Consider the following 57,671-nt stretch of genomic DNA (forward strand, 5'->3'; position numbering starts at 1 on the left):
TCACCGTCCAATGGCTCGAATTCCCGGCCGGCCCGCAACTGCTCGAAGGGCTGAACGCCGGCGCGATCGACGTCGGCACGGTCGGCGAAACGCCGCCGATCTTCGCGCAGGCCGGCGGCGTCGATTTCGTCTATATCGGCAACGAGCCGCCCGCGCCGCAGGGCGAGGCGATCATCGTGCTGCCCGATTCGCCGATCCGCACCGTCGCGCAACTGCGCGGCAAGAAGGTTGCGTTCAACAAGGGCTCGAACGTCCACTTCCTGCTCGTGAAGGCGCTCGAACGCGCGGGCCTGACGTATGCGGACATCCAGCCGATCTACCTGACGCCCGCCGACGCGCGCGCCGCGTTCGTGCAACGCAGTATCGATGCGTGGGTGATCTGGGATCCGTATTTCGCCGCCGCCGAGCGGCAGCTCGGCGCGCGTGTGGTCGCGAACGGCGACGGGCTGGTGCGCAACACGCAGTACTACCTCGCCGCGCGCAAGTATGCGGCTGCCCACCCGCAGGTGCTGCGCACGCTGCTCGACGAAGTCGACGCGGTCGACCGCTGGGCGCGCGATCACGTTCCCGAGGTCGCCACGCAACTGTCGCCGCTCGTCGGCCTCGACGCGCCGACGCTCGAAATCGCACTCAAGCGTGCCGGCTACGGCGTGCAGCCCATCACCGATGCGACGGTCACGTATCAGCAGAACATCGCCGACACGTTCAGCACGCTGAAGCTGATTCCGGGCAAGCTGTCGGTCGCCAGCGCGCGCTGACGCGTTACCGCGCGGGCGCGGCGCCGATGCGCCGCCATTCGTCGTAATCGGTGACGAGGCCCGCGTCGTCGATCGCGATATCGGCCGCATACGTGCCGCTCTCGTAGCGATAGCGATGCAGCGCCGTGCGTGTATAGCGCTGTTCGCCGCGCACGAAGTCGAAATCCGGAAAACGCAGCCACGCGGTGCGGATCACGGCCGATTCGCCGACGGCGAGCGCGAGCCGCCGAATCGGCAGCGTGTTGGTCGACGGGCTGAAACCGAGGTCGATATCGGTCGCGCCCGCGAGCGCCGGCGCATCGACACCGTCGATCGTCCATTGGCCTGCATCGCAGGCGATGTCCCACTGCTGCGTGGTGCCGACCCAGCGTGTCACGCGTGCCGAGCGCGTGAGCCAGTCGGCGCCGCATCCAATCGCGTAGTCGACGCGAAACGGCGTGCCGTCGATCGCACCCGACACCGAGCCCGACAGGTCGATGCCCGAGTGCGATTCGACGAGCCGGCACCATTCGCACGCCTGCCACGTCTGCACGATCTGCCATGCGACACAGTGCGTGCGCACGGCCTCGTCCTGTTGCGTCATGTCGTCTCCTGTCGGTCGCGCGGAAGCCGATTGTCGCTCATCGTGCCGATGAACACACGCGGCTTCGCCGACCGCTGTTCCAGAAGAACGCCGACGAGACTCAGCCGGCTGGCGCGCCGGCCACCTCCGCGCAGCTTTCGGGTTTCCACAGGAACGTACGCGCCACGCGGTCCTGATCGAACAGCACCTTGTACTGGCACTGAACCGGCCCGCTCTTCGACGTCAGATGGAACAGGTAGTCCCACTCGCGCACGCCCATCAACCCTTCCGAGAAGTGCGGCGTGCCGAGCAGCGCATAGAGCTGCGTCTTGTTCATTCCGGCACGCACGCTGCGCAGGTTGTCGAGGTTCGGCCATGCACCGTCGTTCACGCCGGCGTGGCTCACGTCCGGAAACACGGGCCGGTCGGTCGTACCTTCCGGCGTGACGATGCTGAGATTGCCGCAGCCCGCGACGACGACGGCGAGACAGACGGCCGCCGCCGCGCGTGCGGCCTGGATCGATACGCGAATGCGCTGGTTTTGCATGGATCGCTGGATTCCGGTGTGATGGATGTTCATGAGGCGTGCGCTCACCACTGGTAGCCGACGCCAACCGACGCACCGAGGTCACCGCGCGACGTGCTGCTCGCGGAGCCCTTCAGCACCCAGTTGCCGTTGTCGGACACGGTCGACAGGCCAAGCGCGACACCGCTCTCGCCGCGCCACGCGCCGCCGCCGAGCGCGACCATGCTCTTGCCCGGCAGGTACGCCTGCGGCAAGCCGGCCATCGCCATCGCCGCGGCAACGCCCGCGGTCAGCCGGTGATCCAGGCTCTGCAAGTCGCTGCGCACACCCGCGATCTGGCTCCCGAGGCCGTGTTCCATCGCGCGCAACTGGTTGACGTTGACCGCATCGGTGCCGGCCGTGCCCGGTGCCACGTTGACAACCTGGCGTTCGCGGCCCGCCGCGCCCATCGATACCGCGTTGTCGCGGCTGCCGTCGGACCCCGCACCCAGCGCGACCGAATTGCTGCCCGACGCCTTCGCACCATTACCGACCGCCGTCGAATTGCTGCCCGTCGCGCTCGCCTGGTTGCCGAGCGCCGTGCTGTTCGCACCCGACGCGACGGCACCCGCGCCGCCGGCAACAGCATTGCTGCCGCTCGCGGCAGGCGCGACCGGCGTCCGGTCCTGGCTGACCTGGAACATGCCGCCCGAGCCGTTCTTCACGCTGGTCACGTCGCCTTCGACATTCGTCATCCGGTCGCCGAGCTTGCGGACGTCATCGCCGACGTTCACGACATCGCCGGCCACCTTCTGCACCTGCTGGTCGGTGTAGTCCTTCGCTTCCTTGACCGCACCGTCGAGCTGGCGCACGTTCACGGCGTCCGTCGCTTCGCGGCCGTCGGCCACGTTGCTGATCGTGCGCTCGGCGCCCGGCGCACCGACCGACACCGTGCCGGCCGTACTGTTCTGCGCACCGGAGTATTTGCCGGTGTACTGCTCCGCGCCGCGATCGGCGACCGAGCCCGCGCCCAGTGCGACATCGCCGTCCTTGTTCGCGACCGCTCCGTTGCCGACCGCGACCGAGTTGACGCCGTTGGCGTTCGCGGCCGGCCCCATCGCCGCGCTGCCCAAGCCGTTCGCCTGCGAGTCGGGCAGCGGCGCCGTGCCGCCGTTCGCGTGGAAATACTTGATGCCGCCACCGTTCGCGATGTTGTCGACCTGGTCGCCGAGCCGCGTCACGTTCCGGTTCGTCTCGTACAGTTGCGAACCGTTGACCGCGTCCATGCTGGTCGCCGACAGTTCGCCGGCCGCGACGTTCGTGATCGTCGTCGGCGCGCCGCCCGGGTTCATCGTCACGTGCGTGTAGTCGATCGTGCCGTCCGGATTCCGGTCGTACTTCACCGCGCCGGCGCTCAGGTCGACGACGCCCGCCTGCAACGACTTCAACTGGCTGACGTTCACGGCATCGGTGTCGCCGGAGCCGGCCGCAACGTTCGTGATCCGGCGCTCCGCGCCGCTGCTGCCGATGCTCACTTCGCCGGCCGGGCTCGTGCCGGCCAGCTCGCCCGTGCCCGGGTTGTACGCCGCATTGCCGAGGGTCGTGCCGTCCGCGATCGCATCGGCACCCAGCGCGACACTGCCGGCATGGCTCGCCGTCGCCTGACGGCCCAGCGCCAGTGCGTCGTCGGCGCTGGCAGTTGCCGCGTAACCGACGGCCGTGCTGCCAGGTGCCTGTGCAAACGCGTCAGTCTGCGCGAGGCCCGCTTCGTTCGTGCGCGCGTAACGGATGCCCGTTCCGTTCTGGTCCGTGTACGACTGACTCGTATCGCCGGCGACGTGGTTCAGCGTGTCGCCCAGCTTCGTCACGTTTCCGTTCGTTTCGTTGAGCTGCGAGCCGTTGACGGCGTCGGTGCTGTTCGCCGACACGTCGCCCTGCGCGACATTCGTGATCTTCGTGCCACCGGTCTTGCCGCCGTCCGTCGAAGCCGGGCCGTCGAGCGTGATCCGCGTCTTCGGATCGCCCGGGTTGCCGTCGTACTTCACCGCGCGGTCGCTTACATTGCCGACGCTCGTTTCCACCGACTTCAGCTGGCTCACGTTCACGGCGTCCGTATCGGCCGAACCGGCCGCGACGTTCGTGATCCGGCGCTCCGCGCCGCCGCGGCCGATGCTCACTTCGCCAACCGGGTTCGTCCCCGCGAGAGGGCCGGTGCCCGGGTTGTATGCCGCGTTTCCGAGCGTGCTGCCGTTCGCGATCGAATGTGCGCCCAGTGCGACACTGCCGGCATGCGAGGCCGTCGCCTGGCGGCCCAGCGCCAGTGCGTCGTCGGCGCTGGCGGTTGCCGCGTAACCGACGGCCGTACTGCCGGGCGCCTGTGCGAACGCATCCGTCTGCGCGAGGCCCGCTTCGTTCGTGCGCGCGTAACGGATGCCCGTTCCGTTCTGGTCGGTGTACGACTGGCTCGTATCGCCGGCGATGTGGGTCAGCGTGTCGCCCAGCTTCGTCACGTTCTGATTCGTGTCGTAGAGCTGCGAACCGTTCACCGCATCCGTGCTCGTCGCCGACACGTCGCCAGCCGCCACGTTCGTGACCTTCGTCGGCGTGCCGCCCGGGTTCATCGTCACGCTGTTGTAGTTGATCGAACCATCGGGGTTCGTGTCGTACTTCACCGCCTGGTCGCTCGCCTGCCGAATCTTCTGATTCGTGTCGTTCAGTTGCGCGCCATTCACCGCATCGGTGCTGGTCGATGACACGTCGCCAGGTGCAACGTTCGTGATCTTCTGGCCGGCCATGTTCAGCCCCGCCCCCGACAACACCGGGCCGCCGTTGTCGATTCCCACGCTCGTGAACGTCGGCGTGTCGCTCGTCGCGATCGAAATCGTCGAACCGTTTTGCGTCAGCGCGATGTTCTTGCCTCCGTCGACCGTCATCGTCGCGCCCGGCTTGATCGCCGCCACCGACGTGCCGCTCGCGTTGCCGCTCGTCGTCACGTTCCAGCCTTCGTTCAGTGCGTTGATCGCGTCGCTGATCGTCGTCTGCTGGCCGCCCGCGATGTTGTACGTCGGGCCCGCCACCTTGCCCGTCGCCGGGTCGTACGACGCGCCTCCACCGATTGCCGATGCCGTGCTGCCGCCGAGGTTGTTGACGGTCTGGTTCGTCTGGTTCAGTTGCGCGCCATTCACCGCATCGGTGCTGGTCGATGACACGTCGCCGGGTGCGACGTTCGTGATCTTCTGCCCGGCCATGTTCAGCCCCGCCCCCGACAACACCGGGCCGCCGTTGTCGATCCCCACGCTCGTGAACGTCGGCGTGTCGCTCGTCGCGATCGAAATCGTCGAACCGTTTTGCGTCAGCGCGATGTTCTTGCCGCCGTCGACCGTCATCGTCGCGCCCGGCTTGATCGCGGCTACCGACGTGCCGCTCGCGTTGCCGCTCGTCGTCACGTTCCAGCCTTCGTTCAGCGCGTTGATCGCATCGCTGATCGTCGTCTGCTGGCCACCCGCGATGTTGTACGTCGGCCCCGTCACCTTGCCCGTCGCCGGATCGTACGATGCACCGCCACCGATTGCCGATGCCGTGCTGCCGCCCAGGTTGTTGACGGTCTGGTTCGTCTGGTTCAACTGCGCGCCGTTGACGGCATCCGTGCTCGTCGCCGACACGTCGCCCGCCGCCACGTTCGTGACCTTCGTCGGCGTGCCGCCCGGGTTCATCGTCACGCTGTTGTAGTTGATCGAACCGTCGGGGTTCGTGTCGTACTTCACCGCCTGGTCGCTCGCCTGCCGAATCTTCTGATTCGTGTCGTTCAGTTGCGCGCCGTTCACCGCATCGGTGCTGGTCGACGACACGTCACCGGCCGCGACGTTCGTGATCTTCTGACCGGCCATGTTCAGCCCTGATCCCGACAACACCGGGCCACCGTTGTCGATCCCGACGCTCGTGAACGTCGGCGTGTCACTCGTCGCGATCGAAATCGTCGAACCGTTCTGCGTCAGCGCGATGTTCTTGCCGCCGTCGACCGTCATCGTCGCGCCCGGCTTGATCGCCGCCAACGACGTGCCGCTCGCGTTGCCGCTCGTCGTCACGTTCCAGCCTTCGTTCAGCGCGTTGATCGCGTCGCTGATCGTCGTCTGCTGGCTGCCCGCGATGTTGTACGTCGGACCCGTCACCTTGCCCGTCGCCGGGTCGTACGACGCGCCGCCACCGATTGCCGATGCCGTGCTGCCGCCCAGGCTGTTGACGGTCTGGTTCGTCTGGTTCAGCTGCGCACCGTTCACTGCATCGGTGCTGGTCGACGACACATCGCCCGCCGCCACGTTGCCGAGCTTCGACGTCGCGCCGCCCGGGTTCAGCGTCACGCTGCCGTAGTTGACCGACCCGTCCGGGTTCGTGTCGTATTTGACCGCACGGTCCGACACCGCGGTCAACTGGTTCACGTTGACCGCATCGGTCGCGGCCGTACCACCGGCGACGTTCTTGATCTGGCGTTCGCTACCCGCGCTGCCGATCGACACGGCGCCGGTCGACGCAATCGCATCGCCGCTGAACTTTGCGGGACCTGCCGCATTCGCCGCGCCGACGCTGTTCGAGCCGAGCGCTACGCTGTCATCGACGCTCGTCACGGCCCCCGCACCGAGCGACACCGAGCTCGTCCCGCTCGCTCGCGTTTGGGTGGCCGGGTTGTAGTTCGCGCCATTCGACACGCCGTCGTTGCCGGCCGCACGCGAATCCGATGCGCCGATCGCGATCGACCGGTAGCCGTCCGCCAGCGCCGAGTGCCCCATCGCGATACCGCTCTCGCCCTTCGCATACGCGACATTGCCGAGCGCCATCGAATAATCGCCGGTTGCCGCCGATTGTCGGCCGATCGCGATACTCGTGTTGCCGCCCGACAGCGCAACCGGCCCGATCGCCACGCCCGAGTTGCCCTGTACCGCTGCCGCGCCGACTCCCAGCGCCACGCCACCCTGCGCGGCACTCGCGCGATCGCCGAGCGCCACGCCGGCCGACTGCGCGGACGCATTGTTGCCGACCGCCGTCGAACAGCCGTTGGTCAGCATGTACGTGGCGCCGCCCGACGACGTGTTGCCCGGATTTTTCCGGTCGACGAAACTCTGGCCGCAACTCGGGTCGACCGACGCCGTCTTGCCCGACGATGCGTTGTTGGCCCCGCCCGATACGACGGTCTGCGCAAACGCACCCGGCGTCATCGCCGCGAAACCGGTCGCGGCCACGCCCAGCGCGAGCAACCCGCGCGATACCTGCCGACGCGCGCTGCGCGCCGGCTTGCCGCACGCGGCGGCGTTCTCGTGAACCGCGATCCACGCGCGGACCGATTCATTCCAGATCGTTTTGTATATCTTGTTCATAGCGGTTTTATAGGTTCCGACGCAACCGATCAGTAGTGCAGATCAACCTGTTGTTGCTGACGCGAAAAGCAGGAAGCCGGGAGAAACCGAAGCAGACTGACGGACCGGGCGTTCGACGCGATGTCACTGGAACAGGTGACAACGCCGGACGATCCGGTCAGGAGAAGTGAGATCGATGGGGACGCAACGGGCCATGCCGTGCATCAACCAGGAGCTGTCGAAACGGACAGATCGCGGCGAAGGTTACGGCGCGTCAGGGTTTGGCGGTAGGTTGTCGACCCGATATCCAATATCGGCTCGATGCACATCCCTCGCGGAATGGCGCTTTAGTACCATCTTTCGATTGAAAAACGGATCGACATGCGAAATATTTTCCGGCTGGTTGTGAATACGTTGTATTTACCGGAAGATTCTTCGCATGCGGCGCGCATTACACGCCATCCGGGAATGAATCATGGAATTTCGGTGTGGATTATAAGCCGATTCTAATCAGACAAGAGGCGCGATTTCATGGATTTGTTGGCGACGATGCGGATCTACGTCAGGGTCGTAGAGCGCGGGACGATGTCCGGCGCGGCCCGGGATCTCGACATGGGCCAGCCGGCCGTCAGCGAGCGCATCGACAAGCTCGAGAAATTTCTCGGCACCCGGCTGTTGATGCGCAGTGCGCGCACGCTCAACTGCACGGAAGAAGGCCGTATCTTCTACGCGCGCAGCAAGGAGTTGCTCGAAGCGGCGGAAGACACGATTGCCGCGGTATCGAAAACGGAAAACACGCTCGTCGGCACGATCCGGCTCGCGGCGCCGCAATGCTTCGGCGAGGTCGTGATGCCGCACGCGCTGATGCAGATCCGCACGGCCTACCCGCGACTGCACATCGACCTGGTGCTGAACGACAACATCGTCGATCCGGTCACGGAAGGCGTCGACATTTCGATGCGTCTCGGCCAGCTCGGCGACGGCGGGTTCGTCGCGCATCCGATCGGCGAAGTCGGCCGCGTGCTCGTGGCCGCGCCGTCGTATCTCGACCGGTTTGGCCCGATCGAAACGAAGGCCGACCTCGCGAGCCATCCGTTCATCCGCGTGAAAGGCATCTTCGCGAACGAGCAGCTGCCGCTGCTGGATGAAGACAAGAGCGTCGAATACGCGCGGATCCAGACGGTGATGACGACGAGCCACTGGCGCCCGATGTACGACACGATCGTGGCCGGCGGCGGCATCGGCGTGGTCCAGTTGCCGGCCTGCATCACCGCATTCCAGCAGGGGAAGCTCGTCGAGATCCTGCCGCGCCATACGATCCCCGACTACGCGCTCAATGCGCTCGTGCAGGCGCAACGGCCGCTGCCGCCACGCGTGCGCGCGGTCGTCGACCTGCTGAAGAAGGAGGTCCCGCTGCTGCTGACGAAGCGTCGCCGGTAGCCGTCACCGGCCACCGGCGGAGGCCGTCACGCCTGCAGCGACTTGCCCGGCTCCTTCACGTGCGCGTCGACTTCCATCTGGTAGAAGCGTGCGCTGACGAAGCCGAACAGCGTCCAGCCCAGGAACACGCACAGGCCGCCGAGCATCAGCGCCTGCTCGCCCGAGCTGAACAGCGCATAGAAGCTGTACGCGGTGGCGACCATCGCGATCACGTTCGTCAGCAGCGCCTTGGCCGGCGGCACCTTCGCGACCTTCTGGATCGTGATCAGCGCGGCCATCGACATCACGTAGGGCACGAGGTTCGTGACGACCGCCAGATCGACGATCTTCTGGAACTGGCTGCTCAATTCCGGGCTGATCGTCATCAGCGCCAGCGCGACCTGCGCGACGAGCAGGATCACCATGCCGACGATCGGCGTGCCGGTGCGCGTCGCTTTCGCGAACACCGGCAGGAAGTAGCCGACATCCGCCGAGCTCTTGAAGACCTGCGCGACCGTGAACTGCCAGCCGAGCAGCGAGCCAATGCACGCGATCACCATCAGCGCGGTGACGATCGTGCCGACGGTCGGCGTGAACATCGTCGCGAATGCGATGCCGAACGGCGCGTTCGACTTCGCGAGGATCGCGTTGGGCACGATGCCCGCGATCACGTTGGTCGACACGATGTAGAAGATCGCCGACGCGATCGTGCCGCCAAGCACGGCGATCGGCACGTTGCGCTCGGGGTTCTCGACGGCATCCGAGTTCGCGCATGCCGACTCGAGGCCGAGGAACGCCCACAGCGTCACCGCGATCGAGCTGCCGACGGCCGGCCCGAACGGCATGTTGTTCGGGTTCCATGCCGCACCCCAGGTCGCGCCGCTGAACCAGAACCAGCCGATCAGCGACACGACGACGACCGGGACGATCACGCCCCATACGGTCACCGCGCCGATCCGGCCGGTGATGCGCGAGCCGCCGAAGTTCGCGACCGTCGTGAGCACGAGCAGGAAGATCGTCCACATCCCCGTCTGCAGCGGCGACAGCGTCGCGTCGAACAGCACGGTGCCGTAGCCGACCGCCGTGACGCCAATTGCGACGTTGGCGATCACGAGCGACAGCCCGTACGTATAGTTCGCCATGTAGTTGCCGGCCTTGCCGAACGCGTATTCCGCGTAGCCGCCCATCCCGCCCGGCTTGCGGCTCAGCATCCCGCAGCGCGCGAACGCGTAGGCCAGCGCGAGCGAGCCGCCGGCCGTGACGATCCACGACAGCAGCGAGATCGTGCCGACCTGCGCGAGCTTCGACGGCAGCAGGATGATGCCTGAGCCCATCATGTTGACCGCCGTGAGGATGGTCAGCTGCCAGACATTCATCCGGTTCTTCGACGCGGCCGCCGGGGCCGCGTCGGTCATGCGCGCTGCGTTTTCCATGATGTCGATCCTTCGATGTGAGGCCGCGCGCGGCCGGTCGCTCGTTCGTCCGTTCAGGCGCTCACGCCGTCAGGCAGTACACGCGATAGGTGCCGTCCTCGACTTCCACGCCGTGCGTGTCGTGCGCAAAGCCCGGGAAACGCCGGTCGTACGCTTCGAGCGCCTTCAGGTAGCCGAGCACCGGGCCGCCGGCCGGCCCCGCGTTCTCGCCCGGCATCAACAGCGGAATACCCGGCGGATACGGCACGACGCCGGTGGCGACCGTGCGCCCGGCCAGTTCTTCGAGCGTGACCTGCTCGACGCGGCCCTGCACGAGATGCTCGTACGCGCGCACCGGGCTCATCTCCGGCGTCGGCAGGATCGAGAACGCCTCCGACATCAGCCGCGTCGTGCCGAGTTGCTCCATCGCCGCGAACATCGTGTCGGCCAGGTCCTTCAGCCCCATGCCCGCATACCGTGAACCATGCTCCTTCGCGAGCGACGGAATCGCCATGTCGAGCGGCAGGTTCGCATCGTAGTCGCGCTTGAAGTCGCACAGCGCGCTGACGAGCGAGCCCCACTTGCCCTTCGTGATGCCGATCGAGAACAGGAACAGGATCGTGAAGTCGGTCGTCTTCTCGACGACGATCCCGCGCGCATCGAGATACGCGGTCACGACGCTCGCCGGGATGCCGACCGGCATCAGGCCGCCGGCCGGTGCGACGCCCGGCGTGACGATCGACACCTTGATCGGATCGAGCATGCAGTAGCCGTCCTCGATGTTGCCGAAGCCGTGCCATTGCGCGCCGGGACGCAGCACCCAGCATGCGGGGTCGCTCGCGAGCAGCTCGGGCGGCGCATCGTGGAACGGCAGCGTGCGGCCCGTGCGCGCCTCGAGCACGGTGTCGGGTTGCCAGCATTCGAAGAACCAGTCGCCCTTCGCGCCGAATTCGCTGTTCATCCGCGCGATCATCTGGCGAAACGCGACGGCCTCCTCGATCGACTCGTGCGTCAGCGCGGCGCCACCGGGGCCGTCCATCATCGCCGCGGCAACGTCGTTCGACGCGATGATCGCGTAGTTCGGCGACGTCGATGCGTGCATCATGAACGTTTCGTTAAACTGACCATGCGGAATCGGGCTGCGGCCGTCGCGCACGTGGATGTAGGACGCCTGCGACAGCGCGGTCAGCAGCTTGTGCGTCGACTGCGTCGCGAACACCGTGGGGCGATCCGTGTGATGGTCGCGCGGGTCGCCGTGCATCGCATGGCGGTCGCGGTAGATCGGGTTGAAACGCGCGTAGCCGTACCAGGCTTCGTCGAAGTGCAGCCGGTCGACGCTCGCGCCGAGCAGTTCTTCCACGCGCGTGACGTTGTAGCAGAGGCCGTCGTACGTCGAGTTCGTGATGATCGCGTGCTTCGGCTGGCGATCGGCCAGCCCGGCCGCGAGCGGGTTCGACGAGATCGCTTCGCGAATCGCCGTCTGCGTGAGGCGCTCGGAGGCGATCGGTCCGATGATCCCGTAGCGGTTGCGTGTCGGCACGAGGTAGGTCGGGATCGCGCCCGACATCGTCATCGCGTGCTCGGCCGACTTGTGGCAGTTGCGGTCGCACAGCGCGATCTGGTCGCGGCTCACGCTCGCCATCAGGATGATGCGGTTCGACGTCGACGAGCCGTTCGTCACGTGATAGGTGCGATGCGCGCCGAACACGCGCGCCGCGTAGCGCTCGCTTTCGCCGATCGGGCCCGAGTGGTCGAGCAGCGAGCCGAGTTCGCCGACCGAGATCGACAGGTCCGAGCGGAACAGCGATTCGCCGAAGTATTCGAAGAACGCGCGGCCGACCGGCGATTTCAGGAAGCCCGTGCCGCCCGTATGTCCGGGCGTATGCCACGAGTATTCATAGACGCGGGAGAACTTCGCGAGCGCGCCGAACATCGGCGGCAGCACGGTCGAGCGATAGCGTTCGATCGCCGCGTGGATGCGCCCGCCGATGAAGTCGGCCGTATCTTCGAGCAGCCACACGAAATCGTCGACCTGCCCCATCACCGCGGACGGCACCGACGACGCGACGCTGCGGTCGGCCAGCAGGAAGATCGGCACATTGGCGTTGCGCTGCCGGACCGCGTCGACCACGGCCTCGGACGGCCCGTGGCCGTCCACGCCGAGATCCCAGTCGAGCAGCACGCACTGGATCGACGGATCGGAACGGATCAGCATGATCGCATCGTCGGCGGATGTCGCCGTGAGCACGTCGATGTCGCGTTGCACGAGCTCCGCGCTCAGCGTACGGACCGCACGCCCGGTCGCCGTTTCCTGCGTGATCTCGTCATCGACCAGCAGTGCACGCATGCCGAGACGACGAATGCCACCGGCTGAAGTATTCATGATGTTGCCCTCGCGGTTCCGATGCTTCGATTGTTGTGTTGTTCATCCCACGAGCACGCGGACAGCAGGCTACGGTCCGCAGCGTGAGACGCTCGCAATTCCGGTTTGATTCGCCATCCAATTCGGAGCCGACTATGCCATAGATGCCTTTCGATGAAAAGCTGACGATTCGGTGAAACTATCGGCGCCTTTCAAAACGGATTTCATAATTTGATCATTTTTATGTGCACTGCAGCATGCCAATTCCAGATTATTTGATCATGCTCATCTCGTAATGACATAGTCGATTGCGGTCGATTGAATTCGCATGCTTTTGTTGCTACGATCGGCTGCGCCGGGCACTGTCCGAACGCGGCTGTGCCTCGCCAGGCAAGGCCAAGTCGAGCAGCGCGCATTCGGCATTCAGTATTCGCGGGAGCGTTTCAATCGGCTATGGCGCATGTCGGATCAGGACGGCGCGCCGGTGCGAATAGCGCTCCCGCTTCCGCACATTTACGGGAGAGTTCGCGTGAGCCTGTTGAAAATCGCAGTCGAGCCGGCGCTGATTGGCGCCTTCCTCACCACGCACGAACAGGTCGACGTATTCCAGACCGATTTCACGAATATCGCGGCAATCGTCGTCGGAATCGAATCGGCACAAAAGGTGCTGAAAACCGTTGAAAGAACCGGTTTCGCGATTCCGTTCTTCGTCGCGGTGGAACCCGACCAGGAAGTGCCGCCGTCGATCCTGCCGAGCGCGAACGGCGTGATTCAGCTCCGCCACGGCGGCCGCCACTACTACGGCCGGCAGATTTCCGCCGCCGCCGACATCTACAGCGAGAACCTGCTGCCGCCGTTCTTCAAGGTCATGCGCGAATACGTGCAGCGCGGCTACGTCGAGTTCGACTGCCCGGGCCACCAGGGCGGCCAGTTCTTCTCGAATCACCCGCTCGGCCGGATGTTCTTCGACTTCTTCGGCGAAACCATCTTTCGCGCCGACCTCTGCAATGCGGACGTCCGGCTCGGCGACCTGCTGATCCACGAAGGCCCCGCGCTGGAAGCGCAGCGCAACGCCGCGCGGATCTACAACGCGGACAAGACCTACTTCGTGCTGAACGGCACATCGACGTCGAACAAGGTCGTCACGAGCGCGCTGCTCGCACCCGACGATCTCGTGCTGTTCGACCGCAACAACCACAAGTCGGTGCACCTCGGCGCGCTGGTGCTGTCGGGCGCACGGCCGGTCTACCTCGAAACCGCGCGCAACGCGTGGGGCCTCATCGGCGGCGTCGACAGCGCGGCGCTCGACGAAGCACGCATTCGCGACGCGATCCGCGACGTCGCACCCGAGCGCGCCGACCTGCCGCGCCCGTTCCGGCTCGCGGTGATCCAGCTCGGCACCTACGACGGCACGATCTACAACGCACGCGAGATCGTCGACCGGATCGGGCATCTGTGCGACTACATCCTGTTCGATTCGGCATGGGTCGGCTACGAGCAGTTCATCCCGATGATGCAGGACTGCTCGCCGCTGATGCTGACGCTCGGCCCCGACGATCCCGGCATCTTCGTCACGCAGTCGGTGCACAAGCAGCAAGCCGGCTTCTCGCAAACATCGCAGATCCACAAGAAGGACAGCCACATCGAAGGCCAGAAGCGCTTCTGCGATCACCGGCGCTTCAACAACGCGTACATGATCCATGCGTCGACGAGCCCGTTCTACCCGATGTTCGCGGCGCTCGACGTCAACGCGCAGATGCACGCGGGCCCGGCCGGCAAGCGGCTGTGGCGCGACTGCGTCGCGCATGGCGTCGATGCGCGCAAGCTGCTGATGAAGACCTGCCGCCAGATTCGCCCGTTCGTTCCGCAACAGATCGACGGCCGCCCGTGGGCCGACTACCCGACCGAGCAGATCGTCGACGACCTGCGCTTCTTCCGCTTCCACCCGGCCGACACCTGGCACGGCTTCGAAGGCTATGCGGACGACCAGTATTTCGTCGACCCGTGCAAGCTGCTGCTGACGACGCCCGGCATCGATCGCGACACGCACGAGTACGCGCCGTTCGGCGCGCCGGCGCCGATCCTCGCGCGCTACCTGCGCGAGCACGGCGTCGTGCCCGAGAAAGCCGACCTGTACACGATCCTGTTCCTGCTCACGCCGTCGGAAAGTTTCGGCAAGCTGCAGCATCTGGTCGCGCACCTTGCGCAGTTCGAGCGCCATCTCGACCAGGACACGCCCCTGCGCGAAGCGATTCCGTCGCTGTGCGAAGCGTATCCGGAGCTGTACGGCACCATGCGCCTGCGGCAGCTGTGCCAGCGCATGCACGACTTCTACCGCAGCCACGACATGAAGCACCTGCAAAAGCAGATGTTCCGGCGCGCGCAATTCCCGAAGCAGGTGATGCAGCCGCAGGCCGCGAATGCCGAGCTGATCCGCAACAACGTCGAGCTCGTCACGCTCGAGCGCATCGAAGGCCGGATCGCGACCGAAGGCGCGCTCCCCTATCCGCCCGGGATCTTCTGCGTGGTGCCCGGCGAAGCGTGGGGCGGCCCGGCGCTCGACTATTTCCGTGCACTGGAGGCCGGGATCAACGCGCTGCCGGGCTTCGAGCCGGAGATCCAGGGCGTGTACCTGGAAACGAAACCGGACGGCACGAAGCAGGCGTCGGCGTATGTGGTGGCGGCCGGCGTCGACGCATCGCGCGCCTGAACTTGCCGGGCGGCCATGCGCCGCCCTTCTTCGCGACTGCCGCCCTTCTTCGAGACTGCCGCACGGCGCGGGCGCGGGCGCCAGGCATCGACACTTGCGCCCCGCCTGACCGTGCGGTACCGTCCTGCTTTCCGGGATAACCGAAGCCTCGCCTCGAAACCCATCCGTCGATTCGATCCGATGCGGCCCCGCCCCTGCCCGGCGCTGTCGTGTCGGCCGTACAGGAGGGGTTTGCGATGGACGTTCGCGTGTACCTGCTGGCCGCCGCCGTGTTCCTGGCCGGCGTCGCCGAAAACATCTGCGTCGGCATCCTGCCGGCGATCTCCGCCGGCCTTCACGTGTCGCTTGCGGCCGCCGGCCAGCTCACCACCATCTTCTCCGCCGTATTCGCACTGGCCGCGCTCGTTGCGGCCGCCTGCGTTGCGCGCGTCGAGCGGCGCACCGCGCTGCTCGCGGCACTCGGCGCGTTCGCGGCCGCGAACCTGATTGCCGCCGCGAGCCCTGGTTATGCGAGCCTGTTCGCCGCGCGCGTGCTGATGGCCGCGAGCTGCGCGACGCTGATCCTCGTCGCGACACGGTTCGCGGCCGAACTCGCCCCCGCGTCGCAACGCGGCCGCGCGATCGGTATCGTGTTCATGGGGATCAGCGCGTCGCTCGTGCTCGGCGTGCCGATCGGGATGCGGATCGCCGAATGGGCCGGCTGGCGTGCGGTGTTCGTGTCGATCGCCGTGCCTGCCCTGCCGCTCGGGATCTGGCTCGCCCGCCGGCTGCCGCGCATGGCGCCGGCGTCAGCCGGCATGCCGGCCGGGCCTTCGTATCGCGCCGTGCTGTCCCGGCCACGGATGCTGGCCGCGCAACTCGTGTCGATCGCGATGATCGGCGGGCATTTCACGCTGTTCGCCTATCTCACGCCGTATCTGCAGGCCGTGCTGTCGCCCGGCGCGGCGGCGCTCGAAGGGCTGTACGTCGCGTTCGGGATCGCCGGCGTGACCGGGGCATGGCTCGGCGGACTGTTCTCGGACCGGCTCGGCGCGTCACGCGCGCTGTGCGCATGCCCGGCCGTGTTTCTCGTCGCGATGGCCGTGCTGCCGGCGGCCGGCGCATCGCCGCTCGCGTTCGTGCCCGCGATGATGCTGTGGGGCGGCATCAGCTGGTCGATCTCGCCGATCGTGCAGAACTACCTGATCCACGCCGCGCCGTCGCTGGCCGATGCAAGCGTCGGCATCAACGTGTCGGCCATGCATGCGGGTGTCGCGCTGGGGTCGGCGCTCGGCGGCGTGCTCGTCGGGCGCGACGCACTGCTCGTCACGCCGTGGGCCGGATGCATACTCGTGACCGTCGCGCTGGCCTGCGCATGCGTCGCGGCATGGCCTGCTCGACGGGCCGTGCCGATCGCTTGAATCATGGCAGGCGGCGCAAGGCGCGCGAGCGCCGCATCACCACGCCTGCCGGTAAATCTCCAGCGCATCGGCCTCCGTCACCTCGCGCGGATTGTTCACGAGCAGGCGCGTCTGCAACATTGCATCCGATGCCATCCGCGGCAGGTCGCTTTCGCCAATGCCCACTTCGCGCAGGGTGCGCGGAATGCCCGTCGCGACGATCAGCCGGTCGATTTCGGCGATCAGCGCGTGCGTGCGCGCTTCGTCGCTGCCCGTCGCCGACGGCGCGACGATCGCCGCGAGTTCCGCATACAGCGGCGCGGCGGCCGGCGCGTTGAAGCGCAGCACGTGCGGCAGCACCAGTGCATTCGAGAGCCCGTGCGGCACGTGGAAAATGCCGCCGACCGGATAGGCCAGCGCATGCACGGCCGCGACCGGCGCATTCGCGAACGCCTGCCCCGCGAACATCGCACCGACCAGCATCGCCTCGCGCGCATGCCGGTTCCGGCCGTCGTCACACGCTGCCAGCAGGTTGCGAGACAGCAGCGTGAGCGCGTGTGTCGCCAGCATGTCGGACACCGGATTCTTCAGCCGCGCGGACGTATACGCCTCGATCGCATGCACCATCGCGTCGATGCCCGTCGCGGCCGTCGCCGCACGCGGCAGGCCGAGCGTGAGTTCCGCGTCGAGGATCGCGACGTCCGCGAACAGGTTCGGCGACACGACGCCCATCTTGCGCGCCTCGCCGACCGTCACGATCGACACGGCCGTCACCTCGGAACCCGTGCCGGCCGTGGTCGGCATCTGCACGAGCGGCAGCCGCGCGCTCGTGACCTTGTCGACACCGTACATGTCGGCCAGCGCCTGCTGTCGCGGCGCGAGCACCGCGATCAGCTTCGCGACGTCCATCGACGACCCGCCGCCCAGGCCGAGCACGATCTCGGCATCGGCCGCGACGGCGCGCTCGGTTGCTTCGAGCACCACGTGCTCGGGCGGATCGGCGATCACGTCGTCGATCACGGTCACCTGCCAGCCGTGCGCGGCGAGGCTCTCCAGCGCGGGCGCAAGCACGCCGCTGCGATGCAGGAACGCATCGGTGACGACGCACAAGCGCACGAGCGCCGGAAAGCGTTCGCGCAACAAGACGCCGAGCCGGCGCGCGGCGCCGAATTCGACGATCTGCGTCGGAACGGTACGGAATTGAAACGGGTTCATCGGGTGCCTCCCGGTGGCGTCGCCGTGCCGGTGTCCGGCTGCACCATGTAGCGCGACACGTCGCGGCGATCGAGCAACGGAATGATCGCGCCGATCCCGATCCGCTGGAAATGCGGCGTTTCCCGATGCGCGTCGAGGCCGTCCGCGTCGCGGTAGCGCTCGAGGATCACGATGTGGTCGGGGTTCTCCGGCGAGCGGAAATACGCATAGTCGAGATTCTTCGGCTCGGCGCGCGTCGCCGGCGCGAGTTCCGCGAGCAGCTCGATCACGCGGTCGCCGTTGCCGGGCGCTGCGAAGTAATGCGCGATGACCTGCAGGTAAGGTTCGTTCATGATGCGCTCCATGTTCGACGCAAACCCGTCACGCCGACGGGTCGAAATTCCACCATGCGCTGTCGCTCGTCGACACCGCGACCGCCCCGTTCCGCCTCGCACTGCGGACGTCGTCCGCGTTGCCGACGAAGCCCGACGCGACGATCGGCGGCAGCGCCTGCCGGTCCGCTTCGCTCAGGTGCGCAAGCATCGGCGCCGGCATCAGCTGCACGAGGTTCGGATCGCTCTGCTCGATCGCCTTCACGCTGCGCGGCCACGTCGAGCGATCGGTCACGAACACCTTCTGCATCGTGATCAGCCCCGCGCGGTTCGCCCGCTGGATCGTCGCGACGCGCGTCGACACGACGCTTGCGACGCCGATATCGGCCAGATACTCGACGCCGCCCTTGTCCTGGGACAGCCCGTCGCAACTGTCGATGTTGACGATCACGAACTTGCCGGCCCGGGCGAGCGCCGCGACCACCGCCTGCAACCGGCGCAGGTCGACGTTCGCGACGATGCCGACCTCGGCCTCGCTGTCGATGAAGCTGTCGGCCTGCTCGACGCCATACAGCGTGGCGATGACGGGATGACGGGCGAGACGCGCGCCCAGCGACTTGTCCATGACGTTTACCGGTCGACGTGCGGGCCGGTCTCGTCGCCGAGACCGAGCTTGCCGGGGTTGAGGATGTGCTTCGGATCGAGCGCGCGCTTCACCGTCTGCAGCACGGGAAATGCCGTGCCCAGCGAATCGCGCATGTACGGCGAACGCAGCAGCCCGACGCCGTGGTGATGACTCAACGCCGCATTGTATTGGATCAGCACCGCGTTTGCCGCGTCCCATGCGGCACGGTACCACGCGGCCCGCTCGGCCACCGCGACGTCGCCACGCAGCGAGAAATACAGGCACGCGCCGTCGGCATACGCATGCGACTGGTGCGCGGATCCGGCCAGCGTGCCCGGCACGGCCTGCAGCGCGGCCACCACGTCGCGATAGATCGCCGCGAGATCGCGCCAGCGGCCGCACATCTCCAGCGTGTCGGCGACGAAGCCCGGGCTGCGCTTGAAGCCTTCCGCGCTCTTGCCGGTCAGGTACCGAGTGTCGAGCCACTTCTCGAAGATCGCGTCGCCGTCGAGCTTGCGCCCGCCTTCCTCGCCGACGCGTGCACTGATCGCCATCACCGCGTCGACCATCTCGCGCGCGCCTTCGTCGGCAATCAGCAGCACGTTCGTATCGGGCAGACCGAACTGCACGCCGCTCTCGAGTTCGTCGTAGAGCCGCAGCGCCGCCGGGTTCGCGCCGCGCTGCAGGATTTCGCGGCACGCGTCGAGGCCGGCCGCGAACGTGCCGAAACCGTACGCGATCGCGCGGCCGTAATCGGGCAGCCGATGCAGCTTCAGGCGCGCACGCACGATGATGCCGAGCGTCCCTTCGCTGCCGATGAACAGTTGCTGCAGATCGGGGCCGACCGCCGCGCGCGAATAGCCGCCGAGCGTGACGAGACTGCCGTCCGCGAGCACCACGTCCATCCCGAACACCATGTCCTCGATCTTGCCGTAGCGCGTCGACAGTTGCCCCGCGCCGCGGCACGCGATCCAGCCGCCCACCGTGCTGATCCCGAACGACGACGGCCAGTGCCCCATCGTCAGCCCGTGCTCGCGCTGCAGCGTTTCCTCGAACACGTCGCCGAACATCCCGGCTTCCACGTCGACGATCTGGCTCTCGGTATCGACACCGATCAACCGGTTCAGCCCGCATACGTCGAGGACGATGCCACCGCGCACCGGCAGCGCCGCGCCCGTCACGTTGCTGCGGCCAGCGGACGCCGTCACCGGAATCGTCGCCGCGTGCGCGATGCGCATCACGGCCTGCACCTGCTCGACCGTCGACACGCGCACGACGACCGCATCCGGCGTCGCGGGCCGGCCGGCGGTTTCCGCGACCATCGACGCGGCCCACCAGTCGCGCGTCCACGTGACGACGTCGGCCGGCTGCGCGAGCACCTCGTCGGCCACCGCGCGCAGCGCCTCGACCTGCTGCGGCGACACCGCGACCGGCGCGCGCTGCATGCCGGCCGCGGCCGGTGCGCCGCCTGCCGCGGGCAAGTTCAGCGAGTATGGGGGCGGCGTATGCGCGCCGACGACGTAGTTGCCGCGGTTGTAGCCGCGCTTGATGGCTTCCTTGCTGATCATCCGTTTTCTCCCATGAGGATGGCTTTTTCGAGTGCGACGGCGGCGACGTAGTCGCGCACCTGGCTGGCGACGGCTGCATCGGACAAGCCGAGCTCCGCCTGAAGAATCGCGCCGACGCGCGGCGCCGCGCGTGCGGACGCATCGCGCGCCATCAGCCGCGCGCGGGTGCGGCGCGACAATACGTCGTCGACGCTGCGCGCGAATTCGTGGCGCACCGCATAGAGCACTTCCGCTTCGCTGTACGGCAGCCCTTCGACGATCGGCGCGAGCAGCGACGGCGTCGCGTCGGCGAGATCGCCGACGAAGCGCGCCTCGGTGCCGTAGCGTTCGCCGAGATGCGCGGCGAGCCCGCCCGATGCGACGATCGCCTGCGGGTCGTAGCCGGCCGCGCCGAGCAGGTACGCCGATTTCGTGCGGCAGCGCGTGCGGCGGCCGAGCAGCTTGCCGACCGTATCGATGGTCTGCTCGGCCATGTGCCGCGACGTCGTCAGCTTGCCGCCAACGATCGTCACGAGCCCGTCGGGTGCGACATGAATCTCGTGATTGCGCTTCATCTCGATCGTCTTGCCGCCTGGCGGGCCGACCAGCGGCCGGCATCCGGCGATGCTGCCGACCACGTCGGCCGCGTTCAGGTCGACCTTCAACGCGGACCGTGCGCCTTCCAGCAGGAAATCGAGTTCCTGCCGCGTGCAATGCACGTCGTCGAGATCGCCGTCGTAGTCCTCGTCGGTCGTGCCGAGATACGACACGTTGCCCCAGCGCGTAATCGTCGCGCGGCGGTTGCGGCCCGGCACGGGGATCGTCACCGTGCAGTCGTTGCGGATCTTCAGCCACGGGATCGCGACATGCACGCCCTTCGCGGGCCGTACCTGCAACGCGGCCGTATCGCCCTTGCGCGCACCGGTCCAGTCGCGCAGCCATACGCCGGTCGCCATCACGACCACGCGCGCCCGCACGCGCCGCTCGCGGCCGTCGGCATGCACGATCGCGCCGTCGACCTTTCCGTGGCCGTCGCGCGTCAGCTCGACCACGCGCGCGTGGTTTGCGACCGTCGCGCCGTGAAATGCGGCCGTGCGCACGAGGTTCAGCGTCAGGCGCGCATCGTCGACGCGCGCATCGAAATACAGGAAGCCACCCGTCAGGTAGGTTTCGTTGAAGGTCGGGCAATGCGACAGCACTTCGGCCTTCGTCAGCTTCTGATGCAGGATCCCCTCGCGCCAGCCGCCGGCGATGTCGTAGGTCCACAGCAGGCTTTCGAAGGCTTTCGCGAGGCGCTTGTCGAACACGCCCTCGCGCTCCATGACCGGGAACAGGAACGGCAAGCGCTGCACGAGATGGCGCGCGTTGCGCCGCAATCGCTGCCGTTCGAGCAGCGAATGGCGCACGAGCCCGAGATTGCCCTGCTCGATATAGCGCAGCCCGCCGTGCACCATCTTCGACGATTTCGACGACGTGCCCGACGCGAAGTCGCTCTTCTCGACGAGCGCGACGCGCAGCCCGCGCAGGCTCGCATCGAACGCCGCGTATGCGCCCGTCACGCCGCCTCCGACGATCAGTACATCGAACGTATCTGCTTCGAGTCGCGCCAGATGCTCGTCGCGGTTCACGCGCAGCGGCTCGGTACCCGTCATGCCGGCGCGGTCCGTCGGTGGTTTTCTGGATGGCAAAAACATCATGCTGGTCGTTCTCCGTGCTTACGCGTGAGCAAAATCGGCCGCGTGCGCGAGTTCGGACGCGATCCGCGCATGCCAGGCCGCGCGCCGGCGCTGCCGGCTGTCCGCATCGATCGAGGGTTCGAATACGGCGTCGGTGACGAGCGTCGCGCGGGCCGCGTCGAGCGAATCCCACAGCAGCCCCGATGCCCCCGCGAGGAAGGCCGCGCCGCGCAGGCTCGCCCGGTCGCCTTCGCGCATCCTGCGCACGGGAACGCCGCTTACGTCGGCCTGGATCTGCAGCAGCGTGTCGCTGCCCGCGAGGCCGCCACCGACGATCAGCTCGGACACATCGGCCCGCGCGACGGCCTGGTTGGCCTCCATGCACGACGCGACCGAATGCGCGATGCCTTCGAGCACCGCGTACGCCACCTCGGCCTGCGTCGTCGCGATCGAGATGCCCGACAGCAACGCGCGCGCATTCGGCTCCATCCTCGGCACGCGCAGGCCGGTGAGCGCCGGCACGAACGTCACGCCGCGTGCCGACTGCACGGTGCCCGCCAGTGCGCTGACCTGCGCGGGATCGTCGAACCAGCGCAACTTTTCGCAGACCCAGCGCAACGCCGATCCCGTCGTCGCGACGAAGGTCTCGAGCGAGTAATGCGACACGCCGCCGTGCCGCCGCGCGGTCATCGCCAGCGTGCCGTCGTGCGCATGACCGGGTTGCGCCTGCGATCCCACGTCGGGGCGCACCGTCCCGGTCAGCAGGTCGACGAAGCTGCCGGTGCCATGCACGCAAATCGCCTGGCCGCGCTCGACGCAGCCGAGACCGACTGCGCCCGCGAACTGGTCGCCCGCGCACGCCAGGATCGGCACGTCGATACCGAGCACGTCCTCGCGCGTGCGGCCAAACGTGTCGGCGTCTTCGCGCAGCGCGGGCAGCAATTCGCGTGGAAAGCCCAGCGTGTCGAGCCACGGGTCGAAATAGCGATGTTCGCCGAGCAGGTAGGCACTGGCGGAGGTCGCATTGGTCGGCGTCGTCACGCACTCGCGCGCATCGGACAGATGCCACATCAGCCACGTATCGATCGTGCCGAACGCGAGCCGGCCCGCGCGATGTGCGTCGGCTACCGCCTGCGACGTCCGCATCTGATGCACGGCCCACAGATACGGCGAGCGCACGCCCGCCGGCCGGCCGACCTGCGGCACGAGCACGCGGTCCCAGTCGGCCGCGAGGCGATCGAGCTCGGCCGCATGACGGGTGTCCTGCCAGACCATCGCCGGCACGAGCGCGCGCCCGGTCCGCGTATCCCACAGCACGGCGGTCGCACGCTGCGTCGCGAGCGCCAGCGCGACAATGCGCACACCCTGCTCATGCGCATGGGCGAGCGTCGCGCGGCAGACTGCCAGCGTCTTGTCGAGAATCGTGTTCGCGTCCTGTTCGACGACGCCGGGCCGCGGGCTCTCGACCGACAGCGGCAGGTATTCAAGGCACGATACGTGCCCGCTCGCGTCGACGAGCGCGGCACGCGTGCCGGACGTGCCTTCGTCGATCGCGAGAATGGCGTTTCGGGTTTCGGTCATCGCTGCGTTTTCTCGATGGCGGGTTTCAGGAAGGCCGACGCGGTGCGCGCGTCGTCGCCGAAGTGCGGCGCGTCGGGTTCGTTGTCGGGATTGATCGTCGTACGCGTCGGGTCCCAGCGGATCGCAAAGCAGATCGCGCTTGCGATGCACGGCACGATCGCCAGGATCAGGAACGTATGTTCGAGGCCGTAGCGCGCGCGAAACAGGGGAAAGACCAGCAGGCCGAGCGCCGCGCCGATCGAGCCGAGCGCGCCGACGATGCCGTTCGCGCCCGCACGCAGTTCGCCGCGAAACGACAGCGACGACAGGCTCTTGCCGTTCGCACCGGGGCCGGCCGAGTGGAACAGGATGAACAGTGACGGCACGACCACCGACAGCCACAGCGGCATGCGCGCATGGAACAGCCCGAGCACGACCAGCATCGCCCAAACCGCCGCGAAGCCGATCGCCGACGCGCGTCGCAGGCCGACTCGGCGGCCGACCGCCGACGACGAGAAACCGCCGACGATCCCGAACAGGTTGAACACGAGCGCGCCGAGCGTCGCGTAGACGAAGTCCTTGCCGAACAGCGCCGCGCTGATCAGCGGCAGATACCAGCCGATCGCGAAATATTCGATCGACTGGCCGATCTGCACGGTCGCGGCGAGGATCGTGCGCGGCAGATAGACACCGCGGAAGATCAGCAGCACGTTCGCGAGGCCGCGCGTGGCCGGATTGACGACGGGCGTGCGTTCATGCGCGGGCGCGGCGACGAAGGCCTGCCCGTAGATGCGCGTCATTGCCCGCGCCGCGTCGTCGAGCCTTTCCTTGCGCGCGAGCCAGATCGGGCTTTCGACGAGGAATGCGCATTGCAGCGCGAGGATGGCGACGCCGAACACCGCGGTGGCCGCCACCGAGTAACGCCAGATCGAATCGCCGACCTGCCACGCATGGAACACCAGCGCGAGCAGCAGGTTCAGGCAGACGGCCGTGTACCACATGCCCTGCCAGGTATTGAGCCGGCTCTTCAGGCGGCCCGGCGTGAACTCCGCGAGCATCGCCATCGCGATCGCGAAGTCGATTCCGTACGCCATCCCGACGAAGGAGCGGCCGGCGAGAATCGCGTTGAAATCCGGTGCGAACACCACCAGCAGCGCGCCGATCACCGACAGCAGCTTCGCGGCGATCAACGGCCGCACGCGGCCCCACCTGTCGGCCATCCAGCCGCCGATCGGGTTGAACGCGATCGCGACCCACGATGCGAACGACGTCATCCATGCGACCTGCGCGGCCGACAGATGCAATTCGTGCGTCATCGGCCCGAGGCCGGCGCTCAATGCCGAGTTGGAAAATGCGTCGAGAAACAGCCCGCCGAGCGACAACCACCAGACGAGTCCCGCCCGGCCCGCAATACCGGGGCGCGCGTCGAGAAAGGAGATGACGTCTTCAATGCCATGAAGCTTGACAGCGATCGTTTGCACAATCGGCCTCCGTATATTTTTTCTGTAAGAGGCTCGACATTGCAGATGCGATCGACGCATGGAGAGACCATCTTACAGATAGTCTCTTATCTAGATCTGCCAGCGCAATTTACGGCGGGCAGCGCGCCTGTGTCAAGCGCGGTCGGTTGTGCGTTGCAGCGAGCGGCGCATCGTCGCCCCGCCTGATAGTTGTGTCCGCAACGTCGTTCGCAAGCGGGCGACGCACCGCGAACCACGCGTTTACCACGGCACGGTCCGCCCCAGATAGTCGAGGTATTCGAGCCCTGGCCGAGCCCGTTTCGCGAGCAGCACGTCGACGAGGCTCGGCACGCTTTCGTCGATGGACAGGCGCGCATCGGGCCCGCCGAGCTCGGTGCGCACCCAGCCGGGCGCCATCAGCGCCAGCGCACGCCGCGTATCGGCCTGACGCGCCGCGAAGCTGCGCATGAACTGGTTCAGCGCAGCCTTGCTGCCGCGATATACCTCGCGCATCCCGCTGACGTTGTTCGCGACGCTGCCCTGCCCCGACGACATCGCGCCGATCAGGCCGTCCGCGGTCACGAGATCCTGCAGTGTCTCGATCACGCGCATCGGCGCCAGTGCATTCGTGATCATCACGCGCACGAATTCGTCGGTCGTCACTTCGCCGATCGTTTCATTCGGATCGTTGGTGGTCCCCGCATTCACGAACAGCATGTCGAAGCACCTGCCCGACAGTCGCTCGCGCAACGCGGCCAGTTGCGTGGGCTCACAGATGTCGAGCGTCTCGATCTCGAGCCGGCCGTCGTACCGGCTCGCGACGTCGTGCAGCTTCGTGCGCCCCGATCCTTCGCGCACGGTACCCATTACATTCCAGCCCTTTTCCAGGAATGCCTCCGCCATCGCGAGCCCAAGGCCGCGCGAGGCCGCGACGAGCAGGATCGTGGGTACGTTTCGATTCGATTCAGTCGATTTCATGGTGTCAGCCTTTGCCGAGTTGCGTCATGGGCCCACTATAGGCATCCATCACAACAGGCGCCAGACGCACCAGATGCAATCCATAGTTGCATCAAACGCCATGTTATTCGCGCAAAAGCGTATTCTGTCCTCATGGAAGACATCGACCTGAACCTCGTCACGGCGCTCGATGCGCTGCTGTCGGAAAGCAGCGTGACCGGCGCCGCGCGCCGGCTCGGCCTGAGCACGTCCGCGATGAGCCGCACGCTCACGCGGCTGCGGAGCGCCACCGGCGATCAACTGCTCGTACGCGCCGGGCGCAAGCTCGTGCCGACGCCGCACGCGGCCGCGTTGCGCGATCGCGTGCATGCGATCGCAAGCGACGCACGCGCCGTGCTGCGGCCGGCGACGGCCGACGTCGACCTGACGACGCTCGCAGCGACGTTCACCATTCGTGCGGCTGCATCGTTCATGGAAATGCTGTCCGGCCCCGTGGTCGCCGCGCTCGGCGAAGTCGCGCCGCATGTGCGTATCCGCTTCGTACCGAAGCTCGACCGCGATCCGCAAGCACTGCGCGACGGCACGGTCGACCTGGAAATCGGCAAACGCGGCGACGACGCGCCCGAGCTGCACACGCGCATGCTCTTTCACGACTGGCACGTCGCGGTGGCACGCGCCGGGCACCCGCTGTTCGCGTCGGCCAGGATCACGCCGGCACGCTACGCTGCCTGCCGTCACGTCATCTCGGCCCAGCTCGGCGATTTCAGCGGGCCGGCCGACGATTCGACCGATCGACCCGGCTCGGGCCAGCCCGTGCACGTCGTGGTCCCCGGCTACCCCGACGCGATGCGCGTCGCGGCCAGCACCGACCTGATCGCGCTGGTGCCGCGCTCGAGCCTCGGCAACGCTTTCTCGCCCGGGCTCACGGAAACCCTCGGGCTGCGCAGCTTCGACATCCCGGTTCGCCTGCCGGCGATCCTCGTGTCCGCGCTGTGGCATCCGCGCATGCACGGCGACTCCGTGCATCGCCGTCTGCGCGACGCGGTCATTGCGGTCTGCCAGCGTGCGTATCCGGATTCCCGCCCGCCGCGCGCAACGGTGCGCGGCACCGGCACCGGCACACGCAAGACCGGCTGACGCACGGCTCAAACCAGCCGGCCGCCGCCGTCGATGTGCAGGATTTCGCCATTCATGAAGCCGTTGCCCAGCAGGAACGCGATCGCCTCGCCCACTTCGTCCGCGTGGCCGACGCGCCCGCCCGGCAACGCCGATGCGGCCCCCGCGAGGATCGTGTCGCGCGCTTCCGGACCGAACGCGTCGTAAAGCGGCGTCTCGACGAAACCGGGCGCGACGACGTTCACGCGAATCGGCTTCAGCTCCAGTGCGAGCGACTGCGCCAGCGCCTCGACGCCGCGCACGGCGGCGGCAATGACGGACGTGCCATGCGCGGCCGGCCGATCCGACAGTTGCCCGCCGGTCAGCACGATCGAGCCGGTCGCGGGCAGCAGCGGCAACGCGGCCCGGATTGCATACACCGGCCCGGCGATGCGCTCGTGCAGCGCGGCAAGCAGACGATCGGGATCGGTCTCGTTCAGCTTGCCGGCAATGAACTGGCCGGCCGTGACGACCAGGTGATCCACGCGCGTCATCGCGTCGAATACGGCTTGCACCGCGTGCCGGTCCGCGATGTCGGCCACGGCGATGCCTGCGCCGCCGATCGCTTGCGCAGCGGTCTCGAGCTTTGCACGGGTCCGCCCGACCAGCGTGACGCTGGCGCCCCGCGCCTTCGCGGCGTTCGCCGCCGAAAGACCGATTCCGGAGCTCCCGCCGAAAATCACGACGTGTGCGCCGCCCAGTGTCGAAAATTGCGTTGCCTCGTTCATGTCGACTCCTCGTCAAGGATTGAAGGTTCGCGAACGTTAGGTCATTCTCGATTGCACCGGAACGTGGGAGACTTGCATAAGGTTCATGCCATAAAGGAATGAGATGGATGCATTGCGCTCCATGCGCGTGTTCGTCCGCGCGATCGAGCTGGGCAATTTCTCGGCGGTCGCGCGCGAGGAAGGCACCGGCCAGCCGACGATCAGCAAGATCGTCGCCGCGTTCGAACAGGAACTGGGCGTGCGCCTGCTCGAACGCTCGACGACGAGCCTCGCGCCGACCGACGAAGGCCGCCGGTTCTACGACCGCTGCAAGCGCGTGCTCGATGAATACGAAAGCGCGGTGGCCGAGGCGCGCGGGCAAACGTTGCGCCCGGCCGGCAAGCTGGTCGTCAATGCGCCGCTCGGGCTCGGCGAACTGAGGCTGAATACGCTCGTGCTCGAATTCCTCGCCGCGTGGCCGGAAATCGACGTCGAACTGCACCTGACCGATCGCGTGATCGACCTGGTCGAGGAAGGTGTCGACGTCGCGATTCGCCTCGGCCACGTCCTGCCGCCGGACGCCATCGCACGCCACATCGCGTCGTCGCCGCGCCTGCTGGTGGCCACGCCCGGGTATGTGGCGCAGGCACCGAAAATTCGCCGCCCGGAAGACCTGGCGAAGCACACGTATGTCGGGTACGCCCGCACGGACATCATCGGGAGCGAACTGCAATTCGCTCGCGGCGACGAATCGGTCACCGTTCCGGTACACGGCCGGTATCGCGTCAACAGCTCGATCGCGTTGCGGGAGTGCTTCCTGGCCGGGCAAGCAGTCGGCAGCGCGCCGGCGTGGCTCGTCCAGGACCTGATCGATGGCGGACAGCTCGTCCGGCTGCTGCCGAAGTGGGACATGGTGCCGCCGCATGCGCTGCATCTCGTCTACGCGTCGCGCCGCCATCTGCCGCTCAGGACCCGCACGTTCCTGCAATTCATGACGCAACGCATTCCCGAACTGCCCGGGTTCCGCGCGACGCCGACACCAACCGCGCCGGCCACGCGGCCAACCCGCTGACCGCCGGCATCGATCCATCCCTTTTTCCCGACCCTCCGAATCCCCACTATTGGAGCGCGCGCCGGCGGCGCCGGCGGGCCCTTCGGCTAAAATGCCGCACTTTCCACCTTGTCCGGCCCGCTCGCCATGCAACCCGCCTCCTCCGCCCAACCCGCCGCCCACGGCGCCGACGCCGCCGATTCGGCCCGCGACCTCGTCTACGGCCCGAACGACCGGCCGGCGCCGATGGTCGCCTTCGTCGCCGCGCTGCAGCACCTGCTGGCGATCATCGTGCCGATCGTCACGCCCGGCCTGCTGATCTGCCAGGCGCTCGGCGTGTCCAGCCGCGATACGACCCTGATCGTGTCGATGTCACTGGTGATTTCCGGCATCGCCACCTTCGTCCAGTGCAAGCGCTTTGGCCCGCTGGGCGCCGGCCTGCTGATCGTCCAGGGCACCAGCTTCAACTTCGTCGGCCCGCTGATCGCCGGCGGCAGCCTGATGGTCAAGCAAGGCACGCCGGTCGAGACCGTGATGGCCGCGATCTTCGGCGTCGTGATCGCCGGGTCGTTCATCGAGATGGGCGTGTCGCGCATCCTGCCGTTCGTGAAGCGCCTGATCACGCCGCTCGTCACCGGCATCGTCGTGCTGCTGATCGGCCTCACGCTGATCAAGGTCGGCCTCATCAGCATGGGCGGCGGCTACGGCGCGATGGCCAAGGGCACGTTCGCGAGCGCGGAGAACCTGACGCTGTCGGGGCTCGTGCTCGGCACGATCATCCTGCTGAACCGCGTGCCGGTCGTGTGGGTGCGCAGCACCGCGCTCGTCATCGCGCTCGTGATCGGCTATCTCGCGGCCGCGTTCCTCGGCCGCCTCGACTTCACCGGTATGCACCAGGCCGCGCTGTTCCAGGTGCCGACGCCGCTGCACTTCGGCATCGGCTTCTCGTGGTCGCTGTTCGTGCCGATGCTGATCATCTACCTCGTCACGTCGCTCGAGGCGATCGGCGACGTCACGGCCACCAGCAAGATCTCGAACGAGCCGGTCGAAGGGCCCGTGTGGATGCAACGCATCAAGGGCGGCGTGCTCGTCAACGGCGCAAACTCGCTGCTGGCCGGCGTGTTCAACACGTTCCCAAGCTCGGTGTTCGCACAGAACAACGGCGTGATCCAGATCACCGGCGTCGCGAGCCGCTACGTCGGCATCTGGATCGCGGGGATGCTCGTGGTGCTCGGCCTGTTCCCGGTCGTCGCGGGCGTGCTGCAGGCCGTGCCGGAGCCCGTGCTCGGCGGCGCGGCCATGGTGATGTTCGGCGCGGTGGCCGCGTCGGGCATCAACATCCTCTCGGGCGTCCAGCTCGACCGTCGCGCGCTGCTGATCATCGCGGTATCGCTGGCGCTCGGCCTTGGCGTGTCGCAGGTGCCGGACATCCTCAACAGCCTGCCGCACGCACTGAAGAACGTGCTGGAATCGGGCGTGGCCACGGGCGGCATCTGCGCGCTCGTGATGAACTGGTTCCTGCCGGAAAAGAAATAACCGCATGACGACGCGGCGCGCCTTAGAGGCCGCGCCGCTCGTCGCGCCGAAAGGCGCCGGGCTCCCGGTGCCTGCAGCCGAAGCCGGTCACCGCACCGGCGGCGCACGCTCCCCATCCCCCGTCGCGCTCAAAACCGCTCGTCCGCTATCGCCGGCATCACCAGTTCGCGCACGAACGCGGCATCGGACAACCGCAGCAGCGTACGCACCACGGCCACCACGTCGTGAACCGGCACCAGCCCGCCCTCGCCGCGCGCCGCGGCCGCCTCGAGCGGAACCGACAGGGCATCGTCGGTATTCAGATTGCCGAGCTGCAGGCACGTGACAGCCAGCCGGCTGCTCCTGAACCCCTCACGCAACGCATCGGCCACGCCGTTCAGCGCGAACTTCGACGCGCCGAACGCGACCTCCGGCCGCCCGCTCTGCCGAAGCGCGGACGTCGAACCGGTCAGGATGACTTGCGGTTTGGCCGATTGCAGCAAGCGCGGCACCAGACGCTTGAGCAGCAGCAGCGTGGCCGTGAGGTTGACGTTCACCAGATTGACGATCGCGTCGTCCGGCTCGTCCAGGAATGCATAGCCGTCCGTGAAGGCCGCCGTCTCCCAGATCCCCACGTTGCAGATCAGCACGTCGAACGCGGCCGGCGCGGCTTGCGCAATGTGCGCGGCAGCTTCGCCAGGCGAAGCCATGTCGGCTTCGATCCATTGCAGCTCGACGCCTTGCGGCAACGCCAGCGCATCCGGACGCAGGCGCGATACGCCGATGACGGTGTCGCCGGCACTGCACACGCCTTCGGCAAGTGCCCGGCCCAGCCCTCTGCTGGCGCCGATGATCATGATCTTCATGGCGGGTTTCCCGGTAGTCGTCGCGCGCCGTGCTTCCGGCGCGCGCTGGATGGCTCCGCGTCGGCTTCCGCGCGAGGCGTACTCATGGAAGAACCGCGTGCGGACAGTCCGGCGATCGTACCGTGTCGCGGTGAGCGGCGCGGCATAGCCCTCGACATCGCAAGGGCGTTCCGTCCGGTGGCGATCAAACGTCAAACCCGGTCAGGTCGCCTTGGCCGATCGATTTGTGCTGGTTAGAATCACGAAATGCCCCAAACCCTCGCACCCGACACAGCCCCCGAAACCAGCACCGTCCCAGTCAAGGAACGCGCGACCGTCGTCTGCTATCGCGATGAGCAGGTGTTGCTCGTCGCGCGAGCGGCGTCGCGCTGGGCCCTACCCGGCGGCACGATCAAGCGCGGGGAAACGCCGCTCGAAGCCGCGCATCGCGAGTTGTGCGAAGAAACCGGCATGACCGGCCAGGATCTGACGTACTCGATGCAGTTCACCGGGCTTGCGAAGATCCATCACGTGTTCTTTGCGGAAGTCGGCCTGGACCATACGCCGCAAGCGAACAACGAGATCGAGAAATGCAAGTGGTTTCCGATCGACAGTGTCGATGGATTGCGCGCGAGTATTCCGACGAAGCGAATCGTCGAACTCGTCTACAACCACGAAATCCGCAAGGCGTAGCGCGCGCACGAGCCGTCACCGGCTCGCATCGATCTTCGTGGATCAGCGGCGCGCGAACGCTCAGTGCGCGCGCTGTCTTCGCAATTCGCGCGTGGAATAAACGACGAGGAAGATGCCGAGCATTGCGGCGCCGGACGCCAAGAACTCGTTGGCGCTTCCCGAGCTGTGCAGCAACGCCGGGAAAACGCCGAGACTCAATCCCGCACCCGCGAGAAGCAATCCTGCTGCCACGCCCCAGATCGGTCCGGTGGACTTGTCGATTTTATTTTTCATACAGCACCCGTCTACACTCATGACCTGGTCGGTGCCGGCAAACAGCACCGCGTCTACCGCCAGTTTTTCCACTATAGCCGGAAAATAATTCACTGCGTCCCCGGGCATTTACCGATCAAGTTTTACCGGTCACGACCACCTGATCGGGAAAATCGTGCCCCGTTCAGCCCGGGTGCCGATGTACGATCCGGCATGGCGGCAGTCGCGCGCGGCTGCGGTCGAAACGGTGCCCTGCCGTCCTGCCGCGGCGATCGACGCGTCAGAGAAACAGCAGCGCCTCGTTCAACTCCGTCTCGCGGCACGGCTGCTCACGCCAACCCAGTCGAACGGGAACCGAATAGAGCCGTTGCGCGCCGAAGCGCGGCCAGAAATGGCACAGCCCCGGCGCGATCACCTGCACGACGGACAGGCCGAGGTCGGGCCGCGTCTTGTCGACAACGAGCACGTCCATGCCGGCCGCCGCGATGCGTCCGACACCCTGCGCGATCGCAGCCGGCAGCGACGCGGCGCCGACCGGTTGCCACGTCGAGCGGGTCGTGCGGGGTAACTCGGCGGCCTGATACAGGAATCCGGTGTCCGCCAGCTTGTCGCGATCCCACGGATGCGGGGCATCCGCGGCGACATCGAGCAACTGGTTGACTTCGGTCAGCGCACGCTGCACGGCGAGGGCGCCGTCCGGATGGCAGCCGAAGCCGATCGAGAAGCGCCCGTCCTGCGGATTTTCCGCCAGCGCGGCCACGGTCGGCACGCCGAGGTCGGTGGTGATGTCGAGCGCCCACAAACGCCATCCGAACGCCGCGTATTCGCGTACGAGCGCATCGAAATACGGATCGTCGAAACTCGACAATTCGATGCCGGGGCGCGCGATCCGGTTGTACCACCAGATCGCGACCGCATCGCGCTCGATCAATTCGAGCATGCCTTGCAGGATCGCCTCGTCGACGCTCGACCCCGCCGCGCAGCCGTTGGGGTTGTGCACGCAGGCGGCAGGCGCCCGCGCGCTGTCCGGCGTTTCCGCATAGCAGTAGCTCAGCGGCACGAGGTGGCGCCGGCCGGTCACGAGCGACCAGGCCGGCGTCCAGTCGATGACGTCGCGCGCCGTGAAGCGCGGCGGCACCTGTTTTCGAACATCGCGGGTCAACGTGTTGATCGCCTCGCGCGCGTCGAATTGCCGTTCGCTGAACTGTTGAAGGTCGTTCACGTGGATCGGGGCGGCATCGCATGCGGGATCGGCGAGCAGGCTTTCGATGCTTCCCGCAAGCGTCGCCTCGTCCCCCTGATACACGCTGCTGAATCGCTCGAGCGCCTCGCACAGCGCACTCGCGCGAGCCTGATCGTCGGTACGGCCCTTGCCGGAGCAGATCCTGTCGAAGCGGTTGCTGCCCGGTACGGCCGCCGGGCACACGAGAAAACCCGACGCATAGACCTTGCGCAGACCCGCATGCCGTTTCGGCATCGGGTGCAGGTAAGCGATCGCGCCGCTGACCGGCGAGACGAGATGGGCATGACGCGCGAACACCTGTTGCGCATCGGCGGTGCGATAGCCGCCTTCGGCACGTGCCAGCGGTTCGTGAGCGGCGAGACGCGGCGCGCGCGCCGCCTGTTCGCGCATCCATTCGGGATTGCCGCAGCACGGGCATTGCGGACGCTTCAGCACGCGGTGTCGCTCGGCGGCCAGCGTGTCGATGCGCTGCGCAAGGATATGGGTCTGCGCCCGTTCCGATGCCGCGGAATTGACCGCGACCTGCTCGACCATCGCCGCCACGAGCGCCGCCGCCGCCGCGGCCGCGGCATGCGACGCAGCCTGCGGCAGACGCACCGCGTCGCTGCCGTGATGGCGCGCGAGCAGTGCTTCGACCGGCCGGTTGATGCGAATCCAGTAGCGCACGCATTCGATGCACGGCGCGTCGGCGAGCGCGTCGCCGCCGCCCAGCAACGGCCCGATCAACGTCTGTACGCCACCCGTCGTCACGACGAGCAACGCCCCGCCGCGCGCCGCGACGCGGGCGGCGCACGCGGCGAGGTCGTCGCGATCGTGCGTATCGGCGATCGCGACGGTCAACCCGGCCTCCGTCACGACGTCGATGCCGGCCGCATCGAGCGCGCGCCTGAGCGCCGTATCGTCGGCGCCGAACCGCTCGATCGCGACACGCAATTGCGCGACGTGCGCGCAGGCCGCGTCGCCGTCGAGCCCCGCACGCTCGAAGAACCCGCGTGCCGCATCGTCGTCGTGCGGCAGGTCCGTGCGCACGTACCCGCGACGCACCAGTTGATCGAGGCGCGCGAGCACGTCCCATTCGCCGAACGCACCGGCAAGCGACGTCACGATCTCCGCGATCGTCATCCGCGCCCGCAGGCACGCCGCGATCTGCACGAAGATCGCGCCGGACAGCATCACGCGCTTGAATTCGTCGACGACGAACAGGGTCTCGGGCCCGGCATCGAGCACGAGCAAATGCGGTTTGAAGCGCAACACGCGCGAAAGGTCATCGAGCATCGTGGGGTTCCATGCGGCGGGTAAACGAACGTCGCGCGGCCACGGGGCCGCGCGACGGTGCACGGCGCGACCGCGCCGCGTCAGCAGCAGGTGAACAGGTAACTCGGCCCGGCGTCGCAGTAGGCCGCGAGCGCAACGGCCTCCTCGTCCAGGCTTAACGGCTGCTCCGGTATGCCGACCGTCATCACGTTGCGCGGCAGGTGCCAGCTGCCGCCACCGTTGCCGTGGCTCTTCCAGCCATGATCGCCGGTTGTCTTGAGGACCTCGATGTCGACGATCCACGGGCACTGGTAACCGAAGTATTTCGCGAGCGTCTCCAGCGGCTTCTCCAGCAGTTCGCCCTTGAATTCCGGGTTCCGCCACGAGAGTGCAATCGCGCGCAGATAGACCTTCTGGAACTCCAGCATCGATTCGAGCGTCGGATTCGCGTTGTTGTTTGCCATGTCGATATCCCCGCGGTCATTCCATGATGGTGATGTGGTTCGCGTTGTAGGCGGCCAGCGCCTGCGCGAATTGCGCCTTGTCCGCCGGCGCGGGCGGCAGGTACAGCGTGAGCTTGTTTCTCCGGCCGGCCGTCCAGTCGCCATTGACGGTCGGCGTCCACTCGGACGATTTCGGCTGCACCTTCAGGTCGAGCCGGAACGGAAAGTGATAGTCGAAATGCTCGCGCAGCGCCTCGACCGGGTCGGCCTCGAGCTCGTCGAGAAACGCCGGCGAATGCCACGCCAGCGCGATTGCCCGGATGACGGTTGCGCGGTATTCGAGAAACTGCTCGTACGTCGGTAATCGAAGATCCTTGCTCATCTCTCTGTTCTCCTGATTGACGAATGGAACTACTTACGGCAACGACTGCAACAGCGCTGCGGCGAGCCTGGCGATGCGGCCCATGCCCGCCGTTGTTGCAATTTCGACTGCACGCCGGCACGCGTCCAGCTCGGCCACGCCGCCGCATCGCGGATCGGCCAGGCGCAAGTACTCGCATTTCTTCATCAGCAGTTGCGCTTCGTAATAGCGCTCCCCGGTCGACTCGCACCATGCGAGGCATTCCTCGATCCGGGCAAGCGCGGCGCCGTACTCGCCGCGCGCGGCATCCAGCTCCGCCAGCAGTGACGCGTAGTAGGTCAGCCCGAGCAGTCCGCCCGACTGCCGCTGCGCATCGAGATGCTCGACGACACCCGTGCGGTCGCCCTGCGCCCACGCGCGAATGATCGCCGCGTAGTGCCCGACCGCGCGCAGCCGGTGAATCTCCGACAGGCGCAGAATCGCTTCCGACAGCGCGAGCGCCGCGCCGCGATCGCCCGCAAGCTGGTACGTGCGCGCGAGGTACATCATCGTGACGCCGAGCGTCGGCAAATGGTCGAGGCAGGTTGCGCAATACACCGCGTCGTGCGCCATCGCGAGCGCGGCGCGCGGATCGTCGTCCATGCACCAGCGCACGCTCGCCAGCGACGCCATCGTCCACGCACGCGTATCGAGCCCGAGGATGCGCCGATGGTTCGCGTCGCGCCGCACGTCGTAGCCCGCCAGCACCGCATCGAACGCGGCGCGGGCGCGCGCATAGTGGCCGTCGACCCACAGGCTCATGCCGCGCATCGCGTCCGCCGCGACCTGAACGCCGGCATCGCCGCGCTCGGTCGCGAGCGCGTCGAGCCGCAAGCCGATCCCGCGCACGGTGGGACGCTCTCCCGCGACGTGGTAGTAGGTCGACAAGGTCCATAGCGCGCTGGTCTCGAGCTCCGGGTCGTCGAGCGTCTGCACCTGTTTCAGCAGCTGCTCCGCATGCTCGCGCACCTGCGGGTCCGCCCAGCCGAACCGTGCCATCGTCGCGTGCGTCAACGTCGTGCGGATGCGCGCGCTGTCGTGTTCGCGTTGCGCGTAGTCGGCGTGGCCGAGCCATTCGAATACGGCTTGCCCGTAGCGGATCGCGTCGTCGTACCGCGCGCCCTCGAGCGCGCGGCGCGCCGCATCGATGCCGTGTGCGATCGCATCGGCCAGGTCGCCCGCGCGCGCGAAGTGCCCGGCGACACCGAACGTGTGCGCACCGGCGCCCCGATCGGCTTCCGCGATCAGCGCGCGGCCGACACGCGCATGGTTGCCGCGCCGCACGGCGGGCGGCATCGATTCGTAGGCCGCGTCGCGGATCAACGCGTGGCGGAACGCATAGAACACGCGATCGCGCCGGTGCTGCGCGTACACGATCCGCTCTTCGAGCAACAGCCGCAGATGTCCGTCGAGCGTGGCCCGATCGTGCGGCGACGCGTCGGCGAGCAGTTGCGCATCCACCTCGAGCCCGATGGTCGCGGCGAGCTGCGCGGTGTCGCGCGCGTCGTCGATCCGGTCGAACGCGAGACCGAGCATGCCGCCGAGACTCAGCGGAAGCGGAAAGGGATCCGTGGCCCGCGGCCCTGCGAGCGAACCGTCCGCGCCGCTCGTCGTCAGCTCGCGCGCGACGGCCTCGATGAACAACGGGATGCCGGCCGTGCGACGGGCAAGCTGGTCGAGCCAGGCCGGATCCGGCGCGCCCTGCCCCAGGTACGCCGACATCAGGCGCTGCGCGTCGTCGCTCGGCAGGCGGCGCAGCACCAGGCGCTCGGTCGTGGCGCGCCAGCGCCCGAGCTTGTCGGGTCGCGACGTGAAGACGACGGCGAGCGCGGCCGCGCGCGGCGAGCGCTGCAGGTACGCGAGAAAATCCTCGGTCGAGCGGTCGATCCACTGGACGTCCTCGACGACGAGCAGCACCGGCGCGCCGTTGCCGAGCGACACGATCAATTGTTCGAGGACATCGAACAGTGCGTGCCGCTCGCGTACGCTCGACCACAGGAACCCCTTCGCATCGCAGGGCAGCCCCAGCCAGGTCGCGAGCGCGGCACGGGCCGCCGCATGATCGCACTCGAGCGGCGCGATCATCGTTTCGATCGCCTCGAGCGCACCGCCGGCCGGACCGTCGGCGTCGATATGCCAATGCGCGCCGATGAACCGCAGGATCGGAAACAGCGCATGATTCTCGCGTTCCGGCAGGCAGCCGCAATGCGCGAACGCGTGGCCCTGGCTCCGCACGGCCTCGCACAGCTCGTGCACGAGCCGCGACTTGCCGATGCCCGCTTCACCGACGACGAGCCGTGGCATACCGTGCGGCGCAGGCTCGCCGCGCATCGCGCGACGATATCGTGCGAGCGTCTCCTGCCAGGCGCGCAACAGCGCGTCGAGTTCGCGCGCGCGGCCGACCATCGGCGCCCGCACGCCGGTGTCGAGCGAATCGAACGGCGTATCGGCGCGCCGTTCGCCGATCAATTCATGAACCGGCTGCGGCAGGAGGCCCGCGCGCGCCAGCCGCAACGCGGTCGGCCGATGGTCGGCATGCCGTTCGAGCACGAGCCGTGCATCGTCGCTGATCAGGATCTGGCCTGGTCCGGCCAGCCTCAGCAATCGTGACGCCGCGGCGGGCGTCGATACGCCCGACATGTGCGATGCGTGCGCGAGCACCTGCCCGACGTGAATCGCGGCGGCCACTTCGACGCGCCAGCCGTCGCCGCCGATGCCGCCGGCCGCCGCCGGCACCGGCAACCGCGCGCGCTCGGCCACCCGCACCATGTCGAGCGCCGCGCGCGCCGCGCGGCGGGCGGGCCGGTCGATGTCGCCCTGCAGCCCGAAATGGAACAGCAGCGTGTCGCCAAGCCGCCCGCCCGCGTGCGCGCCGTAGCCGACGGCGATGTCGGCGCACTTTGTCAGCCACTGCTCCTGGTAGCCGTCGAGCAGGTCGCCATGATCGGTTCCCGCGTGGCGTTGCCTGCCCTCCCCGGCAATCGCCACGCAACAGCACAGCGTGGTGACCTGCCGGTACTCGCCGGCCGCCGCGATCGTGTCGCCGCGCGGCGCGAGCGGGTGCGGGCGCATCTGCCGGCTTGCACGGCTTGTACGGCTGGCGTCGAACTGGCCGACGAGCGCCGCGAAGTTCAGTGCGCGGAACTGCTCCGCCAGTTCGTCGGCCGACGCGGCGCGCTGCTCCGGATTCTTGTTCAACGCGCGCCGCAGCACCGAGCCGAGCGGATGCGACGCGATCGACGGCGGGAGCGCGACATCCACCGGGCTGAGCTGCTGATAGAGAATGTCGGCCACGCTTGTGCCGTGCATGACGACATCGCCCGTCAGGCATTCGATCACGACCAGGCCCCATGCATAGAGGTCGCTTCTCGGCGTCGGCGGCTCGTTGCGCAATTGCTCGGGCGCGCAATAGGACGGCGAGCCGAGCACCTCGGTCGCCAGCGTCGCGGTCTCGCGCGCGATGTCTTCCGCGCCGGGCAGCAATGCGCCGATGCCGAAATCGAGGAGCTTCGCGTGTGGCCCGTCATCGGCCATCGCGATCACGATATTCTGCGGTTTCAGGTCCCGATGCACGATGCCGCGCCGATGCGCGGCCGCCAGCGCGTCGAGCACTTCCGTCATCAGGCGCCCGGTGTCGACGGCCGACAGCGGCCCCTCCGCCGCGAGCCGGTCGCGCACGGTCCGGCCCTGCACCAGCTCGAATACCGCGAACAGCCGCCCGTCCGGCGCCTCCCCCTGGTCCAGCAGCGCCACGATGTTCGGGTGCCGCAGCGCTTCGCACAGGCTCGTCTCGCGCCGAAAGCGCGCACGCTGGTGCGCGCGCTCCGCCGTGGTCCGCGCGGCATCCTCGCGCATCAGCTTGATCGCGACCGCCTGCCCCGTTTCGCCGCAGGTCGCACGAAACACCACGCCGTTGCCGCCCTCGCCGAGCAGCGGGCCGAGCCGGTAATGCCGCTTGCCGGCAAGCTCGACGAAAGGCGCGACGGGCTGCCGCGATTCGGGCGCTCCCGGCACGACGGGCGTGCGGGACACGGTGGCCAACATGGCCTGCTCTCCCGCCTTCACGAGTAATGGACGAACGGGCCCGACCCGGGACGAGGCGCGCCGAGATGCAGCGCGACGCCCGGCACCGACTGGCATTCGAGATGCTCGCCGCGCATGATGCGGAACGGAAAATCGCCGAAGCGGACGCTGCCGCGCCTGCGCTCGACGAGCTGGCTTGCGTCGAGCCCCGGCAGTGCCGCGAACTGGCTCCGCGCGCGGTGAATCTGCACGTTGACGTGGGACGTATCGATACCGAGCATGTGCGCCAGCCGGTCGAGGTCGATCCAGCCTTGCGAGGCGGCGTCGTAGCCGGCCTGCATGTCGGCAGAGCGGGCGCGCGCAAGCGTGACGAGGCTGTAGTGATGAGCCCGCTCGCCGAGATCGACCACGCCGCCGCGCACGTGCAGCAGCATGCGCACGTGCTCTTCGTTGCGGCTGACGAAGAATTCGAGCAGTTGCGCCGGCATGGCCGGATCGGCGGGCGCGGCAAGCATCATCGTCGCGCCGTGGCTCACGAGCGTCACGCGCCATGTGCAATCGCCGCTCGACACTTCATCTCCGTCATGGAGCACACGCGGCGGCAACGTGTCGTCGCACAGCCATTCGCCGGCCGCCAACCGGACGACCGTGACCGGCCGCGCGCCACGGGCAGGCAGGATCTGGCGCGGCGCAAGCACGATCGGCCGCGCCGCGCCGCGTATCGGCCACAGCGTATCGGCCGGATCGTCGAGCGCATCGACGCGCCACGGTGCGATACCGGCCCGGCCGAACCGGATCACGTCGCCGGGTTGCAACACTGCGTGCTCGCCGTCGCGCAACGGCACGCCCGACACCGACGTGCCGTTGCTGCTGTGATCGTGCAGTTCCCACAGCCCGCCGCTCCAGCGGATATGGGCATGGACCCGGGACACCGATGCGTCCCGAATGACCGTGTCGCAGCGCGTGGCATCGCGGCCGAACACGTGATATGCGCGCAGCAGGCACGCGTCCCCGGAAGCATCGTTCTTCAGTATCGCCATGACCGCCCCGTGTCGGATTCGCCCGGATCGATGGCGTGATGCACCGACGTTGCCGGGCAAGCGATTGATTCACCGATTGCGAACGATGTCGCCTGTTCGCCGCCTCACCACTTTTCTTGTCATCTTTCCGTCAAACCGTTGCCCGTCCGGAATGTGTCATTTACGTTAATTGAATTATCGACCGCTTTGTTTTTTGGGACCGAGCAACGTGATGAAAATCCTGCCAAATAAAACCACGCACAGCAACCGGAATAATCGATTTGCGATTTCGAAATATAACGCCTTACATTTTCGACAGATTTCAGGAAAAGTTTAGGGGTCGAAAAGCTCGTCACGCGTTGCACAACGGCGTTGGCCCCCGGCCGTCCCGACGTCCGGCAATGTGCCCGACCGGACTTGCAAACCCCGTGTCACAAAACCGTCCCGATCGAGATCAGAATCAAAATCAATTTGATAGTTTCCGAAAATCGCACAATCATCACCAGCGTTTTGATTGAAATATTCTTCACTTATTCAATTATCAAGGCGCGCCGTTTATGCGCATGAAAGATAATCCTGCCTTTCAAACCGGGCCCACGACAATTCATCCCTCTTTTACTTCGGGATTCGATTCGGAAAAATTCTGCGGACCGGCCACGGCAGGGATGGATTTTCCTCGCTCGGGATGAGCAACGCGTACCCCGTCTCGCCGTCACCGCTTGCTGCTCGACGCGCGCCGTACCAACGAGCAAGGTTCAGGACGAACGGACCGAGACGCGCTACGCCGCACTGCGCGGCGCGGCATGCATCGATCGCGGGGAATCACTGTGGCGGAAGGCAGCCAGAGTCGAACTGACCCGGGAGTGTCTGACACCCCCAACCGGGTTTGAAGCCCGGCCGTACCACCGGATACGAATGCCTTCCGTGGGGAAAAGAACCAAAGAACAACGAGCGCCTACGCCTGAATACCCACCCAACCGCTGTCAGGCCGCAGGTAGTGAAGATCGCGGTGGAAGCGAGTATACCCAACCCGATCGAAGAACTCGAGAATCTGGATCGCGCGCTTGCGGCCGAGCCCCGTCGCATCGCGAAATGTCGCGGCATCGAGCCCGCCGCCGCGCGACGGCGCGAGATGCGCGACCAGCTCCGCCAGCTCGCGTGCGACTTCCGCGTGATAGAACAGGTCGCGTACGACCTGGTGCACGTCGCCGCGCCGCGCGAGCTTGCGCAGCAACGCGCGCACCGCGTCCTCGGCCGCGCCCGTGTCGCGGGCCAGGTCGCGCACCCACGGCGGGTCGAAGCGCCCCGCATGAATCAGCGGCAGCAGTTGCTGCGCGAGTGCTTCCTCGCGCGGCTCCAGGCTCACCGAATGCGACGGCAGATGCAGCCACGGCCCGCTGCGCGCGACTTCGTCGCCGGTCACCAGCGCATCGACGAGCGCACGCCACAGCATATCGCCGGCGAGCGGCGCGGCCATCCGCCGCAGGCGTCCTGCGTCGAGCCCCTGCTCGTCGGGCATGCGTTCGTGATACGTACGCAGCGTATCGATCGCCCGCGCCTGCAGCGCACGCCAGTGCGCACGCGAAATCACCTCGCCGTCGTTCGACGCGGCGTCGCGCTGCCCGATCGCCAGCGCGTCGTCCGGCAACGCCAATGCATTCGGCGCGAATCCCGTCAGATGCGTGAGCGCCGTGCGCGCAATGCCGAGCGGCGCCTGCGCGAGCAGTGCATCGAGTCGCCCTTCGTCGAGCCACGCGGCCAGCGCATCGAGCCATGCGCGGCGCGCGGGCGTCCGGCGCTTGCGCGCCGGCCCGAACGGATCGAGCACGCGGCCGCCGCCGACGGTGCGGGTCGCTTGCGGATTGCGGACGATGAACCGGTCGCCCGGCAGCGCGAACACCGGTTCGTCGAACACCAGTTGCACGCGCATCCGCTGGCCGGCCGCAAGCGTGTCGCCATCGAGCAGCGCGACATGCGCGACGCGATGCAGCGTGCCGAGATGCACGTGCAGCGGCGCCCAGTGCGTCAGCGACAGCCCGGCATCCGCGAGCAGCGTCAGCTCGACGTCGAGACGCGGCGACGTCGCGGCGAGCCGCGCATCGGCGACGGTATCGCCGCGCTCGACGTCGGCCTTGTCGACCCCGGCCAGATTCAGCGCGCAACGTTCACCCGCCCGGCCGGCCTCGACCGGCCGGTTCTGCGCATGGATGCTGCGCACCCGCGCCGCGCCGCCGGACCGCACGATCGCGAGCGTGTCGCCCGTCGCGACGCGGCCCGCGAACGCGGTGCCCGTCACGACCGTACCCTGCCCCGCGAGCGTGAACACGCGATCGACCGCGAGCCGGAACAGGCCGTCGTCGCGGCGCGCACGCCACGCGATCGCCGCGTCGGCCAGGTGACGTTTCAACGCGGCGACACCGGGATCGTCCGTTGCGGTTGCCCGCGTTTCGAAGATCGGCACGCCGGCCAGCGTCGAGTCGTGCAGCCACGCAGCGATCTCGTCGCGCACCTCGGCGACGCGCGCGACATCGACGCGATCGCATTTGGTCAGCGCGACGGCGCCATGCGTGACGCCGAGCAGTTGCAGGATCGCGAGATGCTCGCGCGTCTGGGGCATCACGCTGTCGTCGGCGGCAATCACGAGCAGCGCGAAATCGATCCCGCACGCGCCCGCCGCCATCGTATGAATCAGCTTCTCGTGTCCCGGCACGTCGATCAGGCCGAGCACTTCGCCGTTGCCGAGCGGCGTATAGGCGTAACCGAGTTCGATCGAAATGCCGCGCGCCTTCTCTTCCTTCAGGCGGTCGGTATCGACACCCGTCAGCGCACGCACCAGCGTCGTCTTGCCGTGGTCGATGTGCCCCGCGGTCCCGACGATCATGCAGCAGGCCCCGCCGGCGTCTCGCATTGCGCGACGAGCGCCGCTTCGTCAGCGGCTTCGAGGCAGCGCAGGTCGAGCCGCAGCGCGTTGTCGGCGATGCGGCCGATCACCGGGCGCGGCCATTCACGCAGGCGCTTCTCCAGTTGCGCAAGCGCGCGGCCGCCGCGCTTGCCGTCCGCCGTGCGCACGACGAGCCCGGCGCTCGGCAGTTGATCGACCGGCAGCGCACCGCTGCCGATCTGGCTGAACATCGGTTCGACCGTCACGTCGAAATCGCTGCCGAGCGCGCCCTGCAGCGCCGGACGCACGCGTTCGGCGGCCTCCGCGATCTCGCGCTGGGGCCGCGTCAGCAGGCGCAGCGTCGTGAGCCGGTCGCGCAGGAATTCGGGCGACTGGTACAGACGCAACACGGGTTCGAGCGCCGCGAGCGTCAGCTTGCCGACGCGCAGCGCACGCTTGAGCGGATGTTTCTTGATCTTCGCGATCAGCGCGCGGTCGCCGACGATCAGGCCGGCCTGCGGCCCGCCGAGCAGCTTGTCGCCGCTGAACGTGACAATGTTTGCGCCGGCGGCGACGGTTTCCTGCACGGTCGTCTCGTGCGGCAGGCCCCATAACGACAGGTCGGCAAGCGTGCCGCTGCCGAGATCGACGGCAACCGGCACGCCGTGCTCGCGCGCGAGCGGCGCGAGTTCGGCGAGCGTCGTCTCCTTCGTGAAGCCGCTGATCGCGTAGTTGCTGTAATGCACCTTCATCAGCAGCGCCGTGCGCGGGCCGATGGCGTCCGCATAATCGCGCAGATGCGTGCGGTTGGTCGTGCCGACCTCACGCAGCTTCGCGCCGGCACGGCTCATGATGTCGGGAATGCGGAATGCGCCGCCGATTTCGACCAGCTCGCCACGCGACACGACGACTTCCCGCTTCGTCGCGAGCGCCGACAGCGTCAGCAGCACGGCCGCCGCATTGTTGTTGACGACGGTCGCGGCTTCCGCGCCCGTCAGTTCGCACAGCAGAGCGTCGATCAGGTCGTCGCGATCGCCGCGGCGGCCCGTGGCGAGATCGAATTCGAGGTTGACGGGCTGCGTGAGTGCGTCCACCACCGCTCGCACCGCGTCGTCGGGCAACAGCGCGCGCCCGAGGTTCGTGTGCAGTACGGTGCCGGTCAGGTTGAACACGGCACGCAAGGCGCCGGTGCTCTGCGCGGCCAGCGTGCGCGCGATGGCGGCGGCGATGCGCGGCTCGTCGAGCGGCTCCGCCGTGGCCGGATCGTGTTGCGCGGCGGTACGCCAGCGCTCCAGTTCGGCGCGCACGGCATTGAGCACGCGCGTGCGGCCATAGTCCGCGATCAGCGGTTGCAACGGTGCCGACGACAGCACGCGCTCGACGGACGGCACGCGCGCCAGCACCGCATTCAATTCATTCACACCCGGTTCGGTCACGTAGTTGTGGCTCCAGTCTCATGCTTCGCAGTCGGCCGGCGCCGGCGCTCGCGCACCGCCCCCGGCCTCGTGCCGTCAGTCCGCTTCCCGCGCGACGTCCGGCCACAGCAGCGGGTTCGGCGAACTGCGCTGGTAGCCGGCCTCGTTCATCAGCAGGTCGAGCGTGAGACTCGCGAGATCGTCCGCGAGCGGCTCGAACTCGTAGTCCTTGTCCTGATAGCCGATCTTGCGATAGGTCTTGCACTCGTCGCACGATTCGGCCTTGACGGCTTCGCTGCCGCCTTCGATCCCGTGATAGGCGATGCCCTTCGTCGAATCGCAGTGCGAGCACTTCGTGCGCACCATGTGCCATTCGGTCGTGCACAGCCCGCATTGCAGGAAACGGTAGCCCTGGTACTGGCCGCCGACCCGCACGACGCTCGCGACCGGATGCGTGCCGCACACGGGGCACAGCCCCGGCTGGTCGAGATACGGGACGTCGGCCGGCGCCACGCAGCTTGCGAGATCCGTCCAGACGACCTGCAGCGCGGCCATCAGGAACGGCGCGGTGGCCGGGTCGACTTCAGCGAAGCGCAGCGCGAGGATCGCGTCGGCCTGCGCGTCGAGTTCGGCGGGTGCCAGCAGGCGCAGCCGGTCGAGCAGCTTTGCAAGCTGCGGGTTGACGAGCCCGGCGCCTTCGACGCGATCGAGCAGTTCGTACAGCACGGCACGCCATTGCGGGTTGCGCTCGCCGTCGAGCGCCGGCACGAGCGGCATCGAATGCTGCTGCGCAAGCGCGATCGCTTCCTTCGACGGCAGCGGCAGTTCGAGCGTTTGCAGCGTCGCGTGCTGCGCATCGGCGACGGTGGCCATCAGCCGCAGGTAACCGCTGATCGGGTTCAGGTCGGCCAGCTTGCGCAGCCGCGCGGCGCGTGCCGAGAACGCGGTGGCGCGCTCCGGCAGGCGAAAGCGCGGGATGGCCGAATGATCGAGTGCCGAGATCTCGGTCGGTTCGAGAATGCGTTGTGTCACAGAAATGTCTTCCAAATAAACAAGCGCCGACGCATCGGCGCTTTCGGGCAGTTCCGGCGAAGGAACGGAACGCCCCGCCGCGATCGGCGAGCCGCCCCGCTCCGGTGCGTTATTTCACGCTTTCACGGAACCACTTCGGGTGATGCTTGCGGGCCCAGCCCAGCGTGACGGTGCCGCGCACCATCGCGCCAATCGAGCCCTTCACCCACAACGCCGCGTAAATGTGCACGATGATGCTCGCGATCAGCACGAAGGCCGCCACGGCATGCACGACAGCGGCCGCGCGGATCACCCCGATCGGGAAGTAGAACGAGAAGTAGCGCCGCCAGATCACGACTCCCGACAGCAGGAGCAGCAACAGGCACGCCACCAACGTAAAGAATAGCAGCTTCTGTCCGGCGTTATAGCGCCCGACAGGCGGCAGCTTGTCTTCCTGGTTGGTCAGCACGTCGCCGATCTGCTTCAGCCACTGGCGATCGTCCGCGTCGAGCGCGTTGTGGTGCCAGAAGCGCACCACGAGGATCGCGAACGACACGAACATCACGAGGCCGACGAACGGATGCAGGATCCGCGTCCACTGGCCGCCGCCGAACAGCGCGGTCAGCCAGAACATCGACGGGTGGAACAGCGCGAGCCCGGACAACGCGAGCAGCACGAACGTGATCGCGGTGATCCAGTGGTTCGTGCGCTCGTTCGCCGAGTAGCGGACGATCAGGTTGGGGTCGTCGTGGTTCATTTCGCGTCCTCCTTGATGCGTCGCGCCTCGTCGCGCGCGGCCGATTCCTCTTCGTCGCTCACCTCGTTCGGACCAACCCGGACATAGTGGAAGAACCCGGCGAGCGCGGTCAGCGCGATGCCGGCAACCGCAAGCGGCTTCGCAATGCCCTTCCACAGCTTCACCATCGGGCTGATCGACGGGTTGTCGGGCAGCCCGTGGTACAGCGAGGGTTTGTCGGCATGGTGCAGCACATACATCACGTGCGTGCCGCCGACGCCCTGCGGGTCGTACAGCCCCGCATGCTCGAAGCCGCGCTCCTTCAGGTCCTCGATCCGCTCGGCCGCATGCTGCTTCATGTCCTCCTTGGTGCCGAACACGATCGCGCCCGTCGGGCAGGTCTTCACGCAGGCCGGTTCCTGGCCGACCGCGACGCGGTCGGAACAGAGCGTGCACTTGTACGCGCGATGATCCTTCTTCGAGATCCGCGGAACGTTGAACGGGCAACCGGTCACGCAATAGCCGCAACCGATGCAGTTCTCCTCGTGGAAATCGACGATCCCGTTGTTGTACTGCACGATCGCGCCCGGCGACGGACACGCCTTCAGGCAGCCCGGATCCTCGCAGTGCATGCAGCCGTCCTTGCGGATCAGCCACTCGAGGTCGCCGGCCGGGTTCTCGTATTCGGAGAACCGCATGACCGTCCACGAATGCTCGGTCAGGTCGGCCGGGTTGTCGTACACGCCAACGTTGGTGCCGACCTCGTCACGCAGGTCGTTCCACTCCATGCATGCCGTCTGGCATGCCTTGCAGCCGATGCACTTCGATACGTCGATCAGCTTCGCGACGCTCCCGGTCACCGGTTCGCGCACCGTGGGCGGTGGCGTCGTGGTGGCCGAGACGCGCTTGATATCCAGCGATTGCAATGCCATCTCTTTCCCCTTACGCCTTTTCGACCTTCACCAGGAACGACTTGAATTCCGGTGTATAGGAGTTGCCGTCACCCACGGACGGAGTCAGGGTATTGGCGAGATAGCCGGGCTTCGTCAGACCCTTGAAGCCCCAGTGCAACGGGACGCCGACCGTCTGGACCTTCTTGCCGTCGACCATCAGCGGCTTGATCCGCTTCGTGACGAGGGCGACCGCGATGATGTAGCCGCGCTTGGACGACACCTTCACGCGCTCGCCATGCGCGACGCCGACTTCCTTCGCGAGGTCTTCGCCGATCTCGACGAATTGCTCGGGCTGGATGATCGAGTTCAGCCGCGCATGCTTGGTCCAGTAATGGAAGTGCTCGGTCAGCCGGTACGTCGTCGCGGCATGCGGGAACTCCGGCGCCTGGCCGAACGACGCGCGGTCGTCCGGGAACACGCGGGCGGCCGGGTTGTTCAGCGCCAGCGGGTTGTTCGGGTGCAGCGGGTTCGTGCCGATCGGCGTCTCGAACGGCTCGTAGTGCTCGGGGAACGGACCTTCGTTCATCCCCGCACGCGCGAAGAAGCGCGCGACACCTTCCGGATTCATGATGAACGGCCCCATCCCGTTCTCGGGCGTTTCGTCCGCCTTGAAGTCGGGAATGTCGGCGCCCTTCCACGCGCTGCCGTTCCAGCCGATCAACTTGCGGGTCGGGTCGAACGGCTTGCCGGCGACGTCGCACGATGCACGGTTGTACAGGATCCGCCGGTTCGCCGGCCACGCCCACGCCCAGTTCAGCGTCTGGCCGATGCCGGTCGGGTCGGAGTTGTCGCGCCGTCCCATCTGGTTGCCGGCCTGCGTCCACGCACCGCAGAAGATCCAGCAGCCGCTCGCGGTCGTGCCGTCGTCCTTCAGCTGCGCGAACGCGGCGAGCTGCTCGCCCTTCTTCACGAGCGCCTTGGCCGGATCCTTCGGATCAGGCAGGTCGGCGAGCGCCTTTCCGTTGAACTCCATTGCAAGCTCTTCGGGCGTCGGGCTCTCCGGGTTCGAGTACGGCCACGTCAGGTTGACGATCGGATCCGGATACTTGCCGCCGTCCTTCTGGTACATCTTGCGCATGCGCAGGAACAGCCCCGACATGATCTCGAGGTCGCTCTTCGCTTCGCCCGGCGGCTCCGCGCCCTTCCAGTGCCACTGCAGCACACGGCTCGAACTCACGAGCGAGCCGTTTTCCTCCGCGAAGCACGTGGTCGGCAGACGGAACACCTCGGTCTGGATCCTGGACGCATCGACGTCGTTGTAGTCGCCGTGATGCTTCCAGAACTCGGACGTCTCGGTCGCGAGCGGATCCATGATCACGAGCCACTTCAGCTTCGCGAGGCCCGCCGCCGTCTTCACCTTCGACGGCGCCGCCGCGAGCGGGTTGAAGCCCTGGCAGATGTAGCCGTTCATCTTGCCGGCATTCATCAGCTCGATCGCCTGCAGCAGGTCGTACTGCTTGTCCAGCTTCGGCAGGTAGTCGTAGGCCCAGTTGTTCTCGGCGGTCGCCGCGTCGCCCCACCAGGACTTCATGAAGCTGACGTGGAAGGCCTTGTAGTTCTTCCAGTAGCTCAACTGGTTCGGCCGCAGCGGCAGCTGCACGCGCTTCTTGATGTAGCCGTCGAAATCCTGCTCGGACTGCATCGGCAGCGTCATGTAGCCCGGCAGCAGGTTCGACATCAGCCCGAGGTCGGTCAACCCCTGGATGTTCGAGTGCCCGCGCAGCGCGTTCATCCCGCCGCCGGCGATGCCGATGTTGCCGAGCAGCAGCTGCACCATCGCGCCGGTGCGGATGATCTGCGCGCCGATCGAGTGGTGGGTCCAGCCGAGCGCGTACAGCACCGTGCCGGCGCGGCCGGGAACGGCCGTGGTCGCGAGCATCTCGCACACCTTCAGGAATTTCTCCTTCGGCGTGCCGCAGACCTGCTGGACCATGTCCGGCGTATAGCGCGCGTAGTGCTGCTTCAGCAGGTTGTACACGCAACGCGGATGCTGCAGCGTCGGGTCGACCTTCACGAAGCCGTCGTCGCCGAGCTCGTAGTCCCAGCTCGATTTGTCCGGGTACGCGTGCTTCTCCGCGTCATAGCCGGAATAGATGCCGTCGTTGAACGCGAAATCCTCGCGCACGATGAACGAGAAGTCCGTGTAGTTCTTCACGTACTCGTGCTGGATCTTGTCGTTCGTCAGCAGATAGTTGATGACGCCGCCCAGGAAGACGATGTCGGTGCCGGTGCGGATCGGCGCGTAGTAATCGGCCACCGAGGCCGTACGCGTAAAGCGCGGGTCGACGACGATCAGCCGCGCCTTGCGGTGCGCCTTCGCCTCCGTTACCCACTTGAAACCGCACGGATGGGCCTCGGCTGCATTGCCGCCCATCACGAGAATCACGTCCGCGTTCTTGATGTCGACCCAATGGTTCGTCATCGCTCCACGGCCAAACGTCGGGGCAAGACCTGCCACCGTCGGGCCATGTCAGACACGCGCCTGATTGTCGAATGCGAGCATCCCGAGACTGCGGATGGTCTTGTGCGTCAGGTAGCCGACCTCGTTGCTGCCCGCCGACGCGGCCAGCATGCCGGTCGTGAGCCAGCGGTTGACCTTCGCACCGTCTTCAGCCGTCTCGACGAAGTTCGCGTCGCGGTCGGCCTTCATCAGCTTCGCGATGCGGTCGAGCGCGTCGTTCCACGAAATCGGTTCCCACTTGTCCGAGCCGGGCGCGCGATACTCGGGGTGCGTCAGGCGGTTCGGGCTGTGGATGAAGTCGATCAGGCTCGCGCCCTTCGGGCACAGCGTGCCGCGATTGACGGGATGGTCGGGATCGCCCTCGATGTGGATGATGCTCGGCTGGGCGTTTTTCGCGCCGTCGCCGAGGCTGTACATCAGGATGCCGCAACCCACTGAACAGTAAGGACAGGTGTTGCGCGTTTCGACTGTGCGCGCCAGCTTGTACTGTCGGACTTCGGCGAGCGCTTCGGACGGAGAGAAGCCCATCAGGGCTAGACTCGATCCGGCAAGCGACGTAGCCGTCACCTTCAGGAACTGGCGCCGGGACATTTGTAGCATGGCTGGTCTCGGCGTTATTGTGGGGGTGGGGAAACTGAAAGGAATTATAGACAGTTCGCGCAACTATGTTCGAATCCTCGGATCAATACTGAATTGTCTGATTACCAACGATGATCCGCGTTCCGCGCGCAACCGAACCGTCATGAAACGACAGATCACCTCCGAAGCAACCCGTCTTGCCCAGCAACAGGCCAACTGGGCCCTCAACGCGTTCAAGCGTTTCTCGTCCGACCGCTGCTCCGCGATGGCCGCGGGCATCGCGTTTTTCTCCGCGTTCTCGCTCGCGCCGATGCTCGTGATGGTGATCGCGGTGGCCGGCTGGTTCTACGGCGACGATGCCGCGCGCGGCCAGGTATTCGAGCAGGCGCACCAGCTGATCGGCGACGACGCGGCGGCCAGCATCCAGACGATCGTGCAGAACGCGCACCGCGCGGGCGAGCGCGGCGGCCTGGCCACCCTGATCTCGTTCGCCGCGCTCGCCATCGGCGCGTCGGCCACGTTCGCGTCGCTCAGCGCCGCGCTCAGCGTGATCTGGCCGGCTACCGAGAACCGCTGGTCGAGTATGCTCGGGCTCGTGCGCGTGCGGCTGATCTCGTTCGGGGCTCGTGCTAGGCGTCGCGTTTCTGCTGATCGTGTCGCTCGTGCTCGACACCGCGATCACGTTCGTCGGCACCTGGCTGCTCGGCAATTCGCCGTATGTGGTCGTCACGAACCTCGTGCAGTTCTTCGTCGGCATCGCCGTGCTCGCGGCTGCGTTCGCTTCGTTGATGAAGTTCCTGCCCGATGCGCGCGTCGCGTGGCGCGACGCCGCGGTCGGCGGTGTCGTGTCCGCGATCCTGTTCTCCGGCGGCAAGAAGCTGTTCGCGCTGTACCTCGCGCACGCGGGCACGGCCAGCGCATTCGGCGCGGCCGGATCGTTCGCGGTCCTGCTGATGTGGCTGTACTTCTCCGCGATCGTGCTGCTGCTCGGCGCGGAATTCGCGGCGGCGCGCGGCAATGCGCATCAGCCGGCAAGCGCCGCACCGGCTGCGTCCGCCCGACCACAGCCCGGCCCCGGCAACGACCGCATGCGCGGCGACTGATTTACCCCGCCGCAAGCCCCCCGCACACCCGCCCGCCCCTTTGCAACCACGCTGCCCGCCGCGCATTTGCGCGGCGTTGACACGCATCTTGCGTGTCCGCATGGACATTGCCGCAACAGCAAACGTTTGCACACCCCCGTTTCCATGACGGAACCCGGCGAAACACGCAACCTGCCGCCCGGCGCATCGACTTTTGAAACAATCGCGGCGCAGCAATTGTCAACTATTTCAAAAACAGGAACAGTTGTTGATGTGCTTGATATATATGGACTTTTTCACGCTGTTACCTTTTCGAGACACTTTATTTTTTAAGCTTTCTTGCGTCTATGGCACTGAGCTATTCTCCAATCCGCAACAAATAACGATGAATCACTTGCGTGGAGAAACTCAACGATGAAGAAACTCGCTCTCTCGACCCTCTCGCTCGCCCTGCTGGGCGCCGCTGGTGCTGCTCATGCTCAATCGAGCGTGACGCTGTACGGCGTGATCGACACGTCGATCGCTTGGGTGCACGGCAATGACGGCCAGTCCAACAACTCGGTCCAAATGCTGTCGGGCAACCTGCAAGGTAGCCGCTTCGGCCTGAAGGGTGCAGAAGACCTCGGCGGTGGCCTGAAGGCGATCTTCCAGTTGGAAAACGGTTTTGATCCGGGCACCGGCCACCTGAACCAGGGCGGTCGCATGTTCGGCCGTCAGGCATTCGTCGGCCTCGAAAGCAGCCAGTACGGCACGCTGACGCTCGGCCGCCAGTACGACCCGCTGGTCGACCTGGTCCAGGCAGTCACGGCTGACAACTACTTCGGCAGCACGTTCGCCACGCCGGGTGACGTCGACAACAACGACAACAGCCTGCGCGTCAGCAACGCAATCAAGTACACGTCGCCGGTGATCGCTGGCTTCCAGGCTGAAGGCATGTACGCCCTCGGCGGCGTCGCAGGCAAGACGGGCGCAGGCCAGACGTGGTCGGTCGCAGCTGCCTACAACAACGGCCCGGTCGGCGTTGCAGCAGGCTACTTCTACGCGAACAACCCGACGCCGACGGCTGCAGGCCTCCGCTCGGGCTGGGGTTCGACGACGTCGGACAACATCGTCGACGGCCCGATCAACTCGGGTTACGTGACGGCGAAGTCGATCGCGATCGCCCAGGTTGCAGGTCAGTACGTGATCGGCCCGGTTACGGTCGGCCTCGGCTACAGCAACGCGCAATACAAGCCGGACGCATCGTCGGGCTTCGGTTCGACCGAGAAGTACAACACCGGCCGCGGCTTCGTGACGTATCAGGTTACGGCACCGCTGCTGCTGGGTCTCGGCTACTCGTACACGAAGTCGAGCGGCGACACGACCGCGAAGTACCACCAGGTTTCGCTGGGCGCGGACTACTCGCTGTCGAAGCGCACGGACGTCTACCTGGTCGGCGCATACCAGCACGCAAGCGGCACGCAGCTCGTCGACGGCGTTCAACAGAACGCGCAAGCTTCGATCGGCTCGTACGGCTTCGCCGGCAAGAGCTCGGCCGAAATGGTCGCTCTCGGCCTGCGTCACAAGTTCTAAGAAGTACGTTTCCGGCGTGCACGGCGTCTCCGACGCCTTGCCGCCGACCTGGAAAGCCAGTCCCGGTTTCGGCCGCGACTGGCTTTTTTTCGTCCGTCTCCCGCGTGCCGGCGGCGCCTGCACGGGCCGGCACCCCGAACCCGAGCCCGATGCACGCCGACCGGCCGGCAGCGGCGCCTGGCGGCTGCAAAGCGCCGGGAACACCGTTTGCGGATAGCCGCGCAGGTCGCCATCCGTTCGCCGAGCGACTACCATCCGCACTGCCGGCCCCGCTCGTCCGGTGCGATGGCGATATGCCGCGGCGTGTCGATTTCGGCAACCGTCGTCCGTCGTATCGATGGCGGCACGGGTTCGCACGTCGCCCCATTCACACAGGAGATTCGCCATGACGATTCAGAAGATCACGCCTTTTCTCTGGTATTCGACGGAAGCCGAAGAAGCCGCGGCCTTCTACGCAGGCATCTTTCCGGATTCACGCGTCGTGCGCGTCACGGCGGTGCCCGGCACCGACGGCACGCGAATGGTCGAATTCGAGCTGTTCGGCCAGCCGTTCTTCGCGATGAGCCACGCGCGCACGGAGACGTTCAATCATGCGATCTCGCTGCTGGTCAGTTGCGCCAGCCAGGCGGAACTCGACCGCTACTGGAACGCGCTGCTCGACAACGGCGGCACGGCCGACGCCTGCGGCTGGCTGAGGGATCGCTATGGCGTGTCGTGGCAGATCGTTCCGGAAGCGCTCATCCCGATGATGACCGACCGCGACCCGGTCAAGGCGGCGCGCGTGGCCGCGACGATGATGCAGATGGTCAAGTTCGACGACGCCGCACTGAAGGCCGCCTTCGCGGGCACGGCGGGCTGACGACGCACGTCGCGCCGCACATGCATGACCGTGCGCCGATCACGCGCCCGGTAGCTGCCGCTACGCCCGCAGCATCGATTCGACGGTTCGCCGCGCGTAGCCGATGAAGGCGGCGAGCGGCTCGCCGGACAGGATTGCCGCGCCTGCGTCGCCACCGAGATAGGCGTCGCGCGCGGCTGCCACCACCGGCCGATACGCGTGAGGCAGGCGCTCCAGCACCCATGCCGCGGCGACGTCCTTGGGTGCAATCGTGCCGGTCGCGGCGCTGTACCAGATGCGCGCGAGCGCGAGCACCACGTTGCACTCGTCGCCGCGCCAGTCCGGTTCGGCGTTCCATTGCGCAACGGTCGCGAGCAATGCGACGACGAAATCGCGCGCGGGCACCGGCTCGAACAGCGCGGCCGCAGGCGGCCCGAACAACGCGATGCTGTGCTGCCGCGCCTTCGTCAACAGGATCGCCAGATCGTGATCGACGAGCGGCGGTTCGACGATGCCCGCATCGAGATCGCGGCGCAGCCACTCGCCGAACTGCAGTTCGCGCCGCGCCGGATGACGCCACGGCACCACGTCGCCGTGCGCGACGACGGTGATCTCCAGTGCGCGCATGCCGCCTGCGCCACCCGGCGGCGCCGACACGTTGAGCAGATCGTGCATCAACGCATGCCGCACCGCTTCGTCGGGTCGCGCCGTCACCGTCACCAGCAAGTCGATGTCGCTGCGCGGTTTCAATCCGCCGTCGAGCGCCGATCCGAACAGGTGGATGGCTTCCAGCGTCGCGCCGAGATGCCGCTCGATCGCAGTGCGTGCGGCAGCGACCTGTACGGCGATTTCGTTCGGGATGAATCCAGTCACGACGGCCGGACTTGCGATGCGCAGGCAACGGGCGTCGCGGGCGCGACGCGTGCGCCGGGCTGCGGCGAAACCGCGTCCCGCGCAACTGCGGTTTGCAGATCACCGTTCGGCATTAAGCATGGACGGCATGCGATGCATTGCACCGCGCGCGTCGTGCTGCCCATCGTCGCCGCACTGCCGCTTCGCTGCCGCGCGATTGGCGCGGCGCAATAAAAATCCCCGCACGCTTTCGCGTACGGGGATCGCAGGACTCCGCAACGGCTGCCGACATGTATTCGGCAGTCGTTGCGCGGCATTACGCTGCCGCGTCCTTCAGCTTCTTCAGCGCACGTGCCTTCACGCGCACGCTGGCCGGCTTCGCCGGGAACCAACGCTCTTCGCCCGAGAACGGATCCTTGCCGAAGCGCTTCTTCTTCGCCGGCACGACTTGTGCCGTGATCTTCAGCAGACCCGGCAGCGTGAATTCGCCTGCGCCCTTCTTGTGGACCGAGCCCAGCACGACGTTCTCGAGTGCGGCGAGCACTGCCTTGACCGCCTTCACTTCGACAGCTGCGCGCTCAGCGATGTGCGTTGCGAGCGATGCCTTCGTGAACTTGTCCTTCAGCGGCGTCGGAGCAGCCGGTGCTGCCTTCGCGACAGCCTTCTTGGCCACTACTTTCTTCGCGGGCGCAGCCTTTTTTGCAGCCACTTTCTTGGTGGCCGGTGCGGCAGCCTTCTTGGCCACCTTTTTTGCGGAAGTCGCCATGTTTCTCCTACCAGGTGTGGTCGTTGGATACACGAAGCGTGCAACGCGCGCGCTTCAACGCCGGATTCTACAAGCGCCTTGACGCTTCGTGCAGTACTTTTATGCGTTTTCGCGGGGTTTCCCGCAGGTTTTGTTGCGCGCGACCGACTTCATCGACGCTTGAGCATCCAAAAACGCCTTTACGTATGCGTCCAAACGAGCCCGAACGCGAATTACGTTCGATATTTGCGCACCTATACTGGGCTCGCTCAATGCCCGGATGCCTCCATGCGCGAAGCCAGATACGTCAAAGGACTCGACGGCCTGCGAGCCCTCGCCGTCATCCTCGTTTTCCTGTCCCACAAGGGCCACGTCCTTGCCGTCGACGTCGGCAAGCTTGGTGTGTGGACGTTTTTCCTCATCAGCGGATTCCTGATCGTCGGCGAACTGCATCGCAACCGCCAGGCCGTCGAGTGCGGCACCATGACGCGCCGCCACGCGTTCGCGCTGTTCCTCGCGAAGCGCGCGCTGCGGATCTTTCCCGTGTACTACCTGCTGCTCGCCGCGCTCGCGATCGCGCACGCGCTGTTCTACCAGCGCGGCGTCAACCTCGGGCTCGCGTGGCACGCGGTGTTCCTGTCGAACTACTGGATCGGCGTCGTGAAGGACGGCTGGCCGGGCTCCACGTCGCACTTCTGGAGCCTCGCGGTTGAACAGCAGTTCTATCTGATCGCACCGCTCGCGTTGCTCGCGGTGCCTGCCGCACGACACGTCGCGCTCGGCATCGCGGCCGTCGCGCTGTGCGCGATCGCGCATCTCGCGCTCTATCTGGCCGATGCGTCGCCGGTACTGATCTACGCGTTTTCCCCGTGGAATTTCGCACTGATCGCGCTCGGCGGCGTCGGCGCGATGGCGCTCGCCGATCGCGGCGTGGCCGCCGTGCGACGCGTTCCGCCCGGCTGGCTCGGCGCGGCAGGCGTCGTATTCTTCCTCGCGCTGCCCGCGTGCACGACGCTGCCCGACGCGGTCGCGGGGCTCGCGGATCTCGGCCTGTCCGCGTCGCTCGGCGCACTGATGCTGTGGATCGTCAGCGAACCCGAACATCCGGTCGTCGCACTGCTCGACTGGGGTCCGCTCGTCTATCTCGGCACGATCAGCTACGGCTTCTACCTGTTCCACAACCTGATTCCGACGCGCTTCGGCATGCTGCCCGCATCTTTCGCGCATGTACCGATGCCGGAATTCGTCCGCGAAGCGCTGCCCGAGATGCTGCAATTCGCGCTCGCCGTCCTGCTTGCGCACCTCTCCTGGCGCTATCTCGAAAAGCGGCTGCTCGACTTCAAGAAACCGATCGCCACGATGCTCGCCCGGCACTTCGCCGCGCAGCCGAGCACGTCGCCGCGCTGAACGTCACGCAGACGCGCACCCGACCCAAAGGAAAGGCAACGCCCTCTTCGCGTTGCCCGGCGAGCGGCGCGACTTCACCGCGCGACGCCGGCCGGCCCGGCGCCGGCACACACGTCAACATCCATCAACGCACGTCACGCCAACGAAACCGCCGAAGCACTCGCCCAGGGCCAGCGCTTCGGCACCGGTTTCACGCGCAACACGCCACCTCACCCGGCGCCCCGCCCAAGCTCGAATCCGGCACGAACCAGCGGCTGCGCGCACCACGATCGCGCACGCGCGGATACAAAAAAGCCCCGGCGCCTGAGCGGCCGGGGCCAACGGAACAACCACCACCTGAAACAACGGAGCGCGCAGCTGCTTATGCGACAGCAGCCAGCGCGGGCAAGCAGGTACGCAGGTACGCCTCGAATTCGCGGCTCACTTCCGGATGCTGGAGCGCGAGCTCGACGGTAGCCTTGAGATAGCCGATCTTGCTGCCGCAGTCGAAGCGCGTGCCGAAGTAGCGATACGCGAGCACCTGCTCGTTCGCGAGCAGCGACTGGACCGCATCGGTCAGCTGCAGCTCGCCGCCGGCGCCCGGCTTGAGCTTGCGCAGATGATCGAAGATCGTCGGCATGAACACATAGCGGCCGACCACGCCGAGATTCGACGGCGCATCTTCGGGCGCCGGCTTCTCGATGATGCCCGACAGCTTGATGACGTCCTCTTCCCATTCGCGGCCTTCGACGAC

The 57,671-nt window shown here is 67.0% G+C and carries 41 protein-coding genes, 1 tRNA gene and 1 pseudogene (2 of these 43 only partly in view); 12 read left to right on the forward strand and 31 right to left on the reverse strand.

Translation table 11 applies throughout. The features are described 5' to 3' along the window. A protein-coding gene (locus KEC55_RS21990; protein ID WP_282510742.1) for a sulfonate ABC transporter substrate-binding protein crosses the window boundary here: on the forward strand, positions 1-758 show its 3' portion. 235 nt of this gene lie to the left of the window's left edge; only the last 758 of its 993 coding nucleotides appear in the window; its start codon lies off the left edge, out of view; it ends in the stop codon at positions 756-758. A gap of 4 nt (positions 759-762) precedes the next feature. Here the strand turns inward: KEC55_RS21990 and KEC55_RS21995 are convergent, their stop codons facing one another. The 3 genes from KEC55_RS21995 to KEC55_RS22005 form a co-directional block, all read right to left on the reverse strand. Further along, positions 763-1,341: a putative glycolipid-binding domain-containing protein gene (locus KEC55_RS21995; protein ID WP_282510743.1), complete on the reverse strand. Its 579-nt coding sequence runs from the start codon at positions 1,339-1,341 to the stop codon at positions 763-765. 100 nt (positions 1,342-1,441) lie between these two features. Further along, the gene (locus KEC55_RS22000) at positions 1,442-1,867 is read right to left on the reverse strand and encodes an outer membrane protein assembly factor BamE (protein ID WP_282510745.1); all 426 of its coding nucleotides are present in this window, start codon (positions 1,865-1,867) and stop codon (positions 1,442-1,444) included. A gap of 44 nt (positions 1,868-1,911) precedes the next feature. Next, complete coding sequence (locus KEC55_RS22005; RefSeq protein WP_282510746.1) at positions 1,912-7,194, reverse strand: YadA-like family protein; 5,283 nt, start codon at positions 7,192-7,194, stop codon at positions 1,912-1,914. 510 nt (positions 7,195-7,704) lie between these two features. Between KEC55_RS22005 and KEC55_RS22010 the strand changes: the two genes are divergently transcribed. Then, positions 7,705-8,613 (forward strand): LysR family transcriptional regulator, encoded by a 909-nt coding sequence (locus KEC55_RS22010; protein WP_282510747.1) that lies wholly within the window; start codon positions 7,705-7,707, stop codon positions 8,611-8,613. Between the two features lie 26 nt (positions 8,614-8,639). Here the strand turns inward: KEC55_RS22010 and potE are convergent, their stop codons facing one another. Together potE and KEC55_RS22020 are read right to left on the reverse strand one after the other, a co-directional pair. Further along, on the reverse strand, positions 8,640-10,025 hold the full coding sequence (potE, locus tag KEC55_RS22015) for a putrescine-ornithine antiporter (protein ID WP_282510748.1): 1,386 nt from the start codon (positions 10,023-10,025) through the stop codon (positions 8,640-8,642). Positions 10,026-10,086: 61 nt separating this feature from the next. After that, positions 10,087-12,387 carry an Orn/Lys/Arg decarboxylase N-terminal domain-containing protein gene (locus KEC55_RS22020; RefSeq protein WP_282510749.1) on the reverse strand — a complete coding sequence of 767 codons (2,301 nt, stop codon included), beginning with the start codon at positions 12,385-12,387 and terminating at the stop codon, positions 10,087-10,089. A gap of 508 nt (positions 12,388-12,895) precedes the next feature. Here KEC55_RS22020 and KEC55_RS22025 point away from each other — a divergent pair. After that, complete coding sequence (locus KEC55_RS22025; RefSeq protein WP_282510750.1) at positions 12,896-15,076, forward strand: ornithine decarboxylase; 2,181 nt, start codon at positions 12,896-12,898, stop codon at positions 15,074-15,076. 236 nt (positions 15,077-15,312) lie between these two features. Then, a complete protein-coding gene (locus KEC55_RS22030) occupies positions 15,313-16,476 on the forward strand; it encodes an MFS transporter (protein WP_282510751.1) in 1,164 nt (387 codons plus the stop codon). Between the two features lie 36 nt (positions 16,477-16,512). Here KEC55_RS22030 and KEC55_RS22035 read toward each other — a convergent pair whose 3' ends face one another. From KEC55_RS22035 to KEC55_RS22070, 8 genes are all read right to left on the reverse strand, one after another. Next, positions 16,513-17,670 (reverse strand): iron-containing alcohol dehydrogenase, encoded by a 1,158-nt coding sequence (locus KEC55_RS22035; protein ID WP_282510752.1) that lies wholly within the window; start codon positions 17,668-17,670, stop codon positions 16,513-16,515. Next, positions 17,667-18,002, reverse strand: a complete 336-nt coding sequence (locus KEC55_RS22040) for a putative quinol monooxygenase (protein WP_124450101.1) — start codon at positions 18,000-18,002, stop codon at positions 17,667-17,669. The genes KEC55_RS22035 and KEC55_RS22040 overlap by 4 nt, the downstream gene beginning before the upstream one ends. Before the next feature lie 28 nt (positions 18,003-18,030). Beyond that, positions 18,031-18,606, reverse strand: a complete 576-nt coding sequence (locus tag KEC55_RS22045; RefSeq protein WP_282510753.1) for a glycerol-3-phosphate responsive antiterminator — start codon at positions 18,604-18,606, stop codon at positions 18,031-18,033. Positions 18,607-18,611: 5 nt separating this feature from the next. Next, complete coding sequence (locus KEC55_RS22050) at positions 18,612-20,174, reverse strand: FAD-binding oxidoreductase (protein ID WP_282510754.1); 1,563 nt, start codon at positions 20,172-20,174, stop codon at positions 18,612-18,614. Continuing rightward, entirely contained in the window at positions 20,171-21,850 is a 1,680-nt protein-coding gene (locus tag KEC55_RS22055; RefSeq protein ID WP_282510755.1) for a glycerol-3-phosphate dehydrogenase/oxidase, read from the reverse strand. The genes KEC55_RS22050 and KEC55_RS22055 overlap by 4 nt, the downstream gene beginning before the upstream one ends. Before the next feature lie 18 nt (positions 21,851-21,868). Beyond that, positions 21,869-23,410 (reverse strand): FGGY family carbohydrate kinase, encoded by a 1,542-nt coding sequence (locus KEC55_RS22060; RefSeq protein ID WP_282510757.1) that lies wholly within the window; start codon positions 23,408-23,410, stop codon positions 21,869-21,871. After that, complete coding sequence (locus KEC55_RS22065) at positions 23,407-24,870, reverse strand: MFS transporter (RefSeq protein WP_282510758.1); 1,464 nt, start codon at positions 24,868-24,870, stop codon at positions 23,407-23,409. The genes KEC55_RS22060 and KEC55_RS22065 overlap by 4 nt, the downstream gene beginning before the upstream one ends. A 240-nt stretch (positions 24,871-25,110) precedes the next feature. Then, on the reverse strand, positions 25,111-25,827 hold the full coding sequence (locus tag KEC55_RS22070; protein ID WP_282510759.1) for an SDR family oxidoreductase: 717 nt from the start codon (positions 25,825-25,827) through the stop codon (positions 25,111-25,113). Positions 25,828-25,959: 132 nt separating this feature from the next. On the opposite strand from KEC55_RS22070, the gene KEC55_RS22075 reads away from it, so the two are divergent. Further along, positions 25,960-26,943, forward strand: a complete 984-nt coding sequence (locus tag KEC55_RS22075; RefSeq protein ID WP_282510761.1) for a LysR substrate-binding domain-containing protein — start codon at positions 25,960-25,962, stop codon at positions 26,941-26,943. Between the two features lie 8 nt (positions 26,944-26,951). Here the strand turns inward: KEC55_RS22075 and KEC55_RS22080 are convergent, their stop codons facing one another. Continuing rightward, complete coding sequence (locus KEC55_RS22080; RefSeq protein ID WP_282510763.1) at positions 26,952-27,689, reverse strand: SDR family oxidoreductase; 738 nt, start codon at positions 27,687-27,689, stop codon at positions 26,952-26,954. 103 nt (positions 27,690-27,792) lie between these two features. On the opposite strand from KEC55_RS22080, the gene KEC55_RS22085 reads away from it, so the two are divergent. Beyond that, positions 27,793-28,740 (forward strand): LysR family transcriptional regulator, encoded by a 948-nt coding sequence (locus KEC55_RS22085; protein ID WP_282510765.1) that lies wholly within the window; start codon positions 27,793-27,795, stop codon positions 28,738-28,740. A gap of 126 nt (positions 28,741-28,866) precedes the next feature. Further along, the gene (locus tag KEC55_RS22090; RefSeq protein ID WP_282510767.1) at positions 28,867-30,255 is read left to right on the forward strand and encodes a nucleobase:cation symporter-2 family protein; all 1,389 of its coding nucleotides are present in this window, start codon (positions 28,867-28,869) and stop codon (positions 30,253-30,255) included. A gap of 128 nt (positions 30,256-30,383) precedes the next feature. Here KEC55_RS22090 and KEC55_RS22095 read toward each other — a convergent pair whose 3' ends face one another. After that, positions 30,384-31,295, reverse strand: a complete 912-nt coding sequence (locus KEC55_RS22095) for an SDR family NAD(P)-dependent oxidoreductase (RefSeq protein WP_282510769.1) — start codon at positions 31,293-31,295, stop codon at positions 30,384-30,386. Positions 31,296-31,346: 51 nt separating this feature from the next. On the opposite strand from KEC55_RS22095, the gene KEC55_RS22100 reads away from it, so the two are divergent. Then, positions 31,347-31,772: an NUDIX hydrolase gene (locus tag KEC55_RS22100; protein WP_282510771.1), complete on the forward strand. Its 426-nt coding sequence runs from the start codon at positions 31,347-31,349 to the stop codon at positions 31,770-31,772. A gap of 60 nt (positions 31,773-31,832) precedes the next feature. Here the strand turns inward: KEC55_RS22100 and KEC55_RS22105 are convergent, their stop codons facing one another. The 13 genes from KEC55_RS22105 to fdnG all read right to left on the reverse strand — a co-directional run bounded on the left by KEC55_RS22105 (position 31,833) and on the right by fdnG (position 50,463). Beyond that, positions 31,833-32,045: a hypothetical protein gene (locus KEC55_RS22105; protein WP_282511383.1), complete on the reverse strand. Its 213-nt coding sequence runs from the start codon at positions 32,043-32,045 to the stop codon at positions 31,833-31,835. Between the two features lie 259 nt (positions 32,046-32,304). Further along, positions 32,305-34,542 carry a TOMM precursor leader peptide-binding protein gene (locus tag KEC55_RS22110; RefSeq protein ID WP_282510773.1) on the reverse strand — a complete coding sequence of 746 codons (2,238 nt, stop codon included), beginning with the start codon at positions 34,540-34,542 and terminating at the stop codon, positions 32,305-32,307. Positions 34,543-34,622: 80 nt separating this feature from the next. Beyond that, on the reverse strand, positions 34,623-34,985 hold the full coding sequence (locus tag KEC55_RS22115) for a BMA_0021/BMA_0022 family TOMM bacteriocin (RefSeq protein WP_282510775.1): 363 nt from the start codon (positions 34,983-34,985) through the stop codon (positions 34,623-34,625). A 16-nt stretch (positions 34,986-35,001) separates the two neighbouring features. Next, on the reverse strand, positions 35,002-35,346 hold the full coding sequence (locus KEC55_RS22120; RefSeq protein ID WP_107937988.1) for a BMA_0021/BMA_0022 family TOMM bacteriocin: 345 nt from the start codon (positions 35,344-35,346) through the stop codon (positions 35,002-35,004). A 33-nt stretch (positions 35,347-35,379) separates the two neighbouring features. Next, entirely contained in the window at positions 35,380-39,408 is a 4,029-nt protein-coding gene (locus KEC55_RS22125) for a TOMM system kinase/cyclase fusion protein (RefSeq protein ID WP_282510778.1), read from the reverse strand. Between the two features lie 17 nt (positions 39,409-39,425). Then, positions 39,426-40,427: an FHA domain-containing protein gene (locus KEC55_RS22130; protein WP_282510780.1), complete on the reverse strand. Its 1,002-nt coding sequence runs from the start codon at positions 40,425-40,427 to the stop codon at positions 39,426-39,428. Between the two features lie 807 nt (positions 40,428-41,234). After that, positions 41,235-41,330 (reverse strand) — tRNA-Sec (locus tag KEC55_RS22135). A gap of 31 nt (positions 41,331-41,361) precedes the next feature. Beyond that, complete coding sequence (gene selB / locus KEC55_RS22140; protein WP_282510782.1) at positions 41,362-43,287, reverse strand: selenocysteine-specific translation elongation factor; 1,926 nt, start codon at positions 43,285-43,287, stop codon at positions 41,362-41,364. After that, entirely contained in the window at positions 43,284-44,723 is a 1,440-nt protein-coding gene (gene selA, locus KEC55_RS22145; protein ID WP_282510784.1) for an L-seryl-tRNA(Sec) selenium transferase, read from the reverse strand. Before selA ends, selB begins: the two co-directional genes overlap by 4 nt. A gap of 75 nt (positions 44,724-44,798) precedes the next feature. Further along, positions 44,799-45,734 carry a formate dehydrogenase accessory protein FdhE gene (gene fdhE / locus KEC55_RS22150; protein ID WP_282510786.1) on the reverse strand — a complete coding sequence of 312 codons (936 nt, stop codon included), beginning with the start codon at positions 45,732-45,734 and terminating at the stop codon, positions 44,799-44,801. Positions 45,735-45,843: 109 nt separating this feature from the next. Next, positions 45,844-46,470: a formate dehydrogenase subunit gamma gene (locus KEC55_RS22155; RefSeq protein WP_011355693.1), complete on the reverse strand. Its 627-nt coding sequence runs from the start codon at positions 46,468-46,470 to the stop codon at positions 45,844-45,846. Continuing rightward, positions 46,467-47,381: a formate dehydrogenase subunit beta gene (fdxH, locus tag KEC55_RS22160; protein ID WP_043177545.1), complete on the reverse strand. Its 915-nt coding sequence runs from the start codon at positions 47,379-47,381 to the stop codon at positions 46,467-46,469. Before fdxH ends, KEC55_RS22155 begins: the two co-directional genes overlap by 4 nt. A gap of 10 nt (positions 47,382-47,391) precedes the next feature. After that, complete coding sequence (gene fdnG, locus KEC55_RS22165; protein ID WP_282510794.1) at positions 47,392-50,463, reverse strand: formate dehydrogenase-N subunit alpha; 3,072 nt, start codon at positions 50,461-50,463, stop codon at positions 47,392-47,394. Between the two features lie 142 nt (positions 50,464-50,605). Between fdnG and KEC55_RS22170 the strand changes: the two are divergent. The 3 genes and pseudogenes from KEC55_RS22170 (at position 50,606) to KEC55_RS22180 (ending at position 53,955) form a co-directional block, all read left to right on the forward strand. Next, a pseudogene (locus tag KEC55_RS22170) lies at positions 50,606-51,545 on the forward strand (YihY/virulence factor BrkB family protein). Between the two features lie 393 nt (positions 51,546-51,938). After that, positions 51,939-53,096, forward strand: a complete 1,158-nt coding sequence (locus tag KEC55_RS22175; RefSeq protein WP_282510796.1) for a porin — start codon at positions 51,939-51,941, stop codon at positions 53,094-53,096. A gap of 385 nt (positions 53,097-53,481) precedes the next feature. Further along, entirely contained in the window at positions 53,482-53,955 is a 474-nt protein-coding gene (locus KEC55_RS22180) for a VOC family protein (RefSeq protein WP_282510799.1), read from the forward strand. 60 nt (positions 53,956-54,015) lie between these two features. On the opposite strand, the gene KEC55_RS22185 is transcribed toward KEC55_RS22180, so the two are convergent. Together KEC55_RS22185 and KEC55_RS22190 are read right to left on the reverse strand one after the other, a co-directional pair. Further along, positions 54,016-54,807, reverse strand: a complete 792-nt coding sequence (locus KEC55_RS22185) for an AadA family aminoglycoside 3''-O-nucleotidyltransferase (protein WP_282510801.1) — start codon at positions 54,805-54,807, stop codon at positions 54,016-54,018. 295 nt (positions 54,808-55,102) lie between these two features. Next, positions 55,103-55,552, reverse strand: a complete 450-nt coding sequence (locus KEC55_RS22190; protein WP_034185832.1) for an HU family DNA-binding protein — start codon at positions 55,550-55,552, stop codon at positions 55,103-55,105. A gap of 267 nt (positions 55,553-55,819) precedes the next feature. Between KEC55_RS22190 and KEC55_RS22195 the strand changes: the two genes are divergently transcribed. After that, the gene (locus KEC55_RS22195; RefSeq protein WP_282510804.1) at positions 55,820-56,938 is read left to right on the forward strand and encodes an acyltransferase family protein; all 1,119 of its coding nucleotides are present in this window, start codon (positions 55,820-55,822) and stop codon (positions 56,936-56,938) included. A 361-nt stretch (positions 56,939-57,299) separates the two neighbouring features. Here the strand turns inward: KEC55_RS22195 and galU are convergent, their stop codons facing one another. Then, positions 57,300-57,671 carry the final stretch of a UTP--glucose-1-phosphate uridylyltransferase GalU gene (galU, locus tag KEC55_RS22200; protein WP_034185830.1) on the reverse strand. It continues 516 nt past the right edge of the window, so 372 of the gene's 888 nt are visible here — the last part of the coding sequence; its start codon lies off the right edge, out of view; its stop codon occupies positions 57,300-57,302.

This window comes from Burkholderia cepacia (assembly GCF_029962485.1).
Classification (GTDB): Bacteria; Pseudomonadota; Gammaproteobacteria; order Burkholderiales; family Burkholderiaceae; genus Burkholderia.

Excerpts from the sequence above, each read along its gene's own strand:
- KEC55_RS22175 (WP_282510796.1), top strand. The coding sequence starts at position 51,939 with ATGAAGAAACTCGCTCTCTCGACCCTCTCGCTCGCCCTGCTGGGCGCC.
- selB (WP_282510782.1), bottom strand. The coding sequence starts at position 43,287 with ATGATCGTCGGGACCGCGGGGCACATCGACCACGGCAAGACGACGCTG.
- KEC55_RS22040 (WP_124450101.1), bottom strand. The coding sequence starts at position 18,002 with ATGAACGAACCTTACCTGCAGGTCATCGCGCATTACTTCGCAGCGCCC.
- KEC55_RS22070 (WP_282510759.1), bottom strand. The coding sequence starts at position 25,827 with ATGAAATCGACTGAATCGAATCGAAACGTACCCACGATCCTGCTCGTC.
- KEC55_RS22085 (WP_282510765.1), top strand. The coding sequence starts at position 27,793 with ATGGATGCATTGCGCTCCATGCGCGTGTTCGTCCGCGCGATCGAGCTG.
- KEC55_RS22190 (WP_034185832.1), bottom strand. The coding sequence starts at position 55,552 with ATGGCGACTTCCGCAAAAAAGGTGGCCAAGAAGGCTGCCGCACCGGCC.
- KEC55_RS22115 (WP_282510775.1), bottom strand. The coding sequence starts at position 34,985 with ATGGCAAACAACAACGCGAATCCGACGCTCGAATCGATGCTGGAGTTC.
- potE (WP_282510748.1), bottom strand. The coding sequence starts at position 10,025 with ATGGAAAACGCAGCGCGCATGACCGACGCGGCCCCGGCGGCCGCGTCG.
- KEC55_RS22130 (WP_282510780.1), bottom strand. The coding sequence starts at position 40,427 with ATGGCGATACTGAAGAACGATGCTTCCGGGGACGCGTGCCTGCTGCGC.
- KEC55_RS22125 (WP_282510778.1), bottom strand. The coding sequence starts at position 39,408 with ATGTTGGCCACCGTGTCCCGCACGCCCGTCGTGCCGGGAGCGCCCGAA.
- KEC55_RS21995 (WP_282510743.1), bottom strand. The coding sequence starts at position 1,341 with ATGACGCAACAGGACGAGGCCGTGCGCACGCACTGTGTCGCATGGCAG.
- KEC55_RS22155 (WP_011355693.1), bottom strand. The coding sequence starts at position 46,470 with ATGAACCACGACGACCCCAACCTGATCGTCCGCTACTCGGCGAACGAG.
- KEC55_RS22060 (WP_282510757.1), bottom strand. The coding sequence starts at position 23,410 with ATGACCGAAACCCGAAACGCCATTCTCGCGATCGACGAAGGCACGTCC.
- KEC55_RS22075 (WP_282510761.1), top strand. The coding sequence starts at position 25,960 with ATGGAAGACATCGACCTGAACCTCGTCACGGCGCTCGATGCGCTGCTG.
- KEC55_RS22010 (WP_282510747.1), top strand. The coding sequence starts at position 7,705 with ATGGATTTGTTGGCGACGATGCGGATCTACGTCAGGGTCGTAGAGCGC.
- KEC55_RS22195 (WP_282510804.1), top strand. The coding sequence starts at position 55,820 with ATGCGCGAAGCCAGATACGTCAAAGGACTCGACGGCCTGCGAGCCCTC.
- KEC55_RS22045 (WP_282510753.1), bottom strand. The coding sequence starts at position 18,606 with ATGGACAAGTCGCTGGGCGCGCGTCTCGCCCGTCATCCCGTCATCGCC.
- fdxH (WP_043177545.1), bottom strand. The coding sequence starts at position 47,381 with ATGGCATTGCAATCGCTGGATATCAAGCGCGTCTCGGCCACCACGACG.
- KEC55_RS22050 (WP_282510754.1), bottom strand. The coding sequence starts at position 20,174 with ATGATCAGCAAGGAAGCCATCAAGCGCGGCTACAACCGCGGCAACTAC.
- KEC55_RS22080 (WP_282510763.1), bottom strand. The coding sequence starts at position 27,689 with ATGAACGAGGCAACGCAATTTTCGACACTGGGCGGCGCACACGTCGTG.
- KEC55_RS22055 (WP_282510755.1), bottom strand. The coding sequence starts at position 21,850 with ATGATGTTTTTGCCATCCAGAAAACCACCGACGGACCGCGCCGGCATG.
- KEC55_RS22020 (WP_282510749.1), bottom strand. The coding sequence starts at position 12,387 with ATGAATACTTCAGCCGGTGGCATTCGTCGTCTCGGCATGCGTGCACTG.
- KEC55_RS22105 (WP_282511383.1), bottom strand. The coding sequence starts at position 32,045 with ATGAAAAATAAAATCGACAAGTCCACCGGACCGATCTGGGGCGTGGCA.
- KEC55_RS22035 (WP_282510752.1), bottom strand. The coding sequence starts at position 17,670 with ATGAACCCGTTTCAATTCCGTACCGTTCCGACGCAGATCGTCGAATTC.
- KEC55_RS22005 (WP_282510746.1), bottom strand. The coding sequence starts at position 7,194 with ATGAACAAGATATACAAAACGATCTGGAATGAATCGGTCCGCGCGTGG.
- KEC55_RS22000 (WP_282510745.1), bottom strand. The coding sequence starts at position 1,867 with ATGCAAAACCAGCGCATTCGCGTATCGATCCAGGCCGCACGCGCGGCG.
- KEC55_RS22030 (WP_282510751.1), top strand. The coding sequence starts at position 15,313 with ATGGACGTTCGCGTGTACCTGCTGGCCGCCGCCGTGTTCCTGGCCGGC.
- KEC55_RS22090 (WP_282510767.1), top strand. The coding sequence starts at position 28,867 with ATGCAACCCGCCTCCTCCGCCCAACCCGCCGCCCACGGCGCCGACGCC.
- KEC55_RS22180 (WP_282510799.1), top strand. The coding sequence starts at position 53,482 with ATGACGATTCAGAAGATCACGCCTTTTCTCTGGTATTCGACGGAAGCC.
- KEC55_RS22110 (WP_282510773.1), bottom strand. The coding sequence starts at position 34,542 with ATGCTCGATGACCTTTCGCGCGTGTTGCGCTTCAAACCGCATTTGCTC.
- KEC55_RS22120 (WP_107937988.1), bottom strand. The coding sequence starts at position 35,346 with ATGAGCAAGGATCTTCGATTACCGACGTACGAGCAGTTTCTCGAATAC.
- KEC55_RS22100 (WP_282510771.1), top strand. The coding sequence starts at position 31,347 with ATGCCCCAAACCCTCGCACCCGACACAGCCCCCGAAACCAGCACCGTC.